Annotated in this window: 42 protein-coding genes and 1 pseudogene (1 of these 43 running past the window's edge); 15 read left to right on the top strand and 28 right to left on the bottom strand. The window is 73.6% G+C overall.

From position 1 onward, the window contains the following. The 4 genes from AB0P03_RS31190 to AB0P03_RS31175 all read right to left on the bottom strand — a co-directional run. Nucleotides 1-660 carry the beginning of an alpha-galactosidase gene (locus AB0P03_RS31190; RefSeq protein WP_363632022.1) on the bottom strand. 1,416 nt of this gene lie to the left of the window's left edge, so the window shows 660 of its 2,076 coding nt (coding positions 1-660); it begins with the start codon at nucleotides 658-660; its stop codon lies beyond the left edge, outside the window. 103 nt (nucleotides 661-763) lie between these two features. Further along, nucleotides 764-3,187, bottom strand: a complete 2,424-nt coding sequence (locus AB0P03_RS31185; protein WP_363632020.1) for an RICIN domain-containing protein — start codon at nucleotides 3,185-3,187, stop codon at nucleotides 764-766. 259 nt (nucleotides 3,188-3,446) lie between these two features. Beyond that, nucleotides 3,447-4,196, bottom strand: a complete 750-nt coding sequence (locus AB0P03_RS31180; protein ID WP_363376397.1) for a sulfite exporter TauE/SafE family protein — start codon at nucleotides 4,194-4,196, stop codon at nucleotides 3,447-3,449. Further along, nucleotides 4,193-4,612, bottom strand: a complete 420-nt coding sequence (locus AB0P03_RS31175; RefSeq protein WP_363632018.1) for a rhodanese-like domain-containing protein — start codon at nucleotides 4,610-4,612, stop codon at nucleotides 4,193-4,195. Before AB0P03_RS31175 ends, AB0P03_RS31180 begins: the two co-directional genes overlap by 4 nt. A 291-nt stretch (nucleotides 4,613-4,903) precedes the next feature. Here AB0P03_RS31175 and AB0P03_RS31170 point away from each other — a divergent pair, with 291 nt between their 5' ends. Then, nucleotides 4,904-6,289 (top strand): rhodanese-like domain-containing protein, encoded by a 1,386-nt coding sequence (locus AB0P03_RS31170; protein ID WP_363632016.1) that lies wholly within the window; start codon nucleotides 4,904-4,906, stop codon nucleotides 6,287-6,289. Here AB0P03_RS31170 and AB0P03_RS31165 read toward each other — a convergent pair. From AB0P03_RS31165 to AB0P03_RS31150, 4 genes are all read right to left on the bottom strand, one after another. Next, nucleotides 6,247-6,516, bottom strand: a complete 270-nt coding sequence (locus AB0P03_RS31165) for a hypothetical protein (RefSeq protein WP_363586368.1) — start codon at nucleotides 6,514-6,516, stop codon at nucleotides 6,247-6,249. The genes AB0P03_RS31170 and AB0P03_RS31165 overlap by 43 nt on opposite strands. Nucleotides 6,517-6,731: 215 nt before the next feature. Continuing rightward, nucleotides 6,732-14,183 carry a LamG-like jellyroll fold domain-containing protein gene (locus tag AB0P03_RS31160; protein WP_363632014.1) on the bottom strand — a complete coding sequence of 2,484 codons (7,452 nt, stop codon included), beginning with the start codon at nucleotides 14,181-14,183 and terminating at the stop codon, nucleotides 6,732-6,734. 324 nt (nucleotides 14,184-14,507) lie between these two features. After that, complete coding sequence (locus AB0P03_RS31155) at nucleotides 14,508-15,377, bottom strand: type II CAAX endopeptidase family protein (RefSeq protein ID WP_363632013.1); 870 nt, start codon at nucleotides 15,375-15,377, stop codon at nucleotides 14,508-14,510. Nucleotides 15,378-16,130: 753 nt separating this feature from the next. Beyond that, on the bottom strand, nucleotides 16,131-16,673 hold the full coding sequence (locus AB0P03_RS31150; protein ID WP_363586371.1) for a CGNR zinc finger domain-containing protein: 543 nt from the start codon (nucleotides 16,671-16,673) through the stop codon (nucleotides 16,131-16,133). Between the two features lie 76 nt (nucleotides 16,674-16,749). Here AB0P03_RS31150 and AB0P03_RS31145 point away from each other — a divergent pair, with 76 nt between their 5' ends. Further along, on the top strand, nucleotides 16,750-18,354 hold the full coding sequence (locus AB0P03_RS31145; protein ID WP_363632011.1) for an FAD-dependent monooxygenase: 1,605 nt from the start codon (nucleotides 16,750-16,752) through the stop codon (nucleotides 18,352-18,354). A 138-nt stretch (nucleotides 18,355-18,492) separates the two neighbouring features. On the opposite strand, the gene AB0P03_RS31140 is transcribed toward AB0P03_RS31145, so the two are convergent. From AB0P03_RS31140 to AB0P03_RS31120, 5 genes are all read right to left on the bottom strand, one after another. Next, nucleotides 18,493-18,969: an SRPBCC family protein gene (locus AB0P03_RS31140; RefSeq protein WP_363632009.1), complete on the bottom strand. Its 477-nt coding sequence runs from the start codon at nucleotides 18,967-18,969 to the stop codon at nucleotides 18,493-18,495. A gap of 279 nt (nucleotides 18,970-19,248) precedes the next feature. Then, nucleotides 19,249-20,517, bottom strand: a complete 1,269-nt coding sequence (locus AB0P03_RS31135) for a hypothetical protein (RefSeq protein ID WP_363632007.1) — start codon at nucleotides 20,515-20,517, stop codon at nucleotides 19,249-19,251. A gap of 97 nt (nucleotides 20,518-20,614) precedes the next feature. Next, the gene (locus tag AB0P03_RS31130) at nucleotides 20,615-22,921 is read right to left on the bottom strand and encodes a condensation domain-containing protein (RefSeq protein ID WP_363632005.1); all 2,307 of its coding nucleotides are present in this window, start codon (nucleotides 22,919-22,921) and stop codon (nucleotides 20,615-20,617) included. Between the two features lie 62 nt (nucleotides 22,922-22,983). Next, nucleotides 22,984-23,772 carry an SDR family NAD(P)-dependent oxidoreductase gene (locus tag AB0P03_RS31125; protein WP_363586376.1) on the bottom strand — a complete coding sequence of 263 codons (789 nt, stop codon included), beginning with the start codon at nucleotides 23,770-23,772 and terminating at the stop codon, nucleotides 22,984-22,986. A gap of 91 nt (nucleotides 23,773-23,863) precedes the next feature. Further along, entirely contained in the window at nucleotides 23,864-24,682 is an 819-nt protein-coding gene (locus AB0P03_RS31120) for an AfsR/SARP family transcriptional regulator (protein WP_363586377.1), read from the bottom strand. A 299-nt stretch (nucleotides 24,683-24,981) separates the two neighbouring features. Between AB0P03_RS31120 and AB0P03_RS31115 the strand changes: the two genes are divergently transcribed. Beyond that, nucleotides 24,982-25,509 carry an NUDIX hydrolase family protein gene (locus AB0P03_RS31115; protein ID WP_350884975.1) on the top strand — a complete coding sequence of 176 codons (528 nt, stop codon included), beginning with the start codon at nucleotides 24,982-24,984 and terminating at the stop codon, nucleotides 25,507-25,509. Between the two features lie 90 nt (nucleotides 25,510-25,599). On the opposite strand, the gene AB0P03_RS31110 is transcribed toward AB0P03_RS31115, so the two are convergent. The 5 genes from AB0P03_RS31110 to AB0P03_RS31090 form a co-directional block, all read right to left on the bottom strand. Continuing rightward, a complete protein-coding gene (locus AB0P03_RS31110) occupies nucleotides 25,600-27,318 on the bottom strand; it encodes an ABC transporter ATP-binding protein (RefSeq protein WP_363632039.1) in 1,719 nt (572 codons plus the stop codon). An 11-nt stretch (nucleotides 27,319-27,329) separates the two neighbouring features. Continuing rightward, nucleotides 27,330-28,319 (bottom strand): ABC transporter permease, encoded by a 990-nt coding sequence (locus tag AB0P03_RS31105; protein WP_363622942.1) that lies wholly within the window; start codon nucleotides 28,317-28,319, stop codon nucleotides 27,330-27,332. Continuing rightward, nucleotides 28,316-29,389, bottom strand: a complete 1,074-nt coding sequence (locus AB0P03_RS31100; protein ID WP_363632003.1) for an ABC transporter permease — start codon at nucleotides 29,387-29,389, stop codon at nucleotides 28,316-28,318. Before AB0P03_RS31100 ends, AB0P03_RS31105 begins: the two co-directional genes overlap by 4 nt. 32 nt (nucleotides 29,390-29,421) lie before the next feature. Next, nucleotides 29,422-31,140 (bottom strand): ABC transporter substrate-binding protein, encoded by a 1,719-nt coding sequence (locus AB0P03_RS31095; protein WP_363622946.1) that lies wholly within the window; start codon nucleotides 31,138-31,140, stop codon nucleotides 29,422-29,424. Between the two features lie 144 nt (nucleotides 31,141-31,284). Next, on the bottom strand, nucleotides 31,285-31,377 hold the full coding sequence (locus AB0P03_RS31090) for an Ms4533A family Cys-rich leader peptide (RefSeq protein ID WP_317620150.1): 93 nt from the start codon (nucleotides 31,375-31,377) through the stop codon (nucleotides 31,285-31,287). A gap of 350 nt (nucleotides 31,378-31,727) precedes the next feature. Between AB0P03_RS31090 and AB0P03_RS31085 the strand changes: the two genes are divergently transcribed. Together AB0P03_RS31085 and dhaL are read left to right on the top strand one after the other, a co-directional pair. Next, on the top strand, nucleotides 31,728-32,765 hold the full coding sequence (locus tag AB0P03_RS31085) for a dihydroxyacetone kinase subunit DhaK (RefSeq protein ID WP_063345848.1): 1,038 nt from the start codon (nucleotides 31,728-31,730) through the stop codon (nucleotides 32,763-32,765). Beyond that, nucleotides 32,762-33,385 (top strand): annotated as a pseudogene (gene dhaL, locus AB0P03_RS31080) (dihydroxyacetone kinase subunit DhaL); the annotation flags it as partial. The gene AB0P03_RS31085 and the pseudogene dhaL, both read left to right, overlap by 4 nt. Before the next feature lie 250 nt (nucleotides 33,386-33,635). Here dhaL and AB0P03_RS31075 read toward each other — a convergent pair. Together AB0P03_RS31075 and AB0P03_RS31070 are read right to left on the bottom strand one after the other, a co-directional pair. Continuing rightward, nucleotides 33,636-34,328 (bottom strand): HAD family phosphatase, encoded by a 693-nt coding sequence (locus AB0P03_RS31075; RefSeq protein WP_363586382.1) that lies wholly within the window; start codon nucleotides 34,326-34,328, stop codon nucleotides 33,636-33,638. A 250-nt stretch (nucleotides 34,329-34,578) separates the two neighbouring features. Next, on the bottom strand, nucleotides 34,579-35,520 hold the full coding sequence (locus AB0P03_RS31070; RefSeq protein ID WP_363632001.1) for a ScbA/BarX family gamma-butyrolactone biosynthesis protein: 942 nt from the start codon (nucleotides 35,518-35,520) through the stop codon (nucleotides 34,579-34,581). A gap of 114 nt (nucleotides 35,521-35,634) precedes the next feature. Between AB0P03_RS31070 and AB0P03_RS31065 the strand changes: the two genes are divergently transcribed. Then, a complete protein-coding gene (locus AB0P03_RS31065; protein WP_363586384.1) occupies nucleotides 35,635-36,294 on the top strand; it encodes a ScbR family autoregulator-binding transcription factor in 660 nt (219 codons plus the stop codon). Nucleotides 36,295-36,407: 113 nt separating this feature from the next. Then, nucleotides 36,408-37,145, top strand: a complete 738-nt coding sequence (locus AB0P03_RS31060; RefSeq protein WP_363586385.1) for an MgtC/SapB family protein — start codon at nucleotides 36,408-36,410, stop codon at nucleotides 37,143-37,145. Nucleotides 37,146-37,170: 25 nt separating this feature from the next. Here AB0P03_RS31060 and AB0P03_RS31055 read toward each other — a convergent pair whose 3' ends face one another. The 5 genes from AB0P03_RS31055 to gcvPA all read right to left on the bottom strand — a co-directional run bounded on the left by AB0P03_RS31055 (nucleotide 37,171) and on the right by gcvPA (nucleotide 42,887). Continuing rightward, complete coding sequence (locus tag AB0P03_RS31055) at nucleotides 37,171-37,824, bottom strand: GntR family transcriptional regulator (protein ID WP_363586386.1); 654 nt, start codon at nucleotides 37,822-37,824, stop codon at nucleotides 37,171-37,173. A 49-nt stretch (nucleotides 37,825-37,873) separates the two neighbouring features. After that, nucleotides 37,874-38,620: a glucose 1-dehydrogenase gene (locus AB0P03_RS31050; protein WP_363586387.1), complete on the bottom strand. Its 747-nt coding sequence runs from the start codon at nucleotides 38,618-38,620 to the stop codon at nucleotides 37,874-37,876. Nucleotides 38,621-38,719: 99 nt separating this feature from the next. Then, entirely contained in the window at nucleotides 38,720-39,850 is a 1,131-nt protein-coding gene (locus AB0P03_RS31045; protein WP_363631999.1) for an NAD(+)/NADH kinase, read from the bottom strand. Between the two features lie 83 nt (nucleotides 39,851-39,933). Continuing rightward, the gene (gene gcvPB, locus AB0P03_RS31040; RefSeq protein WP_363631997.1) at nucleotides 39,934-41,532 is read right to left on the bottom strand and encodes an aminomethyl-transferring glycine dehydrogenase subunit GcvPB; all 1,599 of its coding nucleotides are present in this window, start codon (nucleotides 41,530-41,532) and stop codon (nucleotides 39,934-39,936) included. Beyond that, nucleotides 41,529-42,887 (bottom strand): aminomethyl-transferring glycine dehydrogenase subunit GcvPA, encoded by a 1,359-nt coding sequence (gcvPA, locus tag AB0P03_RS31035; RefSeq protein WP_363631995.1) that lies wholly within the window; start codon nucleotides 42,885-42,887, stop codon nucleotides 41,529-41,531. Before gcvPA ends, gcvPB begins: the two co-directional genes overlap by 4 nt. 96 nt (nucleotides 42,888-42,983) lie before the next feature. Here gcvPA and AB0P03_RS31030 point away from each other — a divergent pair, with 96 nt between their 5' ends. The 7 genes from AB0P03_RS31030 (at nucleotide 42,984) to AB0P03_RS31000 (ending at nucleotide 53,029) form a co-directional block, all read left to right on the top strand. Then, nucleotides 42,984-44,390, top strand: a complete 1,407-nt coding sequence (locus AB0P03_RS31030) for a sugar ABC transporter substrate-binding protein (protein WP_363631993.1) — start codon at nucleotides 42,984-42,986, stop codon at nucleotides 44,388-44,390. Between the two features lie 11 nt (nucleotides 44,391-44,401). Then, a complete protein-coding gene (locus AB0P03_RS31025; RefSeq protein ID WP_363631992.1) occupies nucleotides 44,402-45,334 on the top strand; it encodes a sugar ABC transporter permease in 933 nt (310 codons plus the stop codon). Continuing rightward, the gene (locus AB0P03_RS31020; protein WP_363631990.1) at nucleotides 45,331-46,221 is read left to right on the top strand and encodes a carbohydrate ABC transporter permease; all 891 of its coding nucleotides are present in this window, start codon (nucleotides 45,331-45,333) and stop codon (nucleotides 46,219-46,221) included. The genes AB0P03_RS31025 and AB0P03_RS31020 overlap by 4 nt, the downstream gene beginning before the upstream one ends. Nucleotides 46,222-46,229: 8 nt before the next feature. Next, nucleotides 46,230-48,332, top strand: a complete 2,103-nt coding sequence (locus AB0P03_RS31015; RefSeq protein ID WP_363631988.1) for a beta-galactosidase — start codon at nucleotides 46,230-46,232, stop codon at nucleotides 48,330-48,332. Beyond that, nucleotides 48,329-50,545, top strand: coding sequence for a trehalase family glycosidase (locus AB0P03_RS31010; RefSeq protein ID WP_363631987.1), 2,217 nt, complete (start codon nucleotides 48,329-48,331; stop codon nucleotides 50,543-50,545). The genes AB0P03_RS31015 and AB0P03_RS31010 overlap by 4 nt, the downstream gene beginning before the upstream one ends. A gap of 42 nt (nucleotides 50,546-50,587) precedes the next feature. After that, nucleotides 50,588-51,310, top strand: a complete 723-nt coding sequence (locus AB0P03_RS31005; protein WP_363631985.1) for a ribonuclease H — start codon at nucleotides 50,588-50,590, stop codon at nucleotides 51,308-51,310. Nucleotides 51,311-51,475: 165 nt separating this feature from the next. Further along, complete coding sequence (locus AB0P03_RS31000; RefSeq protein ID WP_363631983.1) at nucleotides 51,476-53,029, top strand: alpha/beta fold hydrolase; 1,554 nt, start codon at nucleotides 51,476-51,478, stop codon at nucleotides 53,027-53,029. A gap of 56 nt (nucleotides 53,030-53,085) precedes the next feature. On the opposite strand, the gene AB0P03_RS30995 is transcribed toward AB0P03_RS31000, so the two are convergent. The 3 genes from AB0P03_RS30995 to AB0P03_RS30985 form a co-directional block, all read right to left on the bottom strand. Beyond that, complete coding sequence (locus AB0P03_RS30995; RefSeq protein ID WP_363586397.1) at nucleotides 53,086-54,195, bottom strand: Rieske 2Fe-2S domain-containing protein; 1,110 nt, start codon at nucleotides 54,193-54,195, stop codon at nucleotides 53,086-53,088. A 356-nt stretch (nucleotides 54,196-54,551) separates the two neighbouring features. Next, entirely contained in the window at nucleotides 54,552-56,081 is a 1,530-nt protein-coding gene (locus AB0P03_RS30990) for an MFS transporter (protein WP_363586398.1), read from the bottom strand. A 163-nt stretch (nucleotides 56,082-56,244) separates the two neighbouring features. Beyond that, nucleotides 56,245-57,021, bottom strand: a complete 777-nt coding sequence (locus tag AB0P03_RS30985; protein ID WP_363586399.1) for a hypothetical protein — start codon at nucleotides 57,019-57,021, stop codon at nucleotides 56,245-56,247. 414 nt (nucleotides 57,022-57,435) lie between these two features. Here AB0P03_RS30985 and AB0P03_RS30980 point away from each other — a divergent pair. After that, a partial coding sequence (locus AB0P03_RS30980; RefSeq protein WP_363631982.1) for a hypothetical protein occupies nucleotides 57,436-57,671 on the top strand: 236 nt, incomplete at its 3' end.

The following is a 57,671-nucleotide window of genomic DNA, read 5'->3' as shown; positions in this document are numbered from 1 at the left end:
GCCGTCCGGGCCGGTGATCTGTGGGCCGTAGGGGCAGTCGTCGTACTTGACGTAGTCGACGCCCCAGGAGACGAAGTCGCCCGCGTCGGTGCTCTCGTGGCCGAGGCTGCCGGGGTGCATCTGGCAGGTGAGGTAGGTGTCGGTGGCGTAGAGGCCGAACTTCACGCCCTTGCTGTGCGCGTACTGGGCGAGGTACTCGATGCCGTTGACGGTCCGCCCGTTGACGGTCTGTGACGGGAAGTGGTCCGGGCGGGGGATGAGGTGGCCGGAGGTGGGGTCGGTGCCGGTGCCGTCGGTGCCGGCGACGGGGTTTCCGGCGGTGTCGTAGAGCTGCATGGCGCCGTCGGCGTTGCGGACGAGGTCGGTGGTCTGGCCGTCGCGGTGCCAGAGCGACCAGCCGTCGTCGATGGTGACGGTGTTGTAGCCGGCCGCGACCAGGCCGTTGGCGGCCATGAAGTCGATGGTCTGGACGACCTGGTCCTCGGTGACCTCGGTGCCGAGGGAGTTCCAGGAGTTCCACCCCATGGGCGGGGTGAGGGCGTTGCCGTTGCCCAGGGCAGCGGCGGGGGCGGCCGTGCCGAGGGTGAGGGCGCCGAGGCCGGTGGCGGCGAGGGCCAGCGCGAGCACGGGTGCCGCGAGGCGGTGGGGGATGTGGCGCATGCGCACTCCTGCGGGTGTGGGGGAGGTGATGGTGCGTCGGGTGGTTCGGGGTGCGCGGCCGGCCGGTTGGGGGCCGGCCGGCCGCGGTACTGCGGTGTGGGGGTCAGTCGGTGACGGCGGCGCTCGCGGTGCGCCCGGGGGCGAGGGTGACGGTGGCGTAGGTGTAGGTCACGCCGTCGACGGTCCTGGTCCGGGTGGGCCGGGCCTTGCCGTCGACGGTGATCCCGCCGTGCGGGCCGGCGAAGCGGGCCTCCCAGGTGAGCGGCGCGCCGCCGGTGTTGGTGACGGTGCTGCTGCGGTGGCCGTCGTGCCGGACGGTGACCGAGCCGGCGCCGACCGGGATGTCGGCGACCTCCAGCCAGCCCATCGAGGCGGGCAGCCGGGAGGCGGTCACGAGGGTGTGCGCGGCGGCGTCGGGTTCGACGCCGAGCAGGCCCTGCACGGTCTGGCCGAGCAGGGTGAACGGGACCTCGGGGTAGTCGCCGTTGAGCATCCGGCCGCTCGCGTGGAGCTGGTCGACGCCCTGGTAGATCTGCCGCATCCACTTCCAGGCGGTGTCGCCGTCGTGGTTGGCGAAGAAGGCGTCCGGCAGGTAGGTGTAGGCCTCCAGGTTGGTCGAGCGCTGCGGGCCGGAGTCGGCGGCGTCGATGGCGGCGAGGAGGGCGTCCCGGCGCGGGCCGGGGTCGAGCAACTGCTTGACCGGCATCAGCACGCTGGACTCGTAGCCCCAGCCGGTCACCGGCTTGCCGGTGGTGTCGTAGCCGTGCACGACCTCGCCGGGCTGCTGCCGGTCCACGCTCCAGGTGGTGTTGACGTAGTCGCGCAGCGCGGTGGCGGCCTGCCGGTAGCCGGTGGCGGCGGCGGTGTCGCCCTTGGCGGTGGCCAGGGTCGCGGCGGCGAGGTACGCCTGGTACTGGGCGCCGATCGCGTCGCCGGCCTCGGCGTAGGTGCTGGTGGCGTTCTCGGCGTAGCTCGCGGTGCCGGCGAAGATGCTGCGGCTGGTGGCCTGCGGGATGGGGAGGCCGCCGTTGTCGACCGGGCCGGGGTGCTGGGCGATGAAGGGACCGAGGGTGTTGCGGACGTAGCCGCTCAGCGCGGGGTCGTCGGCGTAGTCGCGGTCCCCCGTCCACCGGTAGGCCTCGCCGGCCTTCTCGACCAGCTCGAACGGCGCGGGCAGCTCGCGCACGAAGCGGTCGGGGCTCCGGTAGTCGATGCTGCCGTACGTCCTGGCGTCGAAGTTGAGTGCCCAGACCGGGTAGAGCTTGTTGGTCTCGGTGGCGGAGCCGGCGAAGCCGCGCAGCATGGTCTTGTTCTCGGCGTCCAGGCCGAGCAGGTGGGCGCCGACCAGCTGGTGGGCGAAGTCGCGGCTGTAGAAGTCGGAGCGGAACGGGTAGCCGGCCCAGTAGGTGGTGTCGTAGGTGGTGGTGCCGGTGCCGCCGGGGTTGTTCTCGTCCTGGTTGAGCACGCCGGTGGTGCCGGCCTGCTGCACCCAGCTGTTGGCCTTGGTCTTGGCCCAGTCGAACAGGGCGACGACCTCCGGGTCCGAGGAGCTGATCCTCGGGTCGCCGGGGGCGGACGGGGCGACGGAGGCGTCGTCCGCGTTGACCCAGCCGGTGGGGGAGGAGCCGATGCCGAGGGTGAGCCGGTCGCCGGCCGCGACGTGCACCCGGGGCAGGGTGTACTTCGCGTAGACGGGCTGCTCGGGCAGGGTCAGCGAGCGGATCACGGTGCCGTTGACGCTGACGGAGAAGGTGCCGCCGGCGCCGCCGGTGGCGATCCAGGCGGACAGGTCGTAGCTGCCGGCGGTGACGGCGGTGACCTGCTGGGCGATCCGGTGGCCGGAGCCGGCGTCGAGGTAGGCGAGGCGGGTGCCGCCGTGCGGGTTGTTGGTGGCGACGCCGGTGTGCTCGGTGAACGTCCAGCCGTCCGTGCCCTGTTCGAAGCCGGGGTCGGTGAGGGTGAGCGGTTCGCTGCGGGTGAGGGTCCAGCGGTGGGCGGGCCGGGCGTCGCAACGGCGGCGGTCGGCTGCGCTGCTCTGCTCGTGGTCGGCGGCGCCGTCCTGCTCGCGGTCGGCCGCCGTGGTGAGGCAGGCGCCGTGTGCGGTCAGGGTGTGACTCCCGCCCGGTGCCGGGGAGATGGCGAAGGTCTCGGCGGCGGGGTCGGTGCCGCAGTCGGCCGTGCCGGGGTGCCGCCCGGTGCCGTCGAGGGCCAGGCAGCGTCCGCTCGCGGCGTTGACCAGCCGGTAGCCGTCGGTGGTGCGGTGCAACTGCCAGCGCTGGCTGAGCAGTCCCTGGCAGGCCGCGCCGACGACGGGCGTGCCGGCCGCCGGCTGCGCGTACTGCGGGCCGAGGCAGCCGCCGTCCAGGACGGAGCCGAGGACGTAGCCGCCGCCGTCGACCAGCGGGGCCGGGCCGTCGGCTCGGGCCGGTCCCGCGCCGAGGGCTTGGACGGCGAGGACGGCCAGGACGGCCAAGCCCGAGGGCAGGGCGCGGACCGGTCGGCGGCGCGGGGCGCGGGTGGGGGGCATCGGGGCTCTCCTGTCGGACGGGTGGCGGTGCGTCAGGGGGCGGGCAGCGTGCGCGGGCAGGGGTTTGAACGTTCAAATCCCCGGAGCGGCGCTGGGTGACATGTGCAATGTCACACGCCCATCCGAGTCGCGTCAACGGTCGGCGCACGGTCGGCTGCCGCCCTCCGGACTCGTCCTCCGGTTCGCGCGCCGGGAGCCGGGGCCCGCCCGGCGTCGGTGCGGGGCGGTGGCCGGCATCAGCGCAGCGCGGCGACCGGCGTCAGCGCAGGGCGGTGACCAGCATCAGCGCGGCCACGCCGAGCAGGGCGAACGCGAAGGCCCGCTGGAGGGTGCGCCCGCTGAGCCGGTCGGCGAGCCGCTTTCCGTCCCAGGCGCCGAGGATCGCGGCCCCGGTGAAGGGTGCGGCCACGGCCCAGTCGATGGCGCCGGTCGCGCCGAGGCGGGGCAGCAGCGCGGCCAGCGCGTTGGCGGTGATCACCAGCAGGCTGGTGCCCACCGCCTCGGCCATGGTGAAGGCGAGCACCGAGACCAGCGCGGGGACGGCGAGGAACCCGCCCCCGACACCCAGCAGCCCGGTGACCGCGCCGAGCCCGGCGCCGGTCGCCGTCGAGCGGCCCCACCCGGCGGCGGAACGTTCCTGCGGGGCGGCCTTCGGCGGCACCAGCATCCGCCAGGCGGCCAGCCCGGCCAGCACCGCGAACGCGCCGGTCAGCAGCGCCCCGGGCAGGTGCGCCGAGAGCGCCCCGGCGGCCGTGGCGGCGGGCAGCCCGGCGGCGGCGAACAGCGCGCCGGTGCGCCAGCGGACCCGGCCCGCCCGGGCGTGCGCGAGCAGGCCGGTCAGCGAGGTCGCGGCGACGATCACCAGGGCGGCGGTGGTGGCCAGGGCCGGGCTGAAGCCGAGCAGGTAGACCAGCGCGGGGACGGCGAGCATGCTGCCGCCCCCGCCGAGGCCGCCGAGGGCGAGGCCGACCACGGCCCCGGCGGCCAGCGCCAGGAGCAGCGCGGTCATATCGCGTCCCCGGCGTCCCTGGAGCTCCCGTCGCCGGTGCTACCGCCGCTGCCGCCGCTGCCGCCGGTGCCGGTGCCGCCGCCCGGCGTGGTGACCGGCAGTCCGGCCCGCTCCCAGGCGGTCATGCCGCCGACGACGTTCAGCACCTCGACGCCGCGTTCGGCGAGCAGCTGCGCCGCCCGCGCGGAACGGTTGCCCGAGTGACAGATCGCCAGGACGAGCCGTCCGCCCGCCTCGGGCGGCAGCGGTTCGCGGGCGGCCAGGGCGATCAGCGGCAGGTGGAGGGCGCCGGGGGCGTGGCCGGCCGTGAACTCGCCGCGCTCCCGGACGTCGAGCAGGACGGCTGTGCCGGCGCGGGCGAGCTGGTGGGCCTGGGCGGGGGTGGTCTGCCCGGGGTTGGGCGGCAGCGGGGGCATGCGGTGCTCCGGTGGTCTGGTCTGGTGCGGGCCGGACGGCGCCGGACGGGCCGCCGCGGGGCGGCGCGCCGGGCGGGCGCCCCAGGGGCGTGGGCGCCTCCTCGGTTCCGCCCGTCTCCGACGGCGACGGGCGGTCCCGCGCAATGTCCACCATAGTACCCCGGGGGGTATTATCGACCTCGTTCGGCGATACCCTGCCCCGTATCGACCGTGGGGTCGTATGCTGACACATATACCAGTGGGGGTATTGAGATCACGCCGAGGCGCCCGACGCCGCCCAGGAGGTTCCCCGTGTACTTCGCTCAGTTCTACCTCGACTGCCTCTCCCAGGCCTCGTATCTGATCGCCGACGAGACCACCGGCCAGGCCGTGATCGTCGACCCGCGCCGGGACGTCGACGAATACCTCGCCGACGCCACGGCACGCGGCCTGACCGTCGTCGGCGTCATCAACACCCACTTCCACGCCGACTTCCTGGCCGGCCACCTCGAACTGGCCGCCCGCACCGGCGCCTGGATCGGCTACGGACACCGCGCCGAGACCGAGTACCCGATCCGCAAGCTCAGCGACGGCGAACGGATCGAACTCGGCGACGTCGCCCTCCAGATCATGGAGACCCCCGGCCACACCCCCGAGTCGATCAGTGTCCTGGTCCTCGAACAGCCCGACGACGCCGTCCCGTACGGCGTGCTCACCGGCGACGCCCTGTTCATCGGCGACGTCGGCCGCCCCGACCTGCTCGCCTCCACCGGCGTCACCGCCGCCGAACTCGGCGCCATGCTCTACGACAGCGTCCACCGCAAGCTGATGGCCCTGCCCGACGAGACCCTGGTCTTCCCCGCCCACGGCGCCGGCTCCGCCTGCGGCAAGAACCTCTCCACCGACCGCCGGTCCACCATCGGCACCCAGCGCCTGACCAACTACGCCTGCCAGCCCATGGACCAGGACACCTTCGTCCGCATCGTCACCGCCGGCCAGTCCACCGCCCCCGCCTACTTCGGCCACGACGCCACCCTCAACCGCCAGGACCACCCGCTGCTCGACCCCACGACCGCAGCCCGTCCCCTGTGCCCCGAAGGCTTCAAGGAGGCCCGCACCGCGGGCGCCGTCGTCCTCGACGCCCGCAGCCCCCAGGACTTCGGTGCCGGACACATCCGAGGCGCCATCAACGTCCCCCTCGACGGCCGCTTCGCCGAACAGGCCGGCACCGTCCTCACCCCCGACAGCAACATCGCGATCATCGCCCCGCAGGACCGCGAGAACGAGGTCGTCACCCGCCTCGCCCGCATCGGCTTCGACCGCATCGCCGGCTACCTGCGCAACCCCGGCAACGCCCTGCCCGCCCTCGCCGACGACCTCACTCCCGCCAGCCGCCTCACCGCCGACCAGCTCCGCACCGCACTCGCCGGCGAACAGCCCCCCACCGTCCTGGACGTCCGAACCTGTGGCGAACGCGAAACCGGATCCATCGAAGGATCCCTGCACATCCCCCTGACCGAACTCCCCAACCGCCTGGACGAGATCCCCACCGACCGCCCCGCGGTCGTCCACTGCGCCAGCGGCCACCGCTCCTCCATCGCCGCGAGCCTGCTGCGCCACCACGGCCACCCCGACGTCTCCGACCTCCTCGGTGGCTACAACGCCTGGCACACCCTCACCCACCCCGCCGGGGCCTGAACCCAGCCGGCCCGGGCCGCGGGCGCTGCCTCGGGCCAGGCAGCCCGGTAGTCCCAGTTCTGCCCGCCGGTCTCCTCGGGCAATGAGATGGTGGGCGCGGCGATGACGTCGCCGGCGGTGACGACGGCGCACCTGGCGTGGAGGGCGAGGGCGCTGCCGGTCCACAGTTCGGCGTCGTCGGGGTGCGCGAGGGCGGCCAGGACCGAGCCCGGCACGGCACCGCTCACCACAGCCCCAGCTTCTCGATGACGTCGGCGGGCTTCGGCAGCTGGGGGGCGCCAGGCCGCGGAGGGCGACGGCCACGTCCACGTCGCGGCGCCACATCGCACCGTCGCGGCCCGCTCTTGCCGCCCGGCAGGGTGGGCAGACACGAGAGCGGGTCGGTTCGAGCCGGTGCGTTGCGGAGTGTGCGGGGCGGTGGGGTCTCCGCCGTGAGCGGGGGTTACTCGGTGACGCCGTAGTAGTCGGTGAGGAACCGGGTGATGGCCTCCTCGTGGGCGAGGAGGTGCGGCAGGTGGGTGGTGAGGGCCGTACGGGTGGCTGCGGCGAGGGCGGTCCTGGTCGCGGTGGCCTGGCGTACGTACGGGTCCAGGCGGCGGACGAGTTCGTAGTTGGACGCGATGTCGGCGCGGACCAGGTCCTGCTCCAGCGGCGGCGTGTCGGCGGCGGGGACCGGCGGCAGGATGCGGGAGACGAAGGTGACCCGGTGCAGGACGCGCCAGCAGGGCGGCTTGCGGTCGGACTGCTGGGTCTGGCGCAGTGCCGCGGCGCTGGGTGCGGAGGAGCCGGCGAGCCAGAGCGGGTCGACGACCTTGTGGAAGAAGTCGTCGAAGTTGTCCCCGGACTCGTGGAGGTAGAAGCTCATGAACCGGTAGGCGTCGACCTTCCCCGGCACCCGGCGGGGGCTGCCGTCGGGGTCGAAACGGGTCTGTCCGTCGGCGCTGTAGGCCTGGAGGTCGCCGGAGGGGCGGCAGTCCACGTCGAGGGAGTAGGAGCGGGAGGCGTCGCGGGCGCGGGTGCGGGTGACGCTGTGGCTGCCGCCGAGGCTCGCGTCGAGCTGGGCGCCGATGCCGACGCCGAACACGGTGAAGCCGAACTCGGCGCCCGCGGTGGCCATGTCCTTGACGGTGTAGGAACCGGCGGTGGTCTCGGTGACGGAGTCCGTGGTGGTGGTCGTCTCGGCGAAGAATCCTCCGTCGGCGGTCCACACGTACGTGTTGGCCAGGTCGCGCACGACGGCCCCGTCGGCAGCGGTCTGCCCGGTGCTCTCGCCCCGGTTGTCGTCGATCGGCCCGACGAAGGTCTCGGCGATCCTGGCGGCCCGCTGCTGCGTGGGATCGGGCGTGCCGGTGGCGGTGGAGACGCTCTCGTAGTAGCTGCGCAGCTGCTGCCGGCGGCGCTGGATGGCGCGTTTGAGGGCGTAGGCCTCGCGCGGCTTGTAGTAGCTGTACTCGCCGTACCGCTGGGCGTTGGGGTAGGCGGGGTCGAGGACCTTGCCGTGTTCGTCGAAGCCGACACCGCCGTCGAGGGTGCCCTGCTTGGTGTACTGGGGGTTGATGGGGAAGGTGAGGATGTTCCAGTCCCTGGGGATGTCGGGGTTGGGCAGCATCCGGTAGGCGACGAGCGTGCCGGTGTGGGCGAGGCGCAGCGCGAACACGTCGGCGGTCTGCGACTGCACCAGAGCGAAGCCGGTGTTGGCGGGCTGGTAGCGGCGGCCGAGCGCGGGGTTGAGCAGGTGGGCGGGGTCCTCCCAGTGGCCGGTGAGGGCGACGGTGGTGGCCCGCGCGGTGTCGGTGGCCTGGGTGAGGGTGGTCGCGTCGGTCCAGGTGTTGGTGAATTCGAGGGTGTTGTCCAGGCTGAGGACGGCGCCGCCCTTGACCGCCGGTTTGGCGGTGCCGATGCCCAGCGGGGCCATGATGAGCAGGGTGTCCGCGTCGTAGGTGTTCTTGAACGCGAAGTGGAAGGCGGCGTCCGCGCTGCGGTCGCGGGAGGAGGACAGCGACTCGGTGACGGAGTCGGCGGTGGTGAATCCGACGCTGGAGGCGCCCCGGTAGTCGTTGCCCTGGCCGGTGAGGTTCTCGGAGGGGACCGGCGGGGCGCCTTCGATGTAGCCGATGAGCTGGGGGTCGTACTGGACCTGGCTGACCCACTCGCTGACCAGGTCACCCACCTTGTAGCCGGTGACCAGGCGCCAGCGGCCCTCCTCGGTGAGGTAGGAGTAGGCGCGTTTCATCACACCGGTGGCAGTGCCGTCGGCCGCGTACTGCATGTCGGCGTACTCGCCGACGGCCGGTGCGGTGGCGACGGTCTCGTGGAAGGGGGTGCGCACGCCGGAGACGGCGGAGCGCACGGCCGCGGTGTCGGTGGAGACCGGAGCGGTGGACAGGACCACGGTCGGCGCGGCGCCGGGGCCGGGCCGCAGGTGGTTGCCGCGCAGGCCCATGTCGCGGACCACGTCGGTGCCGCCGGAGGTGGAGTCCCGGTCGAAGGGCCAGTAGCCGATCAGGTCTTCCTTGTCGCCCTTGAGGCGGGTGAAGAGGTTGTCGCTGATCTGTTCCGCGGTGCGGGCGGTGCGCCAGACCCGGACCTCTTCGAGGGTCCCGTCGAGGGCGTCGGTGACGGTGGTGCCGGCCAGGCGGGCGCCGAGGGTGAACTGCCGTTCCCCGTAGTGCGTCGGGCTGTCGGGGGCCGCCGCGTCGACCGGATCGGTGGCCAGCGCGATGCCGTTGCGGTAGAGGCGGAAGACGCTGGCCCGGGGGTCGGGGTCGCGCGTCCAGGTGGCGCCGCGCAGCCGGGCGGTGTGGGCGCCGGTGGTGTCGGTCGTGGTGCTGCCGGTGTTCTCCTCGAAGGTGAACCGGGCCACCAGACCGGTGTCGCGCGGGGAGACCGGGGTGCCGATGACGGCGGCGTCGCGGGCCTTGTTCCAGATCCGGACCTCGCCGAGGACGCCGCGCGTCCCGTACGTCCGCATGCCCTCCCGGACCCGCCCGATCTCCAGGGTGCCGGTGCCGCTCTCGGGGCCGGGGCCGGTGTAGCGGGAGGTTCCGGTGGGGGTGCCGTCGATGTAGAAGGTGATGTCGTCCCAGGCGTGGACGTCGACGCCCTGGACGACGTCGACGGTCTGGGTGGTGCCGGCTCCGTCCGGGCCGGTGAGGGCGATCTGCCGGGTGCCCCGCTGTTCGGTGGTCTCGCGGCCGGCCCGCTTGACGACGGCGATCCGGGTGAAGCGGCCGGAGGGGACGGTGGCCGTCGACACGAAGCGCCGGACGACCGGACCGGCCTCCTCGAAGGCGAACTCCAGCCTGCCGTCCGGGCGTACGGACAGCTGGTAGGGCACGTGCTCCTCGCCGCCGAGCCGGCCACGGGTGATCAGGCCCTGGGTGGTGCCGAGGCGTTCCAGCGTGCCGAAGACCTCCAGGGTGAGGTCGCCGGTGAGGCCGAGGGAGTCGTCCCCGTCGCTGTCCAGCCAGGACGAGCCGTCGAGCCGGACGGCCCAGGACTGTTCGAAAGCGGAGGCCACGTGGGCCCACTCGCCGGCCGGGAAGACGTCCCGGCTGCGGACGGCGCGCTCACCGACGCCGGCGACGACCCGGTAGCCCTTGGAGTGGGACTCGCCCGCCTGCGGGGTTCCGCCGAGGACGCCGTGGCGGCCGTGACCGGAGGTGTCCAGGAACTGCTGGTCGCCGCAGGTCCACGAGCCGAGCAGGCCGGGCAGTCCGCTGGCGACGTTCTGCCGCATCAGGTCACGGATCTCGTCGGCCGTCCGAGCGCGGTTCCACACCCGCAGGCTGTCGATGCCGCCCCGGAAGGACGCGGCGGCGCCGAGACCGCCGAGCACGAGCCGTCCGTCGCGGGTGACGGTTCGGGCCGTGGAACGGCGGGCGGCCTCGACGCCGTCGCGGTAGAGGACCTGGGTGCGGGTGGCGGGGTCGAGGACGGCGGCCCAGTGGTGCCAGTCGGTGTCGGTGTACGACGCGGCGGTGGTGAGGACCTCGCTCCCGAGGGCGAAGGAGACCGTCCCGGCCTGGTCGTAGGACAGGGACAGCGCGCCGGCGCCGTAGGACAGGATCGTCTCGCTCGCGGTGTGGGCGGCGACGGCCCGCCTGGCCCACAGCTCGATGGTCAGGGCGGTTCCGGACAGGGCGAGGCCGTCGACGGACACCTGGTCGTCGGCGCCGTCGAAGACCACCGCCGTACGGGCGGTGGCATCGGCGAGCAGCAGGCTGTAAGGGGCGTCGGCGTCGTTCGCGGCGTGCACCAGACACGCGGTGCGGGTGGCCCGGTAGGGGTTGACCCACGCCTCGACCGTGACGTTCGAGGCGGTCGTGGTGGTGGGGAGGGCCGCGGCGGGCAGGGCCAGGTACTGGTCGGTGCCGTTGAAGGCGAAGGCGCGGCCGGGGGACGAGCCGCGCCAGCGGCAGGGCTGTCCGACGACGGCGTCGTCGGCGGTGCCGTCCTGCACCCGGGCGTCGGGGGAGGCCGCCGCGACGGTGACGAGGCGGGAACCGCGGGAGAGGTCCGCGCCGGGCCGCTCGGCGCGTGCCAGGGCGGGGTCGTACGGGACGAGGCGCACGGGCGAGCCGGGCGCGGGGCGGCAGGGCCGGTCGACGCGCAGTGCGGTGGCCCCGGCCGGGGCCGACTCGGTGAGCAGCCGGACGCCGTCGTCGGTGGCGATGTAGGCGGGGGCGGCGAGCGGCCGGCCGAGTGGGGCCGCCAGGCCGAGCGTGGCTTCGGCGGCGGAGGGGTCCGAGGCGTCTGAGGGGTCCGGTCCGTCGGTCCGGACGGGCTCGGCGGCGGTGCCGAGCGTCTGCGGGACGTGCGTGGCGCCCGAGAGCACGTCGACGAGCGTGCCGGTGTCGCGGGGCAGGGCGCGCCAGACCTCGCGGTCGCCGGGCAGGTCGATGGTGAGGTCGCACAACCCCGGCTGCCCCTGGACCGCGGTGACGCTCACGCTCACCCCGGTCAGGTCCACTCCGGCGTCCCTGGCGGTGAACAGCAGCGCGGCGTCCCCGATGCCGAGGGTCTTGGTGCCGCGCACCACCTGGGTGTCGTAGTAGGCGGCGAAGAACTGGTCGTTGAGGCCGCGGAAGTACAGCGCGACGTGGCCGGTGGCACTGTCCATCAGGAAGGGCCGTGAGGAGGTGCGGGCGAAGGACAGCAGTCCGCCGGTGGAGCCGAGCCCGGTGGCGTCGGTGCCCAGGTGCGCGGCGGCGACCGTCACGTCGTCGGTGCCGGACAGGCCGTCGGTGAACCGGCCGAGTTCGTCCTGTGCGGAAGTCAGGGCCGCTTCGCGGACGGCGAGTTGGAGGGTGACGTCGTTGAGCTGCTCCTGGGCGGCCAGCAGCGCCTGGAGCTGTTCCTGGGCGGCGTCGTGGGCGTTGCGCGCGGCGGTGAAGGCGGTGTCCGCACCGGACCAGGAGATCCGGTCGATCCGGCACCGGCCCTCGCCGCCGGCCATGACGGTGGAGCTGGTGTACTGGGCCAGGTAGTTGCCGCCGGCGGCGCGGATCGCGAGCGTCTTGCCGCTGTGGTAGGCGACGATCTGGTAGGTGCCCTCGGACTGGGGGATCACGGCGAACAGTTCGTTGGCGGTGTTGGCGTTGCTGCTGTTGTACAGCTGGACGTAGCTGCCCTCGGCGCTGGTGCCGCCGTAGACGTTCATCTGGTAGCCGCCGTTGACGAGGCGGATGAAGTAGAGCTTGCGGCCGACGCCGTCCCGCCAGCCGGAGTAGACGAACCGCCAGCTGCTGATGCCGGGCACGGTGTCCCAACCGTTCAGGGGGTTCTTGTGGTGGAGGGTGTTGCCCTGCGGGCCGACCCAGTAGCTGTGGCCGTCGGGCCTGGTGAAGCGCAGCTGGGCGTTGTCCCAGTCCGCGGGGTTGTCGCGCTGGAGTTCCCACTGCGCCTCGGCCGCGGTCAGTGCGTGCCGCGTGGCGTCCTCCGCGGCCTGGCGGGCCGGGATGTCCGCGCAGGTGGCGGTGAGGGTGACCGACTGGGCCCGCAGGTCCGCGATCTCGGTCCGGAGGCCCTTGATCCGCTGTTCCAGCGCGCTCTGGTGGTCCAGGTCCTCGTGCTCCCGGGTGGTGAGGTCCGGCAGGGTCAGGACGTCGGCGACCTGCGCGAGCCGGCCGTCGGCGCCGACGGCGAGATCGAGGACGGCGAGGCGGGGTTCGGCGTCCGGCGCGGCCGCGTCGCCCGTGGCGCACGACAGCAGCACCCGGGTCTGGTGCTTGGCGGGCTTGGGCACGTCGTGGTACCCGGCAGCCTGGGCCTCCTGCTGGTGGTAGAGGATCGCCGACGGGGCGGAGAGGACGGTGCGGGCGGCGAAGGAGAAGCTGTCCCGGCGGATGCCCGCGTGCTCGCCCACCGGCGCCGTCGAGGTCACCCACGACACGGCCCCGGACAGGGCGGCATGCCGCGCACGGTCCGTCTGGTCGTGCGCCACGGAACCTGACGCCTCGTCGAAGCGGTAGTACGCGACCAGTCCGGGTTCGTCCCCGACCAGCCGGTGGCCGCGATCCTGCCGCAGCTCGTCCTGCGCCCGGGCCCGGTCCCAGATCCGCAGCTCGTCGGCGTCGAACGCCACGTTCCGCCCGGCGCCGCCGAGCACCGCGGTGCCGGTGCCGGGCGGCGGGGTGAACGGACCGGTCCCGCAGGGCAGTCCGTCCACGTGCAGCGTGGCCGTACCGTCCCGGCAGACCACGGCGAGGTGGGCGTACTCGCCGGCCGCCAGGGCCCGGGTCCCGGTGACGGTGCCCGACCCGCTGAGCAGGGGCACGCCGCCCTCGGCCAGCTCCAGCACGAAGCCGTCGGTGTACACGGTCGTGGCCGCCGCCCGCTCGGGCCGCAGCCACACCTCGACGGTGAACTCCGGCCCGTCCCGCACGCCGGCGACCGCCGCCGCCGCGTCGGGCCCGGCCAGCCGCAGCGCGGTCTCCCCGGAGCCGGAGCGGGACGCCACCGGCACCAGCGGCGCCCCCGTGAAGGGGCAGGTGCCGGGCTCCCGCTCGTACACGGCGCCCTGGTAGGCGGGGTCGGGGCTGGTCCAGGCCCGGCTTCCCCGGGTGTCGAACAGCCCGTCCGTGCTCTGCTCCACGCTCAGGGCGTCGATCCGGGAGGTGGCCGTGTTGTGGCTGAAGAACTGCCAGCGGCCGGTGCCCGCGACGCTGGTGGGTACGAGCAGCGCCGTGAACCGCCCCTCGCTCAGGTTCCTTACGAAGCCGAGTACCTGCGTCGGCTCGCGGAACGGACGGCCCTCCATGTCGGTGCCGCCCAGGCTGTCCTTCGCCGAATCCGGCCGGTCCTTGCTGCGGCTGCGCCGGTAGCGGATCTCCCGTACGGGCTTGAGGACACCGTCCACCAGCAGGAAGCGGTCGCACAGCAGCGCCGAGTCGACCAGCGCTGCCCCCGTCGCGCCCCCCGACGCCCGGCCGGGCCCCGCCTCGCGCACGGCGTCCGGGTGTCCGGCGGCCACCGACTGGCGCAGCACCACCACGTACGTGCCGTCCGACAGCACCTGGAACGGGACGGCGGCGGTGAGCCGGGCCGTGCTGGACAGGAACGGGTCGCTCTCCTGCGGGGCGAGCACCTGCGTGTGCTCCGCCTCGACCCGCCCGCCCTTCTTGACGTGAGGCATCGTCACGGTACCGAGCGCGGCGTACCCGACGCGGACGAGCTCCTCGGGAAAGGACAGCTCCAGCGGATCCTCGGTCCAGTAGGCGGCGTCCGCCTCCCCCCGGGCGGGATCGTAGGCACCGAGCGCCAGGACCGAGTACACGATGCGCCGCTGGTCGTCCATCGCGAACGCCACGGTCGTTCCTTGATGGCGGACCACCGTGGTGGAGCTGTAGGTGCGGTCACTGTAGACCTTCACCACGCCGTCACTGACACTCATGAAGCCCGCTCCCTCGGCCGTGCACGTGGACATGACGCACAACCGGGACCCTACGGAAAGTACATCCTCGTAACCAGGGAGTGATTTCGGCCATGCCTGAACTGGCTGTTCCTGGGGTCCGGCTCGGGTTTTGCGGGAGGCGGGGCCCGGATCGGCGTCTTCGCGTCGTAGCGCCGGACTGCGGAGTCTGACGCCCGATTGACATCCGCTGTCTCACCCGCCGGGCAAGGGCGTGTCCCCCTTCGCCGTTCACACCCGCGGCCGAGTGCCGGCCGATTCACCCGTGCGGGTGCTCCACGCCGTACGGGAGCGGCGACGGGATCATCACGCCAGCGGTCCCTGGTCGACTGCCACGGAGGGTTCGATTCGCTTGCGCCGGACGATGAGTACGACGATCAGCGCGATCTGCAGCGCGATGAGCAGGACCATGCCGACCGAAACACCTGGTTCGGGGCCGACCAGGTTCGAGATCAGGCTGGTGTCCCACAGGCCGTGGACCAGCATCGGGAGCAGGATGACCCCGCCGACGCGCAGACACAGGTAGAAGAAGTAACCGGAGGTCGCCACGATCACCGCCTGCCCGATCGCCTGCGGGCCGGTGCTGATGGCATTGCTGACGTGGACCAGTCCGAAGACGACCGAGGAGAACAACGCGGTCCGGCCCTCGCTGAGGCCGGCCCGCCGGAAGACCTGGACACCGACGCCGCGGAACATCAACTCCTCACCGACCCCGACGAACACCCCGAGCACCAGCAGGCACACCACCAGCGACGCCTGCTGCTGGGCGAGATGCCCGTAGTTGAGCCCCGCGACCGCAGCGACGATCATCGAGATCGGCACCAGGTGCACCCACCGCCGCACAGGTGCGCGGTAGCGGAAGACAGCGGGCCACCACCTGAGCCAGGTGATCACCGCGCTCACGAACACGATGGAGGCGCCGATCGGGATCAGCGCGTTGTGGACGATCGCCTCGGTCGTCGGGAACTGGCTCCGGGAGTTCCCGTTGTCCACGTGAATGGCCGCGCCGAGCCCTTGGATGATGCCCAGGTCGACGATGACGATCAGGGCGTAGCCGAGCCAGGTCAGCCGTCGGCCGTGGTCGGCCGCGGCCGGCGGGTCCGGAGCGGAGGAGTCGTTCGTGCCCGGTACCGCCACGGGCACTTCGTGCCCGTCGTCATTGCTCGTCACGCTCATGCCGCCGCTTCTCCTGTCCGAGCCCACACACTCTGAGCCCCCGGCGTCAGCCGGATGCCGTTACAGGGGGAGTACTGTATAAGGTATACAAGCACCTTAATGGGATATTCCGCTATGCCTGCTTGAACAGGAAAGGTCCCGCTGTCACCAGTGGGGCCTTCCTTGGCGCGGGGCAGGGCGCTTCCTGCGGTTGTGCGGTGCTCGCTGACCGATGCCGGCTGCTGACGCGGGCCCTTCGACGCCGTGAAGGTGTGCCGGGTTGCAGGCGCCGGATCGGGAGCCGGGTCGGGAGCCGGACCGTGGTCGGACCACAGAGCCCAGGCGGCTCCTGGCGGGGAAACAGTCGCCTGCCGCGCAGTGCACGGAGCCTGCCCCAGGGCGCACGGGCCGGGATGTCGCGGGTTGCCTGCCACGGGCGACGCCTACGCTCATGAACGTTCACTCCCCGCGAGGTGCCGGGTCGTCTGGACGCGGCCTTCGTCAGAAGCAGGGTGGCCCACGGTACTTTGCGTGACGTGGACTGTGCCGCCGCCCGTGCGGTGACCGGTGTGCTGGGGGGCCTGGCCTGCCACAGACCTGTCGGAGTTGCCCACGGTGCCGTACGCGGTGCTGGCCGGACTGTCCAACGAGGAGTCGGTGGCCGGTCGGGACGGCCGTAGCCGGGTTCGAGCCATCGCCCGGACATCGTCGCCATCCGCAGCTGCCGCGACGTCACCCGGCTGAAGGGTGGGGGAGGGGCGCGCCGGCGGGCCGTCAGTCGGTGGCGCGCTGGGCCCGGTGGGCGGCGACCCGCACCCGGGTGGCGCAGCGCGGGGTGCAGAAGCGCTGCGGGGTGCGGCGGCCGGTGTCGATGAAGAAGCGGTTGCAGTCGGGGGCGGCGCACTCGCCCCAGGCGCAGGTGCCGCGCTCGCTGAGCCACAGGCCGAGGGCTAGGGCGGAGGTGGAGAGCAGCCAGTGGGTGAGGCCGGCGGCCGGGGGCGCCTGGGTGTGCATCGACCAGGGGCGGCCGGGGAGGCGGACGAGGCGGGGGCGGGCCGGGTAGTGGTCGAGCAGGGTGTTGATCGCTTCGGCCGCCTCGTCCTCGTCGTGGAGGGCGAGGATGCCGATCAGCGGGGCGGCGGCTTCGCGCAGCTCCCGGGCGTCGGCGTCGGTGAGGCGGAAGGGCGGGCCTCCGTGGCGTTCCAGGAGGGCTTGCAGATCGGCGGCGCCCGCCTCGGGGTCGGCGCGGACGGTGTTCGCGAGCTCGGTGACGAAGTGGAGGCCGCGGGGGTTGCCGCCGTCGTGGTCCTGGGTCATGGGTACGCCCCTTCCGATCGTTTGCGCACCCCATGGTAACGTCGAAATCAAAGATTAGGCGTTACGAAGGAGTGGCATGCGATTCCCGGCAACGACGTCCGTCCTGATCGTCGGCGCAGGCCCGGTCGGCCTGACCATGTCGCTCCTGCTCTCCGGGCACGGCGTGCCGCACCTGCTCGTCGAGGCGCACCAGGGCACCTCCCGCCACCCCAAGGCCCGTGGCGTGTCCGCGCGTTCGATGGAGATCTTCCGCAGGCTCGGACTGGAAGCCGACATCCGGCAGGCCGGGCTCCCGGCCTCGCACGTCTTCTTCTACCGCGGCCGCGACCTCGTCGACCCGGACTTCGTACGCACCGGCGTGGCCGGCGCCCCGGACGGCGGCGCCGAGCGCACCCCGTCGCCGGGGCTCATCTGCTCGCAGGACGCCCTGGAGGCCGTGCTGCTGCGCCGGGCCCGTGAACTCGCGCCGGACGGCGTACGGTTCGCCACCCGGCTGCTCTCCTTCACCGAGTTCACCGAGTTCACCGAGTTCACCGAGCCCGCCGCCGTCGGCGCATCCGCAGGCGGCGGCGAGGGCGTGCACGCGGTGCTGGAGGACCGGGCCACCGGCGACCGGCACACCGTGCGCGCCGACTGGCTGATCGGCTGCGACGGCGCAGCGAGCACCGTCCGCACCGGCGCCGGGATCGCCATGGCAGGGCCGACCGGCCTCGGCCACTTCCTCAGCATCCGCTTCGAGGCGCCGCTCGGCGAGGTCGTCGCCGACCGGGCCAGCGCGTCCTACTTCCTCACCGAGCCCGGCCGCGGCGGCTTCCTGGCCGTGGACAACGACCGGCACTGGATCTACCAGCACCCCTACGACCCCGGGCGCGACGACCTCGCCGACCTCCTCGGCGACCACCGGCAGCTGGCCCGGCTGGTGCGCGACGCCGCCGGACTGCCCGACCTCGACGTCACCGTCCGGGACACCCAGACCTGGCGGCTGGACGCCCAACTCGCCGACACCTACCGCCGGTCACGGGTCCTGATCGCGGGCGACGCGGCCCATGTGACGCCCCCCACCGGTGGACACGGCATGAACACCGGCATCGGCGACGCCGACAACCTGGCCTGGAAGCTCGCCGCGGTCGTGGCCGGGTCGGCCGGCGAAGCGCTGCTGGACACCTACCAGGCCGAGCGCCGCCCCGTCGCCCGCCAGGTCATCGACCTGTCCCTCGCCAACTCCCGCGCCCGCACCGGCTACCGGATCGACGACGAACTGCTGCTCACGGCGGCCTACCGCTCCACCGCCGTCCACGCCGACCCCGACGCACCCGCCCGCCCGCCGCTGGACCCGGACGGCGAGCACCCCGACGGCGGGCCCGGTGGCCGCCTCCCGCACCTGTGCCTGGCCGGACTCCCCGGGGCGGTGTCGACGCTCGACCTCATCGGCCCCGGCTTCACCCTGCTCACACCCACCGGCGACCCCGCCTGGCAACGCCAGGCCGACACCGCCGCAGCGGCAGGCCTGCCCGTCGTGCTGCGGCCACTGCCCGCAGCCGACTGGCCCGGCCTCTCCGGCCTCCCCGCCACCGGCGCGCTCCTCACCCGCCCCGACGGCCACATCGCCTGGCAGGCGCCCCACCCGCCCGTCGGCGACAGTGAGTTGCGGGAAGTCCTGCGGCGGATCCTGTCGGCGTAGGCGGCCGGCCCGAGGCCACCGGCCGACCCGACGCCACTGGCCGGGACCGTCACCGAATGCCGGCGGAGTACGACCGCGTCACGGTCGACGACGACCCGCGCGGGTACGTCCGCCGGCAGTACCGGCTCTGGCGCGACGTCAGGCCGTAGGGGGTCCCGCCCCCAGCAGTTGGTCCAGCACCCGGCCGAAGACCAGGCGCCCGGCGCGGGCCACGAGCGGGTCGAGCGGCGCGGGCAGGCGCGCGACCCGGAGTTCCTCCGTCCAGGTCACCTCGGATCCGCCGGTCTCCCCGGTCTGCCCGGTGTCCTGGCCGGGGGCCCGTACGCGCAGTTCGGCCCAGCCGAGCACCAGTCGGCCCCGCTTCTCCAGCCGGCACAGCCCGTCGCGCCCAGGTGCGGGGGCGGCCAGGCCGACGATCTCCATCGGGTCGTCGAACCGGAACGGCCCGATGACCGTCCGGGCCAGGATGGCGTCCCCCGCCTGCCCGCCACCGCCCCGCACCACGGTGACCCGGGTGAACGGCACCCGGTCCCCGTGCCGGGGCCAGGCGGTCAGCCGCTCCCAGCAGACGGCCGGGGGCAGCGGCGAACGGCGGGTCAGGACGAAGCAGGCCATGCCTCACCTTAGGGTCCGCCGCACCGCAGGTGCTGAAGACGGAGCCTGGCTCCCTTCGCCAGCAGGTCGCGGCCGATCAGGGAGATCGCGGCCAGGCCTTTGCGAACCGGCGCACCAGTGCACCAGTGCACCAGTGCACCGGTCCGGGCACTCCGGGAGCTGACCCGCCCGCCACGTTCACGTCCCCGCCGGAGCGTGGCCGAACCCCCCTCACCCGTCTGGGAGGGCCTGGCAGGCCCGATGGCGGAGTGAGAGGGGTCCGCGGATTTCCTCGTGCCGTCAGCGGCGTCGGCGTCGCGGCCTCGGCCTGCCGAACCAGGCGGCACCCGCCCCCGTGGCGATGAGGGCGGCGGCAATCCACGCTGCCGGGCCGACGTGTGCTCCGGTCTCGGGCAGTTCAGGCCCGGTCGCGGTCGCGGTCGCGGTCGCGGTCGCGGTCGCGGTCGCGGTCGCGGGCGTGGTGGTCGTGGTCGTGGAGGGCGACGGCGACGGCGACGGCGGCGCGGTGGTCGTGGAGGGCGAGGGGGAGGCCGACGGCGACGGTGAGGAGGAGGGGGACGCCGACGGTGAGGGGGACGGGGACGGGCTGGCGGTGGTGATGTTCAGTCGGGCGGTGGCGGGGCCCGAGGTGACCGTGGCTCCCGTGGCGAACGGCCTGGTCCCGTCGACGCCGGAGGCCGTGGCGGTGTTGGTGACCGATCCGGCGCTTCCGTCCGCCGTGGAGGGTGTGTAGGTGGCCTGGCAGGTCTGACTCTGCCCGGCTGCGAGGGGTGTGCCGGGGCAGCTGATCGACGACAGCCCCGGGAGCGGATCGTCGACCGCGACCGCCGTCCACGGCACGGGGCCGGTGTTGGTGACGGTGTACTGGTAGGTGACGGTCTGGCCGACCTGCGCCGTGGTGATCGGGGCTCCGCCGGCGGTCGCCGACTTGGCCAGCGACAGGCCGAACGGGTCGGGGATGGCGACCTGCACCGTGGTGCCGGTCACCGTTCCCGAGGGGTTGGTGCCGACCGCCCCGACCTGGTTGGTGCAGGCGCCGCCGCTGTCGCTGGAGACGATGTTCCACCCGGTGGCGTACTGCGGCACCACCGCGCCGGCCACGGTGCGCTGTTGCAGCGCCTTGGAACACCCGCCACTGCTCGCCTCGCCCGCCGGGAGCGCGGGCAGCGCCGGGCTGCCCGTCACCGTCGGGTTGGAGAACCCGGCCGTCGAGCCCTGGGTGACGTCCGTGAGCAGTTCGCTGTACGTGCCTGCGGCGCCGACGTACACGACTGCCGGGTCACCGGTCACGGTGACGTCCGCGACTTGGGTGCCCTGCGGGCCGGTGAGCTGAAACTGGCAGGGATCGCCCGAGGTCCCGATCGGCTCGACGATGAAGTAGGCGACTCCGGAAGCGTCGGTGTCGGAGAAGGACAGCGAGCAGTTGCCGGCGATATCCAGCTGGGTCAACGTCGGTGCCGCGGACGCCGTCGTGGGGACGGCCAACCACAGACTTGCGATGAGCAGGCCGAGGCAGGCAAGGGCGGTTCTACGGGCGAGCCAGATCATGCTGGTGACGCTAAGTGACCCAATTCGGCCGTGGGGGCGAGCCACGCGCCCTGGTCACTCGTCCGGCTGATGGGAACGATCGGGCGTCGGGCGCGGATCACGGCGGGGGCGTGCCGCCGAGGAGGGGGGCCAGGGCGAACAGGTCGGACGGGGCGGCGTCGTCGGGGAGCAGGACGACCAGCGGGGGGCGGGCCGGCGGGCCGAGCCGGGCGACCTCGTAGGCGGTGACGCCGCTGCCGGGCGCGGCGACCAGGGCGACCGGGGCCGGGGACTCCAGCAGCGGGGCGAGGACCGGGCGGTAGGCGGCCGGTGAGGGCGGGCCGGCGGCCGGGCGGAGCACGCCGAGCGCCTGCGGCCCCGGCCAGCCGCGCGCGGTGCCGGGGTAGCGGGTGTGCGGGGCGTCGGGCGGGGGCAGCAGCAGCACCCAGCCCGCGCCCGGGCGGGCGGCCCGGCGCAGCACCTCCAGCCGGACGGCCGGGCCGTCCGTCGGCGCGTCCGGGGCCGGCGGGTGGTCGGCGGGCCCGCCGGGTCGGGGAGCGGGGTGTCCGGCGAGGGTGGAGCGCAGCACCTCCGAGGTGCTGAGGCCGCTCGGCAGGTCGGGGAAGGTGCGCAGCAGGTGGGCGCTCTGGCTGAGGAGTTCGACGGCGTCCCGGTCGGCCAGCAGGGCGCGGTCGTGGGTGGTGGTGAGGACGAGTCCGCCGGTGGCGTCGTAGTGGGCGGCGAGGGTGATCGGGTACGAGGTGAAGGTGCCGGCCGGTACGGGGTTCTCCACGTGGATGCCGTGCGCGGCCAGGTCGGTCTCCAGCCGCAGGTGGTGCGGGGCGGTCGGCTGGTGTTCCAGGACGACCAGGCTGTGCGGCCGCTGCCCGCGCGGGGTGGCGCTCCAGCGGTGGGCCTGTCCGGGCGAGACCCACTCGTAGGCGGCGAGGTCGAGCACGCCGTCGCGCAGGGCCGCGAGCAGTTGCGGCACCGTCGTGCCCGGGTGCACCCGGACGGAGATCGGCAGCGGGTTGCGCAGCGCGCCGGGCAGCCGGTCGATGCCGTCCAGCGGGATGCCCCGCCCGGAGACCGTCACCGCGAAGCCGACCCGCACCGCCCGGGCCGGTCGGCGCTGCTCGCGGGACTGCGCCGCGCGGTAGAGCAGCAGTGCCCAGGCGGCCTGGAGGGCGCTGCTCTCGCCCGCCCCCCAGGCGGCCGCCCAGCCGCGCAGCCGGACCGCCTCGTACGGGGTGAGCCGGCGCCGGGCGCGTCCGCTGCCGCGCCGGGTCGGGTCGGGGGCGAGCGGGAGGACGGCGCCGGCGGCGGTCCGGGTGGCCCAGAACTGCCGGGCGGCGTCGCTTCCCTGGGCGTCGAGCCAGCGGGCGTGGTCGCGGACGTCGGGGCGGCGCTCGCCGCCGGGCAGGACGCCGCCGGTCAGGTAGGCGCGGTAGAAGGCCTGGAGGAGCAGCCGCACGCTCCAGCCGTCGAGCATCGCGTGGTGGTAGGTGAGCAGGACCCGGGTGGCCGGTCCCTCGTCCTGGTCCTGCGGGCCGGAGTCGAGCAGGGTGGCGCGCAGCAGGGCGGGTCGGCGCAGGTCGAAGCCGCGGTGCCGGTCGGTTTCCAGCAGGTCGTCCCAGCCGACCGCGCCGTGCGGGTGCCGGGTGACTTCGGGGACGGCCCGTTCGTGCAGCACCATCCAGGGGTCGCCGGCGGTGTCGTCCCAGTCGAAGGCGGCGCGCAGCACCGTCTCGTGGTCGAACACGGACTGCCAGGCGGCGGTGAACCGGTCGGTGTCCAGCGGCCCGTGCCAGTTCCAGGACAGCTGTTCGACGTGCCGCCCGCCGTGGTCGGCGCGCCCGATGACCTGGCGCAGCATCTCCCGTTGCAGCGCGCTGGTCGGCACCGTGACGGGCTCCGGCGGGTGCGCCAGCGCCTCCCGCAGCCGCTCCACGAGTTCGGCGGCGCGCGCGGACGGTCCGGCGGCGATGCCGACGAACAGGCGCCGGAGGCCGTCCCGGCGGTCCTCGACCAGGACGGCGCGCAGCCGCGCTCCGGCGGCGAGGGCGCGTCCGAGGTCGGCCAGGACCCGGTCGAGCCCGTCGGGGCCGTCCACCGTGCGCTCCCAGAGCGCGTCCGCCCGGTCCTGGGGCGTGGGACTGGCCCCGTCGACGGCGCGCAGGGCGGCGCGCAGCACGTCGGCCTCGTACGCCTGTTGCAGCTCGACCAGCAGGAACTCCGGGGGCCGGCCGGCCCCGCGTGGCTGCGGCGGACGCCACCGGCGGGTGGCGGTGCGGGCCAGCGCGGCGTTGACCGCCCCGGTGTCGAGCCGTCTCGGCGGACGGGCGGCGGGCAGGCAGGGCTCGGGCGACGGGGCGCCGGCCACCAGCAGGGTGACGGGTGCGCTGGAGAAGTGACGGTTCGTCATCGCTGATCAGCGGGCACCGGAGCCCGGTTCCTTCCCGTGGGCCGGCCAGGGTTGCGCCGGGGTTACTGGGTGGCGAGGCCGCCGCAGACGTTCAGCGCCTGGGCGGTGATGCTGGCGGCGGTCGGGGAGGTGAGGTAGCCGGCCAGCGAGGCGACCTCCTCCGGGGTGGTGTAGCGGCCGAGCGGGATGTGCGTCTGGAAGTGCTGGTGGATGGTCTCGGGGGTGGTGTTGTAGGCGGTGGCGTACTCGTGGTGGATCCGGGTGGTGTGCGGGGTGTGCACGTAGCCCGGGCAGATGGCGTTGACGGTGGTGCCGGTCGGGGCCAGTTCCTTGGCGAGTGCCCGGGTGAAGCCGATCACGGCGTGCTTGCTCGCGGTGTACGGGGCGCCGAGGGTGACGGCCTGCTTCCCGGCGGTGGAGGCGATGTTGATGATCCGCGGGTGCGCGGTGCCGGTGAGGTGGCCGTGCTTGAGGGTCTCCCGGGTGACCAGGAAGACGGCGTTCAGGTTGGTGTCGATGACGTCGTACCAGAGGTCGTCCGTGGTGGTGGCGATGGGCCCGCCGCCGGTGCGGCCGGCGTTGTTGACCAGCACGGTGATCGGGCCGTGCTCGGCCACCACGTGCCGGATCAGCGCGCTGACCTGGGTGGGGTCGCGCACGTCGCAGGTGGTGCCGTCGGCCTGGTGGCCCTCGCCGCGCAGGGTGGCCAGCGCGTCGGTGATGTGCGGGCCGGTGCGGGCGCAGATGAAGAGGCGGTGGCCGCGGCTGCCGAGCTCGCGGGCGATGGCGAGGCCGATCCCGCGGGTGCCGCCGGTGATCAGGGCGAGGGGTTGCTCGGGTGCGGTGGTCATGGCGGGTCCTGGGGGTGAGGGCGGGCTGGGAGCTCGGGCCGGTGGTGGGTGGTCGGTGGTCGGGGGTCGGTGGGGTGGTCGGGGCGGGAGCTCAGGCCGGGTAGAGGTTGTAGGTGGTCGGGTGGGCCGTGGTCGGGGTGTTGAGGGTGGGGTCGAGGGTGAGGATCGCGTGGTGCAGGTGTTGCAGGTGCGGGGAGGGCTGGATGCCGAGCTCGGTGGTGAGGCGGTGCCGCAGGTGGTGGTAGGTGGCGAGGGCGGTGGTCTGCCGGCCGGCCCGGTAGAGCGCGACCATGGCCTGGGCGTGCAGGCCCTCGTGGTGCGGGTGCTGGTGGGTGAGGTGGGTGAGTTCGGGGATGAGCTCGTTGTGCCGGCCGAGCCGCAGGTCGGTGTCGATGCGGCGTTCCAGGGTGATCAGGCGGCTCTCCTCCAGGCGCATGATCTCGATGGCGAGGATCGGCCCGGGCCGCACGTCGACCAGGGCCGGGCCGTGCCAGAGCGCGAGGGCCTGCCGGAAGTGGGTGGCGGCCTGGTGGTCGTGGCCGTGGTTGAAGGCGTGCTGCCCCTGGGTGGTGAGCAGGCTGTAGGTGTGGACGTCGAGGTTGTCCGGGTGGGTGGTGAGCTGGTAGCCGCCGTGCCGGGTGGTCAGGATGTCCTTGGCGGTGATGTGCGGGGTCGGCCCGAGGCCGTGGGTGATCCGGCGGCGCAGTTGCAGGATGTACGTCTGCATGGTGGTGAGCGCCTGTCTGGGCGGGTCGTCGCCCCAGATCTCCTCGATCAGGGTGGCGGTGGGCAGGATGCGGTTCGGGTAGAGCGCGAGGAGGGCCAGGATCTGGCGCTGCTTGGCGGCGGTGGGGACGACGGAGATGCCGTTGAGGTCGGCGGTGAGGGGGCCGAGGACCTTGAGGTGCATGGCGGTTCTCCTCTCGGGCGCGGGGCGTCCGCTCGGGTGGGCGTCATTCGGCTGCTTGTTCGGGTCAACGGAATGGTGGGGCGGACGCGTCGCACCCTAGTTGGGCCGAGGGGTGGGGGCCGGATTCCTCAAGTGCCCGTCGAGCGCGGTTCCGGGCGCTCTGGTGGGGCGCCTCCGGGCGGAGCGGTGCGGCGGGCCGGTGCGGCGGGCCGGTGCGGCGGGCCGGCGCTCGACGGTGTGACGGGCGGGGCGCCCGGCGCGGACGGGGCCCGGGAACGTACGATCGGCGAATGGCTGACATGACGGAAACCACGCCAGGCTGGCTCGCCCCCGAGGAACTAGAGACCACCCGCGCCAAGATGCCGATCCTGTACGTCGAGGCCGTGCCGGTCCGCGTCGACGACGCCGGCGAGGTCACCCAGATCGGCCTCCTGCTGCGGATCGGACCGGACGGGACGGTCAGCCGCACGCTGGTCTCCGGCCGGGTGCTGCACCACGAGCGGATCCGCGACGCCCTGCTGCGCCATCTGGAGAAGGACCTCGGCCCGGTGGCGCTGCCCCGGATCCCGGCCTCGCTGCAACCGTTCACGGTCGCCGAGTACTTCCCGACCCTGGGGATCACCGAGTTCCACGACCCGCGTCAGCACGCGGTGTCGCTGGCGTACGTCGTGCCGGTGGCCGGCGACTGCCGGCCGCGCCAGGACGCGCTCGACCTGGTCTGGTTCAGCCCGCAGGAGGCCGCCTCCCCGCTGGTGCAGCAGGACATGCCCGGCGGTCAGGGGGCGCTGCTCAAACGGGCCCTGGCGCACGTCGGCTGCCTGAGCTGAGCACTCCGGCCGGGGCCCGCACCTCACCGGATGCGGGCCCCGGCCGGGAGCCGGTCAGGGAGCCGGTCAGGGAGCCGGTCAGGGAGCCGGTCAGGCTCCGGCGGATGCCAGGCGCGCGTTGCGCCGGGCGGTCGCCTCGACCGGGTCCAGCACCGGCACGGCCGCCAGCAGGCCCTTGGTGTACGCGTGCTGGGGGGAGTCGTACACGGCGTCGGCGTCGCCCTGCTCCACGATCCGCCCGGCCCGCATCACCGCGACCCGGTCGCTCACCTGCCGGACCACGGCGAGGTCGTGGGCGATGAAGACCAGCGCGAGGCCGAGGTCGCGCTGCAACTCGCCGAGCAACGCGACCACCTGGGCCTGGGTGGTGACGTCCAGTGCGGAGACCGGCTCGTCGCAGACGATCAGTCGCGGCTGCGGTGCGAGCGCCCGCGCGATGCCGACCCGCTGGCGCTGTCCGCCGGAGAACTCGTGCGGATAGCGGTGGTACCAGTCGGCGTCGAGGCCCACCCGTTCGAGGAGCTCGCCGACCCGGGCGCGGATGCGGCGCTCGTCGCTCCCACCGGCGATGCGCAGCGGGTCGGCGATGGACTCCCCGATGCTGCGGCGCGGGTTGAGCGAGGACACCGGGTCCTGGAAGACCATCTGCAACTCCCTCCGGAGTGGGCGCAGTTCGTTCTCCCCGAGCGCTCCGATGTCCCGGCCGCGGTAGTGGAGCCGGCCGCCGGTCGGCTCCAGCAGCCGGACCAGCATCCGCCCGAGTGTGGTCTTGCCGGAGCCGGACTCGCCGACGATGCCCAGCGTCTCGCCCGCGTGCACGGTGAGCGAGACGCCGTCCACGGCGGCCACGGGGGCCGCGCGCCGGGTGAGGCCGCCGCGGGTGGCGAACTCACGGCGCAGGTCGGTGGCTTCGAGCAGGACGTCGCCGTCGGTGCGCCCGGCGGCTCCGTCGGCGGCGGTGCCCGCGGCAGGCCCGGCAGAACCGGCAGGCCCGGCGGGCCCGGTCGGTGCGCCCGGAGCGTCGACCCGGGGCACCGCCGACAGCAGCGCGCGGGTGTACGGCTCGCGCGGCGCGCCCAGCACCTCGGTGACCGGGCCGTGTTCCACCGCCCGGCCGTCCTTCATCACCAGCACCCGGTCGACGCTCCCGGCGACCACCCCCAGATCGTGGGTGACCAGGACCAGCCCGGCCCCGGTCTCGGCCCGCAACTCGTGCAGCAGGTCGAGGATCTGGGCCTGGACGGTGACGTCCAGCGCGGTCGTGGGCTCGTCGGCGACCAGCAGCCGCGGCTCGCAGGCCAGGGCCATCGCGATCAGCACCCGCTGGCGCATGCCGCCGCTGAACTCGTGCGGGCGCGACCGCGAGCGCCGTGCCGGGTCGGGGATGCCGACGCGGCCGAGCACCTCGACGGCGCGGGCCCTGGCGGCCCGGCGGGAGACGGCCCGGTGGACCCGTACGACCTCGGCGATCTGGTCGCCCACGGCGTAGTACGGGTCGAGGGCGGAGAGCGGGTCCTGGAACACCATGGCCGCCAACCCGCCGCGCAGCCGCCGCAGTTCGTCGCCCTCGGCGGTGACGGCGTCGACGCCGGCGACCCGGACGGAGCCGCCGACCCGGGCGCCGGTGCCGCGGTGCAGGCCGAGCAGTCCGTAGGCGACGGTGCTCTTGCCCGACCCGGACTCGCCGACGATGCCGAGCGCCTGCCCGGCCTCCAGGGTGAAGCCCACGCCGTCGACGGCGCGTACGTGCCCGTCGCCGACCGGGAAGTCGACGACGAGATCCCGGACGTCGACCAGGGGAGGAGCCAGGGGTTCGGCGCTCACGTCAGGACCACCCTTCGATCGGTCACCGCGTAGAGCACGTCCGCGACGACGTTGGCGAGGACCACGGCGAACCCGGTGACGAGGGTGAGGCCGACGACGGTCGGCAGGTCGATCAGGCTGACCGAGCTGACCAGCAGCTTGCCGAGCCCCGGGAGCCCGAACAGCGACTCCGTCAGCACGGCGGAGCCGAACATTGTCCCGAGGTCCATGGCGGTGAGCGCGATCACCGGGGTGAGCGCGCCGCGCAGCGCGTGCCTGGTCACCAGGCGCCGCTCGCTGACGCCGTACGCCCGGAAGGTCCGGATGTGGTCGTCGGCGAGGGTCTCCAGCATGGACGAGCGGGTCAGCCGGGCGTACTTGGCGGACTCGATGAGCGCGAGCGAGACCCAGGGCAGCAGCAGGCCCCAGAACCACTGCTGCGGGTCCTCGGTGAGCGGTACGTAGCTCGGGAACGGCAGCCACTGGAGCTGGGCGCACAGGACGATGAGCAGCACCAGGCCGATGACGAAGACCGGGATGGAGTTGCCGGCCAGCGTCAGCGCGGTCAGCAGCCGCTCGCTGAGCCGGCCCCGGCGCAGCGCGGAGAGCAGCCCGGTACCGACCCCGAGGGCCAGCCAGAGCACCATCGCGCCGAGTGCCAGCGAGGCCGTCACCGGGAGCCGGGCGGCGATCATGTCGGTGACCTGCTCGCCGCTGCGGTAGGAGACGCCCAGGCACGGCGCCGGGCAGTGCAGCAGGCCCGTCCCGGCGCTGAAGTCGCGGCCGGCGACGACGCCCTGGAGGAAGTGGGCGTACTGGAGGTAGACCGGTGCGTCGAGGCCGAGGCGTTCGCGCACCTGGAGGACCTGGGCGGGGCTGCACTTCTCGCCGCAGGCCAGCTGGGCGGGGTCGCCGGGGGCGATGTAGAAGACCGCGTAGACGATCAGCGAGATGGCGAGCAGGACGCCGACCATGCCGATGGCCCTGCGGAGCAGGAAGCGGGTCATGCGGTGGCCTCCTCGGTGGCGGCCGACGGGCCGGGGCGGGCGGGGTCCGGCGTGCCGCTGCCCGGCGATGCGGTGCCCGACGGTCCGCTGCCCGACGAGCCGGCGCCGCGCGCCGTTCCGACCCGCAGCCGGGAGGCCGCGCGGGGGTCGAGCTCGGTGCGGACGGCGTCGCCGAGCACGGTGAAGGCGAGCACCGTGGCGAACAGCAACGCGGACGGGAGCAGCACGTACATCGGGTCGGCGCGGAACCAGGTGGTCGCGCCGGAGAGCATCTGGCCCCACGACGAGGTCGGCGGCTTGACGCCCACGCCGAGGAAGGACAGCCCGGCCTCGGCGATCACGTTGGACGGCAGCAGCACCGCGGCGTAGGTGATGACCGGCGCGGCCAGGGACGGCAGCAGCTCCCGGCGGGCGATCCGCCACCGGGTGGCGCCGGCGAGCCGGGCCGCGGCCACGTAGTCGAGCTGGCGGAGGCTGAGCGTCTGCGCCCGGACCAGCCGGGCGGTGCCGGCCCAGCCGAGCAGCCCGATGACCAGGGTCAGCAGGAGCGGGCGGGGGAAGTCGGAGGGCACGACCGCCATCAGCGAGATGGCGAAGACCAGCGAGGGCAGCGCGAGCATCACCTCGGTGGTGTTGCCGATCAGCTGGTCGAGCAGCTGGCTGCCGAGGCCCGCGGCGAGGCCGAGCAGGACGCCGATGGCGACCTGGACGAGGGTGGCGCCGACGGCGACGAGCAGCGAGATCCGGGCGCCGTGGACCAGTCGGGCGAACACGTCGCGCCCGGTGCCGGGTTCGACGCCGAGCCAGTGCTCGGCGCTGACGCCGCCGAAGGAGCCGGTGGGCACCCCGCCGGCCGCCGAGTCGAGCAGGTCGTTGTGGTAGCTGGTGGGGTCCTGGCCCTCGATCGCGCTGAGCAGCGGTGCCGCTGCCGCGATCAGGGCGAGCAGGGCGATGACGAGGCCGGCGGCGAGGACGGCGCGCCGCGCGAGCAGCCGCCGCCACACCGTCCGGCCCCCGGCGGCCGGGGAGGCCGCGAGGGCCTTCCCGGCCTGGGGTTCCTGTGGAGCCATGGTTGTCCGACCGATCCGTCCGATCCCGTCCGCTACTTGACCGCGACCTGGGAGATGTCGAGCACGCCGGTCCAGTCGCTGATGACGATGTTGCGGACGTCCTTGCCCGACAGCCGCTTGTAGACGGGGTGGAACAGCGGGACGGTCAGGGCCTGGTCGCCGATCCGCTTGTCCAGGGCACCCCAGCGCTTGGCCGCCTCGGCGTGGTCGGTGATCTTGTTGATCTGGTCGATCTCGTCGTTCACCGACGGGTCGTCCAGCTGCGCGGAGTTGAAGTTGTAGCCGTCGGTGACGATCTGCCGGCCGTCGAAGATCGGCGCGAGGAACGGGCCGCCGGAGGGCCAGTCGGCGCCCCAGCCGGAGAGGAAGAGGCCGGGTTCGGTGCTGACGGTGTGGATCGTCTTGGAGTACCTGGTGGAGTCCAGGGCGTCGAGCTGGACGGTGATCCCGGCCGCCTTCAGGCCGTCCTGGACGGCGGTGGCCAGGTTCGGGCCGTAGCCCTTGCCCGATTCGGTGGAGTGGGTGAGCGTGATGGTCAGGCCGTCCGGGTAGCCGGCCTCCTTCAGCAGCTCCTTGGCCTTCTCCGGGTTGCCGGTGGCGCCGGCCGGGAACGGGTCGTAGGGCGTGTACCCGAAGGTCTCCTGGGCGGGCAGGTAGGTGGTGGCGGCCTCGGCGAGCGAGGAGCCGCCGGCGGCGTTGACGACCGAGGTGCGGTTGAGCGCGTAGGCGACGGCCTGCCGGACCTTGGGGTTGTCGAAGGGCTTGACCTTGGGGTTGAACGCCAGGTAGTTGACGTAGCCGAAGTGGCCGGTGCCGACGCGGGCGGCGAGCGCCTTGTCGTCCTTCACCTGGGCGAGCTCGGAGGGGCCGAGGTTGGTGTCGGTGGTGACGGCGGCCGCGTCGGCGCCGGTGCCGGCGGAGAGCCGCTGGTTGATCACCGCCGGGTCGAGCCCGGACTGCACGTCGACGGTGTCCGGGTACGCCTTGCGCTGGTCGTCGTTGGCCGCGGACCAGTTGGGGTTGCGCTTGAGGACGAGGTGTGCGCCGTCGTTCTCGTTCTTGACGACCTGGTAGGGGCCGGAGGAGACGGGGTGCTCCTGGTACTTCGTCCCGGTGTCCTTGGCCTTCGGGACGGGGGCGAACTGCGTCTGGGTGGCCAGGTAGGGGAAGTCGCCCTCGGGCTTGTTGAGACGGAAGGTGATGGTCTTCTCGTCCGGCGTCTCGATCGCGTCCAGACCGCGGCCGTCCTTGTACGGGCCCTGGTAGTCGGCGGCGCCGACCAGCCAGTCCCTCAGGAATGGCGCCCCGCCGGAGAGTTCGGGGGCGAATGACCTTTCGATGCCGTACTTGATATCGGCGGTGGTGATCGCCGAGCCGTCCTCGTACTTCAGGCCGTCCTTGAGGTGGTACGTCCACACCGTCGCGCCCTCCGAGGGGGTGCCGGTGTCGGTGGCGAGGTCGGGGACGACCTTGGTGCCGGCCGCGCCGTCGGCCCGGTTGCGGGTGGTGAGGGTGCGGAAGACCAGGGAGGGCACGTTGCCGCCGCCGGAGGTGTAGAGCCGTGCGGGGTCGAACTGGTCCTGCGGGTTCTGGTTGAGGACGGTGAGGGTGCCGCCCTGCTGCGGCGCGGCGTCCTTGCCGGTGCTTCCACCGCCGTCGCCCTTCGGTCCGCACGCCGCCACTCCGACGGCCAGGGCGACGGTGACGGTCGCCGCGGCGAGGCGGCGGGGGGTGAAGGTGGTTCGAGACATCGGAAAGGGGGCCTTTCGCTACCGATGGTGTACGGAGGAAGGCGGGCGACAGTGAGGCCGTGAGGAGAGTGAGCGGCACCGCGCCCGCAGGAAGGGGCGACGTCCCGGGGCGGCGATCACCGCTACGCGTCGGGACAGGCGGATTCAGCGACAGAGATTGTCGGAAACGCAGTGCGCGGCCACGCCGATCAGCGCCAGCTCAATGGCGGCGCACTCGATCGGGTGACGGTCAGACATGCCGAGAAGACTGTATGACTTTAAGCGGAATGTCAAAACTCCGGATAGCATCCGGCCGCCACGGGAACGCCGGGAACGGATTACGGCCCGGGCACCGGGAGATCGTGCGGAAGCGGGGGGAAACCGGGGCCCGTGCCCGCCGGACCGGCGGGCACGACATCACCCGAGTGGGTGCCGCGACCCTTCGGGGCGCCGGCGCCCCGAAGGCCCGGAACCGCCCGCCGGGCGGCCGTTCCGGGCCCTCGCGCACTTCCGTCTGCGGGTTGCCGCGCGCGGGCGCCTGCCCAAGCATGGGTGAACGTGATCGGCGATCGCGCGCAGCGCGGCCGCCCTACCGAGCGGAGCCGGACGTGGCCCCTTACCTCGAAACCGATCAGGACGCCCTGGTGGCGAGCGCACTCGCCGGATTCGCCCGGGCCCACCCATCGCTCGTCGTCCACGACCCCGACCTCGGATTCGTCCGCGCCCGTGACCGGGCCCCCGGGCGCCGGGTCGGACTGCTCTCCGGTGGCGGCTCCGGGCACGAGCCCCTGCACGTCGGATTCGTCGGCCGGGGCATGCTCGACGCCGCCTGCCCGGGCCGGATCTTCGCCTCACCGCACAACCGGCAGATCTTCGAGGCCTCGCGCGCGGTCGCCGGCGAGGACGGCGTCCTGCACATCGTGAAGAACTACACCGGCGACCGGATCAACTTCGGCATCGCGGCCGAACGGCTGCACCGCCAGGGCATACCGTGCGCCAGGGTCCTGGTGGACGACGACCTCGCCTCCGAGTCCGAGTCCGTCGCCGCCGGCCGGCGCGGGACGGCGGCCACCGTCCTGGTGCAGAAGATCCTCGGAGCGGCCGCCGACCTCGGGCTCGGACTGGCGGAACTCTCCCTGCTGGGAGCCGAGTTGGCCGGGCGCTGCCGCAGCATCGCGGTGGCCGGCGCCGCACACACCTCCCCGGCCACCGGCCGGCCGGCCTTCGAGGTGTCGGACCGGACGGTCGAGTTCGGCGTCGGCATCCACGGCGAACGGGCCGAACTCTCCCTGGAGTGCGAACCGCTGGCCGTCCTGGTGGGCCGGATGGCGCTGCGCCTGCTGGAGGCGCTGCGCCCGGCCCGCGCCCCCCTGGTCGCGCTGGTCAACGGGCTGGGCGCGACCACCGGCCTGGAGCTGTACGCGGTCCTGTACGAACTGGCCGCCGTCCTGGACGCCGGCGGGCGCCGCCTGGCGCGCAGCCTGGTCGGCGACTACGTCACCGCCCTCGACATGCGGGGGTTCTCGATCACCCTGCTCGCCGCCGACGAACAGACGCTCGCGCTGCTCGACGCCCCCGCGTACACGGCGGCCTGGCCGGTCGCGCAATCGGCGCCGGCCCCCGGTCACCAGGAGGTCAGGAGATGACGGGCACGAAGGCCTTCGACGGCCTCTTCACGGCGGGCTGGATGCGGCGGTTCGCCGAGACCGTCGCGGTCACCGAGGAGGAGCTCACCCGGCTCGACCAGGCCGCCGGGGACGGCGACTTCGGCGTCAACCTGCTCACCGGCGTGCGGTGCGCCCTGGCCGCGCTGGACCGGCTGCCACCGGGGCGCCAGGCCGCGGCGGTACCGCTGGGCGCGGCGGCGGGCGCGTTCCTGGACGAGGTCGGCGGGACGAGCGGGCCGCTGTTCGGCCTGGTGCTCCAGGAGCTGGCGGCGGCCGTCGGCACCGGCCCGCTGACCGGCCCGGCCCTGGCCCGGGGAGCGACGGCGGCGCTGGAGGCCGTCCAGCGGGTGGGGGAGGCGCGGCCGGGTGACAAGACGCTCGTCGACGCCCTGCACCCGGCCGCACTGGCCCTGCGCGGCTGCACTCCCGATGCCCGCCCGGACGACTGCCTCGCGGCGGCCGCCGCCGCCGCGGCGGCGGGCGTCCGCCGGACCAGGGCCCTGCGGGCCCGCCGCGGTCGGGCCAGCTATCTCGGCGAACGGGCCTCGGGAGTGCCCGACCCGGGCGCCGTGGGCATCGCGCTGCTGTTCGCCTCGGCGCACGCGGTGCCGCGGACGCTGGACGGCGTGCTGCGCGATGACAGCGCTGCTGACCGCGCGTCCACCGGCAGCGCGTCCACCGACACCGCGCCGACCGACACCGCGTCCACCGACACCGCGTTCGGCGGGCCCGATCCGCTGTGCGGCCCCGAGCCGGCCCCCGCCGGACCGTGAGCGCCTGGCCGGTTCCCCGGCCGGCTTGCGCTCCGCCGGGCGCTGCTCGGCCAGGGGCTGCTCGGCCGGGGGCCGCTCAGCTGGTGAGGGCGAGAGCGCTCCGGCGCCGGACCCAGTCGAGCAGTCCCGGCTCGCCCAGGGTGGCGACCCACAGGTCGACCGCGTCCCGCGCCTCGGCCGACGGGTGCGGTCCGACACCGATCACCCGCAGCCCCGCCAGGACGGCCGAGCGGATGCCGCAGAAGGTGTCCTCCACGGCGAGGCAGTCGGTGGGCTCGGCGCCGCAGAGCCGGGCGGCGGTCAGGTAGACGTCCGGCGCCGGCTTGGGCCCGATCCCCTCGGCCGGGACCACGATGTGCTCGAAGTGTTCGAGCAGTCCGGCGCCGCCGAGTCCGGCCTCGATCACGTCGCGCGGGCAGTTGCTGGCGACCGCCAGCGGGACGAACCCGCTGAGCCGGCCGACCAGTTCGGCCGCGCCCGGCATCGGGACCGGGTCGGCGTCGACGAGCGCCCGGAAGCTCGCCAGCAGCCGGTCGGTCAGCTCCGGCGCCAGCGAGGGGTCGCCGGCGGTCTCGGCCATCAGCCGCCCGCAGTCCGAGTAGTGCAGCCCGGCCGCGCGCGCCGTGAACTCCGGTCCGGCCGTGAGTCCGTAGCCCCGCAGCACCTCCGCACGGGCCTCGTGCCAGTGCGACTCGGTGTCCATCAGCGTGCCGTCGCAGTCGAAGACGACGGCTGCAGGGGTCCAGTCGTTGATTCTCTCCACGGTCATGCCTACGCCCTTCAGGTGGGATTGGCTCTGTGGGATTCGCCGGGGTGCGCGTCGGGACGAGGGGGGGCGGCCACGGCCTGGGGCCGTCGCCGCTTGCCGACCTGTCCGGGGCCGGAATCTGGAGCGCGGCAAAACGACGCGCATCGGCGTCCGGGCCGGAGAAAACGACCCGGAACATAACGATCGCAACGTTACGATCGATATGTTTCGCGGTCAAACTTGGCGGCCCTAGATTTGCCGGGTCTTTACTTCAATAGCCCAACGACCCCACGGCGGTGATATGACCGTTCTGACGAATATGAAAAACGCACAAATGCTCGTACTCGGTGATGCCGACTTCCGGGAGGGGGGCGAACTCGGTGAACCGCACGGCCTTCATCCGGTAGTCGACGGGGTGTGACAGCCGCCCCGCGCTCCGCAGTGCCGCGGCCTGCCGGGCCGCCTCCAGCAGCACCATGCCGGGCATGTGGTCGGACGGGTGGTCGAAGAAGAACGGGTGCGCCGGATCGGCCGGGCAGATCAGGAGGGGGCCATCCGCCCACGAACGGCCGGCCGCGCGCGTCACCAGCACGTCGGAGGGCAGGGCGACGCCGACCTCCGCCGGTGACGGGGGGTCGGGGGGCGGGCCGGAGTCCGCGGGGTCCCCGGCCAGCGCGGTGCCGCGCAGGGCCGGGTAGGCGGGCCGTTCGACGAAGCGCGTGCCGCCCTCGATCCGGGCGAACACCACTCCCCGCGCGGAGCAGTCGACCCGCAGCCGCATGCCGGTGGGCCGGTGGTTTCCGGCCGAGGTCCGCAGGTCGTGCACCTGGGCCCGGCAGAGGACCGCCGCCGGGCCGTCGCCGCGCGGCTCGGCCGCCGGGTCGACCCGGCAGGACACGTCGGTGATCAGCAGGTGCGTGTCGGCCGGCACGCCGTAGTGGCGCAGCGGCAGGTAGATGCCCAGCTGACGGGCGGTCTCCACGGCGATCAGCGGGTCGTGCCGCTCCCCGCGTCCGCGCGGGAAGGTGGGGTGGGAGCGGGGCCACTGGGCCGCCGCCTCGAAGCGGTCGCCGCCTCGGGCCCGGACGTCGGTCAGCAGCACCTCCGCCACGGCGGCGCGGTGGACCAGTTCACGGGGGACCGTGCGGGACCAGCTGAGCGGTCGGGCAGGATGCCGGGCCGCCGAGGAGGGGAGGAAATCCAGCATCTTCATATTTACAGAAAATATCAATCCCCTTGGTTTCGCATGTCGTCAGTTGGCGATCCGGCCCGCGGATCACTACAGTGCGTGCGAAAAGCCGAGGTGATCTTGAAAAGGCAGAGGCGCGTGCAGAATCGGGCGGAGACGACACGGAGGTCAGTCCTCGAATCAGCTGCGCGATTGTTCGACGAACGCGGGTACGCGGGCACCAGCATCAGCGACATCAGCGCGGCCTCCGGCAGGACGAGCGGGGCCATCTACTTCCACTACACCAGCAAGGAGAACCTGGCCCGCGCCGTGATCGAAGCGCACTTCGCCACCTGGCCGGAGCTCGTCGCGCGCCACACCCGCACGCCGGTGCCGGCGCTGGAGCAACTCGTCCGGCTGAGCTTCGCGGTGGCGCGGGCCTTCCGCGACGACGTCGTGGTCAGGGCCGGCGCCCGGCTCTGGTCCGAGCGCGCGGCCATCGACGCCGACCTCCCGGTGCCGTTCGTGGGGTGGATCGACACCGTCCGCGTCCTGCTCGAACGGGCGGGCAGCGAGGGCGAGCTCGCCGCCCGGGTCGACCCGTCGACCGCGGCCCACGGCGTGATCTGCGCGTTCTTCGGGCTGCACACCGTCTCCGACGCGATCGACGGACGGCGCACCATCGAGGAGCGCCTGTGCGACCTGTGGGAACTGCTGCTGCCGGGCCTCCAGAAGAATCCCGACCCGGCCGCCCTGCTCGCCTCGGTCCGGCCCAGGCCGTCCGTGCGCGCCGACGGGTGGGGACTCGCCGGGAATTGACGCGGAATCGACCCCCGGCCTGCCGGGAGGAGGCCACGCCGCCGGGCACCGGGCCCTAGCATGAATCACCACGTCCGGGGCCGGCGGTGCGGCGGAGAAGAGGCGTCAGGGCTATGGCAGCGGTTCAATGGGCGGCCGGGCCGTCCGGTCAGGGGTCGGTCCAGGTACTGGAGTTCCTGTTCGCCTTCCTGCTCTCCGGCCTGATCGGGGTCGAGCGGCAGATCCGCCAGAAGTCCGCGGGCCTGCGGACGTACACGACGGTGGGCAGCGGCGCGGCGCTGTTCACCCTGGTGAGCAAGTACGGTTTCGCCGACGTGGTGCGCGCGGGCACCGTCGAGCTGGACCCGTCCCGGATGGCCGCGCAGATCGTGTCGGGGCTGGGCTTCATCGGCGCCGGGGTGATCTTCGTGCACCGGGGCTGGGTGCAGGGCCTGACGACGGCGGCCACGATCTGGCTCACCGCGGCGGTGGGCTCCGCCGCGGCCGCGGGTCTGCCGCTGCTCGCGGCGCTGACCGTCGCGGCGTACTTCCTCGCGTCCTACGCGATCAGGCCGTTGCTCAACCGCCTGCCCGCGCTGCACCGGCCGCCGGTCTCGTACCGCATCGTCTACCGTCCGGGCAGGGGGGTGCTGCGGGACGTGCTGGACCAGTGCACCCGGGCCGGCTTCGCCGTCTTCGAGCTGCGCACGCTGTCCGGCACGGACGGGGAGCTCCCCGGCGAGGTCTCCGAGAAGCCCGTCGAGGTCGCCCTGTCGGTGCAGGGGCAGGGCGACGCAGGCGGGCTCACCGCGCAGATCGCGGCCGTGGCCGGAGTGCTGACCTGCGTCCGCGGCCGGTCCGACGAGGAGTGACGTCCCGGCCGCGGGGGAGAGCGCGTCAGCGGGCGCCGAGGGCCGGCAGGCGCTCCATGATCCGTTCCATGCCGCTGGTCCAGTTCGCCTCCAGGGCGGCGACGGCCTGCTCCACGTCGTCGTCGAGGAGGCACTGGGCGATCCGCTCGTGCTCCTCGGCGGCGCGTTCGAGGATCTCGTGGTCGCCGACGACCACCCGCTCGTAGCGGTGGAGGGTGAGTTTGAGCGAGTCGATCAGCTCGCGCAGCCGGGTGTTGGAGCAGCCGGAGAGCAACAGCGCGTGCCAGGCGTCGTCGTAGCGCTCTATGGTGCCGTGCGGGGCCTGGGGCGCGGAGAAGGCGCGGGCCTCCGCCAGCAGCCGGGGCGCGATGGCCGAGAGGTACGCGCGGTCGGAGGTCCGCAGCGCCAGCGACTCCAGGGCGATCAGGATGGCCGTGAGGTCGAGGAACTCCTGCCGGCCGGTGGGTGCGAAGCGAAAGCCCTTGCCGCGCTCGCTGGTGATGATGCCTTCGCGCTCCAGACTGATCAGCGCCTCGCGCAACGGGGTGCGGCTGACGCCCAGTTCCTCCGCGAGGTGGACCTCGTTGATCGACTCGCCGGGGGTGAACCGGCCGTGGCCCAGCCGCTCCAGGAGTTCGTCCTTCACCTGTTCGCGCAGCGGACGCCGCTCGATCGCCATCGGGCTTTCCCTTCTTCCTCGGTCCGTAGCGTACCGGCCGGGTGACTGGTCAGGCGGTCCCGGCGCCGTCCACGGCGATGATCGCGCCGCTGACGAACGTGGAGGCGTCACTGGCGAGGAAGGCGACCGTCTGGGCGATGTCCCGAGGCTGGCCGATGCGGCCGAGCGGTCGGTCGGCGGCGTCGGCGTAGAAGGCGTCCGGGCTCTCGCCGAGCTGGCGGGCCTCCTCGGCGAGCATACCGGTGTTGGTGTCGCCGGGGCACACGCAGTTGACGCGGATGTTGTCGGGGCCGTGGTCGATGGCCATGGCCCGGGTCATGTTGACGACGGCGCCCTTGGAAGCGCAGTAGGAGACGGCCCGGCCGCCGCCCCGGATGCCCCAGCCGGAGCCGGTGTTGATGATGCTGCCGCCACCGTTCGCGGCCATCAGCGGCACGACCAGCCCGCTGAGCAGCATGACGGAGCGGACGTTGACGGCCATCACCAGGTCCCAGTCGTCGTCGGCGATGTCGCAGACGGTGGACCGGCGGATGATCCCGGCGTTGTTGAACAGCACGTCGACGCCGCCGTGCAGGTCGACGGCGGTGCGTACGGCCCGTTCGCAGTCGGCGCGTTGGGAGACGTCGCAGCGGACGAAGGTGCCGCCGGTCTCCTTGGCGGCCCGTTCGCCGCGGTCGGCGTCGAGGTCGGCGAGGACGACGGCCGCGCCGAGTTCGGCCAGCAGCGCGGCGGTGGCCCGGCCGATGCCGGAGGCGGCGCCGGTGACGATGGCGCGCTTGCCGTGGAGGTCGATCACTGGGGGCTCCTCTTCAGGGGGTCTTAGGAGGTCTCAGGGGGGCGGGTCTCAGGAGGTCCGGCCGGCCCGGCTGGTCAGATGGTCGGGCCGGTCAGGCGGTCAGGCGGTCAGGCGGTAGACGGCGCTGGCGTGGCGGCCGGTGATCACCCGGACGTGCCCGGACAGGGCATCGTCCAGCTCCGGGTCACCGGTGTCCAGCAGCAGCGGGCGGCCCGCGAGGGCGGCGAGCTTCGCCTCGGTGGCGAGGACGAGCAGCCGCTCGCGGCCGGTGGCGCGCAGCAGTTCGGGGGTGAACTGCTGGTTGCCGCGGCCGAGCAGGAAGCCCTGGCCGCCGATCGGCGAGAGCGCGATCCACGGGGCGGCGGGCAGGGCCAGCAGCTGGTCGGCCCGGGCATCGCGGATCACGACCCGGGCGCCGCCGCCCGGTTGGAGGCGGAGCACGTCCACGCCGGTCAGACAGGCGTCCGCCGCGCCGAGCGCGGTGGCGACGGCGTGCGTCGTGCCGCCCGGGCCGAGGGCGAGCAGCCCGCCGGGGCCGACGCGTTCGGCGACCTCGGCGGCGATGCCGCCCAGCGCCTCGGGGTCGGCGGCGGAACTGCCGGTCTTGCGCTGCTGGACCCGGGCGGGCAGGACCGGGACGGTCAGCCACCCGTGCAGGCGGGCGGACACCCGGCCCTCCCGTAGCGCCGCCTCGTCGCGGTCCACGACCTCGGCGGACGCCAGCCGGACGCCGCCGCCAACCCAGGCCGCGGCCACCTCGGCGGCGGCGCGGGGGTGGACGGCGAAGACCGCGGAGTGCATCTTGACCCCGGCCGGGATGCCGAGGACGGGCGGTCCTGGCTCCGGACCGAGCGGGCCGAGCGATCCGAGCGCGTCGAGGACGTCGCGGGCCGTGCCGTCGCCGCCGCAGAACAGCAGCAGGCCGGCGCCGGCCTCGACGAGGGCGCGGACGGCCGCGCGGGTGTCCGCCGCCGTGGTGCCCGGGCCGGTGGGCCGGTGGACCACCGTCGCGTCGAGGCCGGCCGCCCGCGCCGCGTCCGCACCCATCGGCCCGGCCGCCGTGAGCAAGGTCGAGTGCGTTGCGAGCAGAGCAAATTGACGGAGCATCAGCTCCGTGCGGGAGGTCGCGGCCGGCCGGGCGCCGAGGGTGCGGGCCCGCTGCTGGACCTCGGCGCCGTCGCTGCCCTTGAGGCCGACCCGGCCGCCGAGTCCGGCGACCGGGTTGACCACGAGCCCGATGGTGGGGCCGGTCGTCGGGTTCCCGCCCGCCGGGCGGACGGCGGGAGTCGGACGACCGGCCCCGGGGCCCGCCGTCACGGCCGCTCGCCGAGGACCTTGCGGCGGTAGGCGCGCCAGCTGACGGCCCAGACCGCCGGGTCGTCCAGCGGTTCGTGCCGGATGCGGTGCACGGTGGAGTTGTGCGGGGCCGTGCGGACGGTCTCCGGGTCCTCGTAGGCCTCGCGGGCGACCTCGGCGAGGATCGCGGCGTACTCGTCGAGGTCGGCGCGGGAGTAGGACTCGGTCGGCTCCAGCGTCATCGGCTCGGGGACGACGTACGGGTGGTGGCTGGTCCAGTAGTGGGTGCCGAAGTCGGCGGCGCGGTACCCGAGGTCCTCGCTGTGCAGGCCGGTGTCCTCGTTGAGCTGCTGCCAGCTGTAGCGGACCTGCTCGACGCGCGGGCGCCCCTTGGCGTAGGGCACGGAGACGCCGCGGATCCGCTGGACCTGGTGCATCAGGTAGTTGTTGTTGAGCACGGCGGTCTCGGCGGCCTCGCGCAGCCCCGCGGCGCCCATCGACATGATCCAGGCGTAGGCGCGGACCAGGTTCGGGACGACGCCCAGGTAGGGGCGGATCTTGCCGATGGACTCCGGCCGGTCGTGGTCCAGGATGTACCGCTCGCCGTCGAACTCGACGGTGGGGCTGGGCAGGTGGGGCGCGAGCTCGGCGGTGACGCCGCAGGCGCCGGCGGCGGGGCCGCCGCAGGCGTGCGGGGTGGAGAAGGTCTTGTGCAGGTTGAAGTGGCACAGGTCGAAGCCGGCCTCGCGGGCCCGGGTGATGCCGAGGACGCCGTTGGCGTTGGCCTGGTCGTAGGCGCACAGGCCGCCGGCGGCGTGCACGATGCGGACGAACTCGGCGATCCGGGGGTTGTAGATCCCGGTGTCCTCGGGGTTGGTGATGAGCAGCGCGGCGGTGCGCGGGCCGACGGCGGCGCGCAGCGCCTCGATGTCGGGGTAGCCGTCCGCGTCCGGGTGCAGGGTGATCACCTTGAAGCCGGCGGTCTTGGCGCAGGCGGCGTTGGAGGGGTGCGAGAAGGCGGTGGTGATGACCTCGTCGCGCTGCTCCGCCTCGCCGCGGGCGGCGAAGTGGGCGCGGATGACGGAGACGTTGGTCCAGATCGCGGCGGAGCCGGCGCCGGGTTGCAGCGAGACCCGGTCCATGCCGGAGACCTCCTTGAGCAACTGTTCAAGCCGGTGGACGAGTTCGAGCACCCCTTGGACGGTCGAGGGGTCCTGGGCCGGGTGCAGGGCGGCGATGCGCGGGTCGCGGACGAAGGCGTCGTTGACCTTGGGGCTGTACTTCATGGTGCAGGTGCCCTGGCCGACGTCGACGTTGAGGTCGGCGCCGAGGTTCTCCTGGGAGAGCCGCAGGTAGTGGCGGAGCACCTGCTGCTGGCCGAGTTCGGGCAGCGCGGCCGGGGTGGCGCGGCGCAGCGCGGCGGGCAGGCGGTCGGCGGGGCTGCCGACGGCGGCGGTGACGCCGGGTCCGGGGGTCGGTGGCAGGACGCCGCGCTCGCCGGGCGCGCCCAGTTCGAAGATCAGCTTCTCGTCCCAGCGGGCCTGGTGGAAGCGGCGCAGAGCGGGCTTGGGGGCGATTCGCGGGTCGGTCCCGCCGCTGTTCTGACGATCCGTCACTTGACGATCTCCTCAAGGGCGGTGGCGAGGCGGTCGATGTCGGCCTGGGTGTGGAGCTCGGTCACGCAGTAGCGGCCCTCGTGCTCCCCGGCCGGGGTGCCGGCGTGCAGGCCGCGGGCGAGCAGCGCGGCGGCGACCTCGGCGGCGGTGCGCCCGCCGGTGTAGCGGAGGGTGAAGTCGGCGAAGTGGACGGCCTCGGGGTCGGCGAGTTCCACGCCGGGGGCCTGGGCGAGGCGCCGGCGGGCGTAGGCGGTGTTGGCGAGGATGGTCTCGCCGATCTCGCGCATGCCGTGCGGCCCCATCAGCGAGAGGTAGACCCCGGCGGCGATGCTGTGCAGGGCGGCGGCGGTGCCGACCCACTCCTTGCCCTCCTCGCGCAGGGCGAAGGAGGTGCGCTCGTAGGCGACGTCGCCGAAGCCGTACTCGCCCGGCACGTCGGTGGGGGTGAGGCCGAAGAGGCGGCTGGGGTACTCGGACACCAGGCGTTCGTCGTCGGCGCTGGCGATGAAGCCCGCGTTGCCGCCGCCGAAGCTGGGGTGGATGCCGAGCGGCTGGAGGTCGCCGCAGGTGAGGTCGGCGCCGAAGGAGGCGGGCGGGGCGAGCACGCCGAGGCTCAGCGGGTTGGCGCCGATGACGGCCAGCGCGCCTGCCTGGTGGGCGAGTTCGACGTACTGCGGCAGTTCGGGGTCGACCCGGCCGCAGTGGTCGGTCAGTTCGGCGAAGACGGCGGCGGCGTCGCCGGCGGCGAGGGCGGCGCGGACGGCCCCGGGCTCGGCCGGGACGAGCACGAGGTCGTGGACGCCGCGCACGTAGTCGCGGATCCGGGAGAGCTTGTCCGGGTCGAGGTCGCCGACCAGGAGGAGGCGGCGGCGCCCGGTGGCCCGGCCGGCCATCCGCAGTGCGGTCGCGGCGGCCTGGAAGCCGTCGTAGGTCGGCACGTTGACGACGTCGACGGCCAGCAGCTCGGCCATCAGCGACTGGTACTCCCACAGGGCCTGGAACCGGCCGTGGTCCTCGTATGGCTCACCGGCGTAGGCGGTGAGGAACTCGCTGCGGTTGACGACCTCGTCGACCACGGCGGGCACGTGGTGGCGGTAGCAGCCGGCGCCGAGGAAGCTGCGGCCGGGCGGGACGGCGGTGTTGCGGGCGAGCAACTCCTCCATGTGAGCTACCAGTTGCGCCTCGGAGCCGAGCGGCTCGGGCAGTCGCAGCGGGCGGTCCAGGCGGAGCTCGGCGGGGATGTCGGCGTAGAACTCCTCGACGCTGTGCGCGCCGATCGCCGCCAGCATGGCCTTCTTCACGTCGGGGGCGGAGTTGGGGATGTACGGGTGGGTCCGGGGGGCGCGTGCGGTCATCCTGGCACCTTCCGCGATTTCGGTCACAGGCCTTGACGGCACTGTGTGTGCTGAGTTCTGTATACAGCATTCGGCATTCACTCTTCAGGAGGCAAGATGTCGGGAGGAAAGAACTCAACCGGCACCCGGCACAGACGCCTTGACGCTCCGGTGGGCAGCCGGGCCGGATCCGGACCGGGCCCCACCCGGCGCCGGGTCCTCGGCGCCGGGCTCGCGGGCGGCGCGCTGCTGCTGACCGGGGCGACGGGCTGCGCCACCGGCGGCGCCGGCGCCCCGGACGCCAAACGGCTGGACGCGAGTTCGGGCGGCAAGGTCGCCGGGAAGATCACCATCTGGTCCTGGGACGTCGCAGCCAAGGCCATGCAACGGCTCGGCAAGGCCTTCGAACAGGCACACCCCGGCACCACCGTCGACGTCGTCGACATCGGCTACGACAACGCCTACGACAAGATCACCGTCGGGCTCGGAGCCGGCAGCGGACTCCCCGACGTGCTGACCGTCGAGGGCCACAGGATGCCCACCTACATCGGCAACTTCCCCCACGCGCTGGTGGACCTGACCAGCCGGGCCGGCGGTCTCGCGAAGGACTTCGCACCGTCCGCCTGGCGCACCGTCACCGACGTGGGCGGCCGCGTCCTCGCCCTGCCCTGGGACAGCGGCCCGTGCGCCCTCTTCTACCGCCGCGACCACTTCCAGCAGGCCGGAATCGACCCCGCCACCCTCACCACCTGGGACGACTACCTCGCCGCCGGCACCACCCTCAAGGACCGCACCGGCAAGAAACTGCTCATCCTGGACGCCAAGCAGGACAGCATGTTCGCCCTGCTGCTCCAACAGCAGGGCCAGGGCTGGTTCGTCGACGGCAAGGTCGCCGTCGCCTCACCCGCCGCCGAACGGGCGCTCACCCTGATGAAGCAACTGGTCGACCGGGGCCTGGTCGACTTCGAGAACGGCTGGGACGGCCTGGTCTCCGGCACCCACGACGGCAAGGCCGCCACCACCCCCACCGCCGCCTGGTGGGACGGCACCCTCACCGGCGACATGGCCGACCTGAACGGCAGGTTCGGCGTCGTCCCCCTGCCCGCGTTCGACCCCGGCGGCTGCCGCACCTCCAACAGCGGCGGCTCCACCCTCTGCGTCACCGCCCAGAGCAAGAACCCCGAACTGGCCTGGGAATTCCTCTCCTTCCTGCTCGCCGACCGGGCCAACCAGGCCTCGATGATGGAGCACGAAGGCCTCTTCCCCGCCTACCTCCCGGCCCTGGACGACCCGTACTTCCAGCAGCCGGACCCGTACTACGCGAACCAGCCCGCCATGCGGCTCCTCGCCGACCTCGCCCGGTCCATCCCCACCGTCGAGACCACCGCCGACGACTCCAAGGCCGGCGACATCGTCAACACCGCCGTCAACCAGGTGCTGCACAACGGAGCCGACCCCGGCACCGCGCTGCGCTCCGCCGCCCGCCAGATCGCCACCGCGACCAGTCGCCAGCCGGCCCCGTAGGGACACGCGCCATGACCAGTCTCCAGGCCCCCGCCCCCCGGGTGGCCGCCGCACCCGCGCGCACCGCGCCCACCCGGCGACGACGGCTGCCACGCTCCGCGGCCTGGCTCTTCGCCGGGCCCACGGCCGTGCTCTTCATCCTCTTCTTCGCCTATCCGCTCGGCGCCAGCCTCTACCAGAGCTTCACCGCCCGCCGGGACGGCGCCACCGTCTGGGTCGGCCTGGACCAGTACCGGCGGATGCTGGACGACCCGGCCTTCCTGCACTCCCTGGTCAACACCGGGATGATCCTGGCCGTCCAGGTGCCCGTGATGATCGGCCTGGCGCTGGTGCTGGCCGTCCTGCTGAACCAGTCCTGGCTGCGCTTCCGGGCCGGCTGGCGGGCCGTCTTCTTCCTGCCCGCCGTCACCACGTTGGTCGCCTACGCCGTCGTCTTCCAGGTGCTGCTGCGCACCGACGGCGGCCTGGCCAACCAGTTCCTGCACGCCCTGGGCGCCGGCCCCGTCGACTGGCTCAACTCGCCCACCTGGGCCAGGATCTCGCTGATCGGCTCGGTCACCTGGCGCTGGACCGGCTACAACGCCGTCATCCTGCTCGCCGGCCTGCACGCCATCGGCCGGGACCAGTACGAGGCCGCCGCCCTCGACGGCGCGGGCACGCTGCGCACCTACACCAGCGTGATCCTGCCGCAGCTGCGGCCGGTGGTGCTGTTCTGCGTCATCACCTCCACCATCGGCACGCTCCAACTCTTCGACGAGAACTACGTGCTGACGCGCGGCGGCCCCGGCGACGCGACCCTCACCCCGGTGGTCTACCTGTACAAGGTCGGCTTCCAGCAGCTCGACTTCGGGTACGCGGCCGCGATCGCCTGGGTCGTGGTGCTGGTCATCGCCGCCGTCTCCCTCCTCCAGTTCCGGTTCTACGGAAGGGAACGCCGCCGATGAGCGCCACCTCCGCCCGCCCCCGGCCCGCCCGACCGGCGGCCGTCCGCCCACCGGTGGCCCGCCCGCCGGCCGCCCGGCTCGGCCGCGCCGCCGTCCTGGCCGTGCTCGCCCTCGGCGCCGTCGTCAGCCTGGTGCCGTTCGCCTGGATGCTGATCGCCAGCACCCACAGCAGCTCCGAACTCTTCCACTCCCCGCCGCCGTTCCTACCCGGCGGGGAACTGCTGCGCAACCTGGCGCACCTCCAGCAGAGCATCGGCTTCGGCCGGGTGCTGCTCAACAGCCTCGGCGTGGCCGTCGTCTACACCGCGCTGAGCTCCCTGCTGTCGGCCATGTGCGGCTACGGGCTGGCCAAGTACCGGTTCCGGGGTCGCGGGCTGCTGCTCGGGCTGGTGCTGGCGACCATGATGATCCCGCTCCAGGTGCTGCTCGTCCCGCTGTTCCAGATGATGGCCAGCGTCGGCTGGATCGACAGCTACCAGGCGGTCATCCTGCCCTTCCTGGCCAACTCCTTCGGCATCCTGCTGATGCGCCAGGGCTTCCTGGACTTCCCCGACGAACTCCTGGAGTCGGCGCGCATCGACGGCTCCGGCGAACTGCGCACCTTCTACCAGGTCGTCCTGCCGTGCGTGCGGCCGCAGTTGGGCGCGCTCGTGATCTTCACCTTCATGGGCCAGTGGAACAGCTTCATCTGGCCGCTGCTGATGCTCAACACCGAGGACAAGTACACCGTGCCGGTGGCGCTCAACACGCTGACCGGGCTGACCCGCGTCGACTACTCCGGCCTCATGCTCGGCTCCCTGCTGGCCACCCTCCCGCTGGTGCTGCTCTTCCTGGTGTTCCAGCGGCAGTTCGTGGCCGGCCTGCTCGGCGGAGCGCTGAAAGGATGACCCCCCGCATGACCTCCCGTACTCCTTCCCGCGCGGCCGCGCTGACCCGCGTGCCCGGCCTCCTCTACGGCGGGGACTGGAACCCCGAGCAGTGGTCCGAGGAGGTGTGGGCCGAGGACGTGAAGCTGATGGCCGAGGCCGGGGTCAACCTGGTCACCGTTGGGGTCTTCTCCTGGGCGCGGCTCCAACCAGCGGCCGACAGCTGGGACTTCGGCTGGCTGGACCGCCTCCTCGACCTCGTCCACGGCCATGGCATCGCCGTCGACCTGGCCACCGCCACCGCCTCGCCACCCGCCTGGCTGGTCCGCGCCCACCCCGAGCTGCTGCCCGTCACCGCCGACGGCGTCCGGCTGGAGTTCGGCTCGCGCCAGCACTACTGCCCCTCCTCCGCCGTCTACCGGGCCGCCGCCGCCCGGCTCACCCGGGCCCTCGCCGAGCGCTACCACGACCACCCCGCACTCGCCCTGTGGCACATCCACAACGAGTACGGCGACCACGTCCAGGAGTGCTTCTGCCCCGCGTCCGCCGCCGACTTCCGGCGCTGGCTGCGCGAGCGGCACGGCGACGTCGACGAGCTCAACCGGTCCTGGGGGACGGCGTTCTGGTCGCAGCGCTACGGCTCGTTCGACGAGATCGAACCACCGCGCGCCGCGCCGGGGCCGGTCAACCCGACCCAGCTGCTGGACTGGCGCCGGTTCTGCTCCGACGCGCTGCTGGCCCTGCACCGCACCGAGAAGGCCGTCCTCGACGAGGTCTCACCGGGCGTGCCGGTCACCACCAACTTCATGTCGATGCTCAAGTCGCTGGACTACTGGGAGTGGAGCCGCCACGAGGACCTCGTCTCCGACGACGCCTACCCCGACCCGGCCGACCCCCGCACACACGTCAACGCGGCCATGAACTACGACCTGATGCGCTCCCTCAAGGGCGGCAAGCCGTGGCTGCTGATGGAACAGGCCCCCTCGGCCGTCAGCTGGCGGCCCGTCAACCTGCCCAAACGGCCCGGCCTGTACCGGCTCTGGTCGCTCCAGGCGCTGGCCCGGGGCGCGGACGGCGTACTGCACTTCCAGTGGCGCGCCTCCGTCGCCGGGGCCGAGAAGTTCCACAGCGCGATGCTCCCGCACCGCGGCACCTCCTCGCGCGGCTGGCGGGAGACCGTCCGGTTCGGGGCAGAGCTGCGCCGGCTCGGCGAGATCGCGGGCAGCCGGATCCGCGGGCGGGCGGCCGTCCTGCTCGACTGGGACAGCTGGTGGGCGCTGGAGCTGGACGACCACCCCTCCGCGCGGATGCGCTGGCTCGACCTGCTCCGGCCCTGGTACGCGGCCCTCCACGACCGCGGCGTGACCGTCGACTTCGTCCCGCCCACCGGCGACCTCGACGGCTACCGGCTGCTGCTCGCCCCCAACCTGTACCTGCTCGACACCGCCACCGCCGCCCGGCTCACCGCCTTCGTCCAGGCGGGCGGCCACCTGGTCTGCGGCCCGTTCAGCGGCATCAGCGACCGGCACGACCACCTCCACCCCGGCGGCCACCCCGGGCCGCTGCGGCCGCTGTTCGGCCTCGTCGTGGACGAGCACTGGCCGATCCCCGACGGGGCCGCCACCACCGTCCGGCTCGATGACGGCGGGCCGGAGCTGCGGGCCGAGCACTGGAGCGAATGGATCGACACCGAGGGCGCCGAGACCGTCGCCCGCTACGCCTCCGGCGAGCTGGCGGGCCTGCCCGCCGTCACCCGGCACCGCCACGGCACCGGCAGCGCCTGGTACCTCGGCTGCCACCTCGGCGCGGACGTCGGCCGGGTGCTCGACCTGCCGCTCGCCGAAGCCGGGGTCGGCGCCGAACTGCCCGGCCTGCCGACCGGCGTCGAGGCCACCCGCCGCCGCGCCGCCGACGGCACCGACTACCTGTTCCTGCTCAACCACGGCCCCGCCGCATGCCGGGTGGCGCTGGACCGGCCCGGCACCGACCTGCTCACCGGCGCCGACACCGGCCGGGGCGTCACCCTCGCACCGCTCGGCGCCGCCATCGTCCGGGTTCCCGCAGCCGGCCCCGATCCGGCCTCCCCGTCCACGTCTCCGTCTCCGTCCACGCCCGCCGAGGAGCGCACATGACGCCGTTGTCCCGCCGCCGACTCCTGGCCGCCACCGCCGCCACCGGCACCGCCCTCGCCGTGGCGGGCGGCGTCGCACCGGCCGCCCACGCCGACGACCGGCAGGCCGCCCCGTCCGACCTGGCTGACCCGTCCGCCCTGTCCGACCTGTCCGACCGCTACGCCGACATCCTCGACCTGCACGGCACCCCCGCGCAGGCCTACCCCGGCGACGCCACCGGCAACAACCCGATCAACGTCTTCGCCGACCTCGGCGCCTGGCACGCCTACGCCCTGCCGCGCCCGCAGGACCCGCTCGGCGGCTTCACCGGCCCCCTCCACCTCGCCCAGGAATACCCGTGGTGGCTCAGCGACGGCCTCAACCGCCTCCAACTGACCGAGCAGGGAAGGATCCTGGACCTCGCCGCCGGCGGCGCCCCCCGGCTCACCTCGCTGCCCGGGCTGCTGCGCCAGTCCTACGACCTCGGCGGCCGCCTGGCGCTCACCCTCGAACTGCGCTTCGCCGGCAACCGCACCGCCCTGGTCAGGGCCCGGCTGGCCAACGGCGGCCCGGCCGAACGGACCCTCCAGGTCGCCTGGACCGGGACACTGCTGCGCCCGGCCACCGGCCCCCAGCACGACGCCCCCGCCCTGGTCGCCGCCGAGCGCGGCGTCGCCGTCCGGTTCGCCCGGGTACGGCAGACCTGGGACTACCTCACCGACGGCACCGAGCGCTTCGAGGTCCGCCACGCGGCGCCGGTCCGCACCACCGTCAGCGGCGACGGCCACCGCACCGAACTGGCCGGGCCTGTCCGGCTGGCCCCGGGCGCGGCCCGCACCCTGGACTGGGCCGAGAGCTACACCTTCACCGACGCCGAGCACTCCCGCGCCGTCGCCGAGGCGGACGCCGCGCTGCGCGCCCCCGACCGGGTCGCCGCGGCGGGCGCCGCCCGCTGGGCCGGGTACGTCACCCGGGCGACCGAGGGCGTCCCCGCCGCGCGCCGCCGGACGGCCGTCAAGTGCGTGCAGACCCTGGTCACCAACTGGCGCAGCCCGGCCGGGCGGATCCGGCACGACGCGGTCACGCCCACGCTCTCGTACAAGTGGTTCAGCGGGGTCTGGGCCTGGGACACCTGGAAGCAGGCCGCCGGCACCGCCGTCTTCGCCCCCGACCTGGCCGCCGACCAGATCCGGGCGATGTTCGACCACCAGATCCGGCCCGACTCCGCCGACCGCCCGCAGGACGCCGGGATGATCCCGGACTGCGTCTTCTACAACGACCCGAGCACCGGCGGCGGCAACTGGAACGAGCGCAACTCCAAGCCCCCGCTGGCCTCCTGGGCGGTCTGGGAGGTCTACCGTCGCGGCGGCGACCGGGCGTTCCTGCGCGAGCTGCTGCCCAAACTGACCGCCTACCAGGACTGGTGGTACCGCACCCGGGACCACGACGGCGAAGGCCTGTGCGAGTACGGCGCCACCGTCGACCCGGGCAACGCCGCCCCGGCGGACTGCCTGGCGGCGGCGGCCTGGGAGTCCGGCATGGACAACGCGCCGCGCTTCGACGCCGCCCTCGGCGCCGCCGTCGTCGCCAACCGCAGCGCGCAGGGCGCCCTGCTGGGTTGGTCGCTCACCCAGCGCTCCGTCGACCTGAACGCCTATCTGGCCGCCGACCACCGCGCCCTGGCCGCCATCGCCGCCGAACTCGGCGACCGCACCGCCGCCCAGCGGCTGCGCGGACGGGCCGAGGCGATCGACCGGGCCGTGCGCGACACCATGTTCGACCCGGCCACGGGCTGGTTCCACGACACCGACCTGGCCACCGGCGCCCGCCTCACCGCGCGCGGGCGCGGCATCGAGGGCGCGATCCCGCTCTGGTCCGGCACCGCCTCGCCCGCCCAGGCCCGCGCGGTCCGCAGGCTCCTGCTCGACCCGGCCGAGTTCGGCACCGCGCTGCCGTTCCCGACCGTCGCCCGCAGCTCGCCCTCCTTCGACCCGGCCGGGTACTGGCGCGGGCTGGCCTGGATCGACCAGACCTACTTCGCCATCGAAGGCCTGCGCCGGTCCGGCTGGAGCCAGGACGCCCGCCGGGCGACGGACCGGCTGCTGGCCGCGGCGGCCGGGCTCGGCGGGGACGGTCCGCTGCGGGAGAACTACGACCCGCTGACGGGGGAGGGGCGGAACTCGACCAACTTCAGCTGGTCCGCGGCCCTGCTCCTGCTGCTGCTCCGGATCTGACCGATTTGGCCCGGGCCTGCCACGTCCTGGCATGATCGGGGCATGGTCGAACGAGTCATTGCAGCGTGTGACGGAGCAGCCAAGGGCAACCCCGGTCCGGCGGCCTGGGCCTATGTGGTGGCGGACGCCGCTGGGGTGCCCCAGCGCTGGCAGGCCGGTCCGCTCGGGCACAGCACCAACAACGTGGGCGAGCTGACGGCGCTGGAGCAGCTGCTGGCGTCGACGGATCCGGCCGTCCCGCTGGAGGTCCGGCTCGACAGCACGTACACCCGCGACGCGGTGACCAAGTGGCTGGTCGGCTGGAAGCGCAACGGGTGGAAGACCGCCGCCGGCAAGCCGGTCGCCAACCGCGAGCTGATCCAGCACATCGACGAGCTCCTGACCGGGCGGGACGTCACCTTCGTGTACGTCCCCGCCCACCAGGTGAACGGCGACCCGCTGAACGCCATCGCCGACAAGGCCGCCAGCGACGCCGCCCGGTGGCAGCAGGCCGCGGGCGGAACCGCCGCCGACCTCCCCGAGCCGGACCCGGCCCGGACCACCCCGGCGCGGGCCGCCCGCCCGGCCTCCTCGTCGGCGGGCTCGTCGGCCGGTTCGTCGGCCAGCTCGTCCACGGCGAAGAAGCGCTCCTCGGGCGGTTCGCGGACCCTGGCCGCCCGCTTCCCCGGCACCTGCCCCTGCACCCGCCCCTACGCCAAGGGCGACACCATCACCAAGGTGGGCAGCAGCTGGGGGCACCCGGAGTGCGCGGGCGCCCACGCGTAGGACCTGTCCGACGCCGGACGGGCCGACACCGGCCCGTCCGGCCCGCCCTGGTCGAACTCACCCCCGGGGTGGAGCCGGGTGGAGCCGGGTGGAGAAGCGCCCCGGGTGAATTCTCCACCCCCGCGCCGAGGCTGACGGAACCTCACCAGTCCTAGCGTCGGACGCATGACCCGACCTACCGGCCGCACCACGGCCCGCGCCGGCGGCGCGCTGCTCACCGCCGCCCTCCTGCTCGCCGCACCACTCGCGCCGACCGCCGTCGCGGCCCCGGCGGCGCAACTCGCCTGGGGGTCCTGCCCCGCGCCGACCCCGAACGCCAACGGGGTGCCGTTCACCCGTGACCCGCGCCAGCAGTGCGCGACCCTGCGGGTGCCGCGGGACTACCACGACCCGGCCGAGGGCACGATCACCCTCACCGTCTCCCGGCTGCGCACCGCCGACCCCGCCCACCGGCGCGGCACCCTGGCCGTGGTGCCGGGCGGGCCGGGCGGCTCCGGACTCGACTACCCGGGCGAGATGGCGAAGCTGCTGCCGCCGGACGTCCTGCGCTCGTACGACCTGATCGGCTTCGACGAGCGGGGGGTGGGCAACAGCGCCCCGGTCCACTGCGACCTGTCCGCCGCCGAGCGGGACGCCCAGCTCAACTACCCCTTCCCCGGCCCCGACGGCTCGATCACCGCCAACCTCGACCAGGCCCGGCGGGTGGCCGACGGCTGCGCGGCCGCGAGCGGCGGCTACCTGGCCGACGTGACCACCGCCAACTCGGCCCGCGACCTGGACCGGATCCGGGCCGCCCTGGGCCTGCCCCGGATCTCCTACCTGGGCAGCTCGTACGGCACCTACCTCGGCCAGGTCTACGCCACCCTCTTCCCCTCGCACACCGACCGCGTGGTGCTGGACAGCACGGTGCCGCCGGGCGGGCTGGAGCAGGGGTTCAGGCTGTTCAGCGAAGGCTTCGCCGACTCCTTCCCGGCCCTGGCCCGCTTCGTCGCCGCCCAGGACGCCACCCTGCACCTCGGCGCCACCCCCGAGGCGGTCCGGGCGAGCTACCTCCGGCTGGCCGGCGAGGTCGACCGCGACCCGCTGCCGCTGTCGGGCGGCCGGCTGCTCACCGGCGGCGGCCTGCGCAGCGTCGTCTACGCCTCGCTGGTCAAGCCGAGCTACTACCCCCTCGGCGCGCGGGTCCTGCAACTGGCCGAGGAACGCGACACGACTCCGGCCCAGGCCCAGGCCCCGACGCCGGAGGGCGCGACGGTCGCCGCCGGGCCGACGGGCGCGGGCACCGGCGGATCGGGTGGCAACCCGCTGCCGCAGGTCATCCCCGACAACTTCCTCGCGGCCCAGTTCGCGGTGATCTGCGGCGACTCGGCCTGGCCCCGCGACCCGGCCGTCTACGCCGCCCGCACCGCCGCCGACCGGGCCCGGTACCCGCTCACCAACGGCATGAGCGGCAACGTCTGGCCGTGCGCCTTCTGGCACTACGGCCCGAAGGAACCGCCGGTCCGGGCCGACCCGGACGGCCCGCGCAACATCCTGATGCTGCAGAACCGGTACGACCCCGACACCACCTACAACGGCGCCCGGCAGACCCAGCGCGCCTTCGGGCACCGGGCGGCGATGGTCACCTTCGACACGACCGCGCACGGCGTCGACTTCACCGACCCCCGGGTGCTCGCGCCGTTCACCGCCTTCCTGCTCGGTGGCCGGCTCCCGAGCTGAGCAGACGGCCGGCCGGGGCCCCGACCCGGGCCCCGGCCGTCCGTCCGTCCGTCCGCTCAGGGCTTGGCGAGCCCGCTGCGGGCACCGTTCTCGGTCCGGACCGTGAGGGCGGTCGGCGCGGGCAGGTGTTCCTGGGGGTCCGGCGGGTAGAACTGCCGGGCCCAGTGCCGCAGGGCGCCGATCGGCCCGTCGCCGGGGGCGAGCCGGGGCGGTGACAGGTACTTCTTGGTGGACCAGATCGGGAAGTCGGCCGCCGTGAACTCGCAGCTCCGCTTGAACATCGGGCCCGCCAGCAGGCTCGACAGCGACCGGCTGACCGCCCTGCCGACCGCGGGCGGCAGCCGGGACGGCTCGTCGAAGGAGAACCGGCTCGCCTGCCGGAACTGCATCCGGCCGGGCGCGACCATGGTGGCCATCACCAGTGAGCACATCTTCAGGCCGAGGGCCGGGGTGTGCACGTCGGTGTGCAGGCAGGCGAGGCCGTAACCGTCGACCTCGATCTCGACCTGGCGCCGGCCCAGCAGCGGGAAGTCCTCCTGCACCCGCATCGAGACGTGGAAGCGCGTGCCGTCCCAGTCGATCGGGGCCGCCAACTCGCCGCTCGGCCAGCCGTGCAGGGTGACGAAGTGGCCCAGGTCCACCGCGTTCTCCATGACGTCCTGGGCGTAGCCGGCCATCTCCCAGGCGGCGTGCCGGGGCGGCTGGTGCCCGAGCGTGTGCCACGACGGGATCTCCCAGTCCGGTTGCCGGCCGTCGTGGTGGCGCCAGACGAAGACGGCGTCGTTCACCTCGCGGACCGGAAGCTGCGCCAGGGAGGCCTTCGGCGGCGCGGAGCCGTACCCGGTCCGCACGCACCGGCCGTCCGGGTCGAAGGCGAAGCGGTGGAAGGGGCAGACCAGGTCGTCGCCCTCCACCTCGGCGAGGCCGAGGTGGGCTCCCAGGTGCGGGCAGTACGGGCGGATCGCGCGGATCCGCCCGCTCCGCAGCCGGTACAGCACGACGTCCTCCCCGGCCAGCCGCCGGGTGAGCACCGTGCCGGGCTTGAGCTCGTCGGAAAAGCCGACCGAGGCCCACCCGTCCGGGTACGGCAGGCCCGGCGGCAGCGCGACGTCGCCCGCGGTCGGGCCCTCACCGATGGGCTGGACGTGCTTTAAGGACTCGCGCATGAACTCTCCTCCTGGCCCGCCAGGCTCCGATCTCGGCAGCTCAGCCGGCCCTCCCGGGCGATTCGTCTCCGAACGGAACGCCCCGCATGCTAGCCGCAGACCGATGGGGCCCGCACGAACAACATGGCTGATGCCAAAGAAGTCTGATGATTCATCAGAAAATCTCCGATGCGACCTTCGACGGCCGGACGGCTGAGCGATTCCCGGCCGGGCCGATCCACCGCACCGCCGTGCAGCCTGCCCGGCGTCGGCGCGCAGGCGGGGTGCGAAGACACGCCCTGGACTTCGGGACGGCGGCAAACGCGGTGAGGGGTGCGCGAGTTGACACGGATCCTGGTCATCGGCGGCGGCACCAGCTAACGATCCGCCGCTTCGACGGCGCTCAGCGGGGCCGCCAGGTCCTCCAGGCTGCGCCGTTCCGCCCGTACGCCGATCGCGGCCTCGACCAGCCCCGCGGCCGTCATCAGGGCCGCCCCGATGCAGAACGCGAGCGTGGTGTCGGAGACCTTCCCGCTGCTCACCAGGCCGTTGAAGAGCAGCGGGCCGCTGATGCCGCCGACCGCCGTGCCGACGGCGTAGAAGAAGGCGATGCACATCGCCCTGGTCTCCAGCGGGAAGATCTCGCTGACCGTCAGGTAGGCCGCACTCGCCCCCGCCGAGGCCAGGAACAGCACGGCCGTCCAGCAGGCCGTCATGCCGGCCGCGCTCAGCGCGCCCTGCTGGAACAGCGCGGCGGTGCCGAACAGCAGGAGGCCGGAGCCGATGTACGTGCCGGCGATCATCGGCACCCGCCCGACCGAGTCGAAGAGGTGGCCCAGGAGCAGCGGGCCGAGGAAGTTGCCGACCGCGATGACCGCGAAGTAGTAGCCGGTGTCGCCCTCCGGCACGTCGAAGTAGAGGGTCAGGATGACCGCGTAGCCGAAGGTCACGGCGTTGTACAGGAACGCCTGTCCGATGAAGAGCGCGAGGCCGAGCACCGTGCGGCGCGGGTAGCGGCTGATCACGGTGCGGGCGAGCGTGACGAACCCGAGCGGGGCGCGCTCGCGGATCAGGATCGGCCGGTCGGTGACGGCCGGAAGCGGTCGGCCGGTCTCCCGCTCCACGACCCGCTCGGCCTCGGCCACCACCTCCTCGGCCTCCGGCGCCCGCCCGTGGGTGAACAGCCAGCGCGGGCTCTCCGGGACGTGCCGGCGGACGAGCAGGATCACCAGGCCCAGCACGACACCGATCCCGAAGGCGAGCCGCCAGCCCACGTCGGTGGCGAACAGCGCGGTGTTCAGCAGTGCGACGGAGGCGAAGGCGCCGAGCGCGGCGCCGATCCAGAAGCTGCCGTTGATGATCAGGTCGACCCGGCCGCGCACCCGGGCCGGGATCAGCTCGTCGATCGCCGAGTTGATCGCCGCGTACTCGCCGCCGATGCCGAACCCGGTGAAGAAGCGGCAGAGGAAGAAGAACCAGGCCGTCCAGGACAGCGAGGTCACGGCGGTCGCCGCCAGGTAGACGGCGAGCGTCACCATGAAGAGCTTCTTGCGCCCGAGCCGGTCGGTCAGCCAGCCGAAGAACAGCGCGCCGGAGCAGGCGCCCGCCACGTACACGGCGGCCGCGATCGTCGTCACCTGGGTCGTCGAGATGGCGATGCCGCTGCCGGGCTGCGCGAGCCTGGCCGCCATGTTGCCGACGATCGTCACCTCGAGGCCGTCCAGGATCCAGACGGTGCCCAGGCCGATCACGATCCGCCAGTGCCAGCGGGACCACGGCAGCCGGTCCAGCCGGGCCGGCACGTTGGTCTCGATGACCCCGGTTCCGGCGGACCCGGACCCGGACCCGGCCCCGGGGGCCGCACCGTCGTGCGGGTTCCGCGCGGATGACTTCGCCGGATCGGCCATGCGGGGCTCCTTCGCTCGCCGTATCGAGACGCCCCGTCTGCCCGCTTTCCGCAGGATCGAACGCGGGCGTCCTCTTCGCTACGCTCGGTGAGCTTCGACGCTCCCTCCGTCATCATCCCCCGGGGGCGGAGGAGCCGCCCGGGGAGGCGCTGCTCCTGGCGGGCTACTGCTCGACGTACTTGCGCAGTACCTGCTGGTAGTCCGCGAACTCTGGCTCGGTGTGCAGCTTGGAGACGTCCTTCTTCAGGTAGACCATGCTGGGGCAGCTGGGTTTGGCGCTGCCCAGCAGCTGCTCGGTGCCGACCTTCCTCCCCGTCCTGGCCTCGTACACGGTCACCTCGTACCTGCCGCGGTAGAGCTTGAGGGTGTCCGAGGTGAACTTGCAGTCGGTGAGGAACTCGCCCTCGTCGGGTGAGCCCAGGCAGGCGATCAGCTGGACGCGGTACGGGTCCAGGCGGGTCCCGCTCCAGTAGTCCGGCGAGCCGGCGGCGGGGGAGGCGGGGTGCGAGGAGCCGGACTCGCTGACGGTGAACATCGCGACCGGGTGCGGTCCGGCGCCGGTGTGCTCGGCGGTCTTGGGGAAGTACTTGCGCGCGATGTTGGAAGCGCAGCCGGCGTCGAGGTCGGAGATCCGGCTGAGTGCCTTGTCGCTCGCCTTCGGCTCGAAGATCACCCAGTACACGCCGTACCCGAGGAATCCGACCATCGCCAGCGCGACCACCCGTGCGGCGATCGTCCGTCCCTTGCGCCGGCCGGGTGTCAACTGCCGTGCGGCGCCGGTGGCGGCGCGCTTCCTGGTCGCCACGGCGTAGGCGAGGAAGAGGATCGGGGACGCCGCCACCACGGCGAACAGCACGCCGATCGGGGCGTTTCCGCCGTTGAACGCGATCATCGAGAAGACCACCGAGATTGCGGCGAGCAGGACTATCAGCTTGGCCATGAACATGCCCTCCCACGGGTCGACAGCAGCCGCGAGACTACCGCTGCCGGGGTGGGGCGCGGGCGCCCGGACCCGGTCCGGACGCGCTCCTGGGGCCCGCCGCTGTCGCCGCGCCGGTGTTCCGCCGGAATTCCACCCGCATTTCCGCACCAGCGGTGATTTTCTTCCCCGCCGCTTTCCGGAGCTCTTTCGAAGTCGATTTCCGGAGGTGGTGGAGAGGAGGTCGAGAGGTGCTGGAAAGGGCTTTCCGGCGGGGGTGCGGTGTGTTGTGGTGGGGTGGTGGTGGAGCCGGTCCGCACCTCCGTGGCGGACCGGACCGGCCGGACAGCCGCTGGTGGGCGGCGTAGACGCTCGCGCATGGATGTGAGTGCGGTGGCTATGGTTCGCCGACTCGGGGTGGATTTGAATGGTGCCATGACGACGAACCGGCCGGGCTCGCAGAGCGGTAGGGGCCCGCGGATCGCGTCGGACCTCCCGATCGCCGCCGGCGCCTTCGGGACGTCGGTTCCGTCAGTTTCCTCCGTCTCTCCGAATGAGGTGCTCGTGATGGCTCGTAAGGGTGTTGTGGATCTTCCGGTCGGTGCTGGTGTGGTGCTGGTGGTGGGTGGGACGGGTAAGACCGGTCGGCGGGTGGCGGATCGGTTGGCGGG

The organism is Kitasatospora sp. NPDC088779 (genome assembly GCF_040685395.1).
Classification (GTDB): Bacteria; Actinomycetota; Actinomycetes; order Streptomycetales; family Streptomycetaceae; genus Kitasatospora.
Note: the sequence above shows the minus strand (reverse complement) of the source record. Positions and strands in the feature narration are given on the sequence as shown.

Coding starts and splice junctions, on each gene's coding strand:
- AB0P03_RS31010 (WP_363631987.1), top strand. CDS start 48,329: ATGACGCCGTTGTCCCGCCGCCGACTCCTGGCCGCCACCGCCGCCACC.
- AB0P03_RS31105 (WP_363622942.1), bottom strand. CDS start 28,319: ATGACCCGCTTCCTGCTCCGCAGGGCCATCGGCATGGTCGGCGTCCTG.
- AB0P03_RS31005 (WP_363631985.1), top strand. CDS start 50,588: ATGGTCGAACGAGTCATTGCAGCGTGTGACGGAGCAGCCAAGGGCAAC.
- AB0P03_RS31070 (WP_363632001.1), bottom strand. CDS start 35,520: ATGAAGATGCTGGATTTCCTCCCCTCCTCGGCGGCCCGGCATCCTGCC.
- AB0P03_RS31145 (WP_363632011.1), top strand. CDS start 16,750: ATGCGATTCCCGGCAACGACGTCCGTCCTGATCGTCGGCGCAGGCCCG.
- AB0P03_RS31095 (WP_363622946.1), bottom strand. CDS start 31,140: ATGTCTCGAACCACCTTCACCCCCCGCCGCCTCGCCGCGGCGACCGTC.
- AB0P03_RS31025 (WP_363631992.1), top strand. CDS start 44,402: ATGACCAGTCTCCAGGCCCCCGCCCCCCGGGTGGCCGCCGCACCCGCG.
- AB0P03_RS31015 (WP_363631988.1), top strand. CDS start 46,230: ATGACCTCCCGTACTCCTTCCCGCGCGGCCGCGCTGACCCGCGTGCCC.
- AB0P03_RS30995 (WP_363586397.1), bottom strand. CDS start 54,195: ATGCGCGAGTCCTTAAAGCACGTCCAGCCCATCGGTGAGGGCCCGACC.
- AB0P03_RS31020 (WP_363631990.1), top strand. CDS start 45,331: ATGAGCGCCACCTCCGCCCGCCCCCGGCCCGCCCGACCGGCGGCCGTC.
- AB0P03_RS31160 (WP_363632014.1), bottom strand. CDS start 14,183: ATGAGTGTCAGTGACGGCGTGGTGAAGGTCTACAGTGACCGCACCTAC.
- AB0P03_RS31030 (WP_363631993.1), top strand. CDS start 42,984: ATGTCGGGAGGAAAGAACTCAACCGGCACCCGGCACAGACGCCTTGAC.
- AB0P03_RS31125 (WP_363586376.1), bottom strand. CDS start 23,772: ATGACCACCGCACCCGAGCAACCCCTCGCCCTGATCACCGGCGGCACC.
- gcvPA (WP_363631995.1), bottom strand. CDS start 42,887: ATGACCGCACGCGCCCCCCGGACCCACCCGTACATCCCCAACTCCGCC.
- AB0P03_RS31100 (WP_363632003.1), bottom strand. CDS start 29,389: ATGGCTCCACAGGAACCCCAGGCCGGGAAGGCCCTCGCGGCCTCCCCG.
- AB0P03_RS31120 (WP_363586377.1), bottom strand. CDS start 24,682: ATGCACCTCAAGGTCCTCGGCCCCCTCACCGCCGACCTCAACGGCATC.
- AB0P03_RS31150 (WP_363586371.1), bottom strand. CDS start 16,673: ATGACCCAGGACCACGACGGCGGCAACCCCCGCGGCCTCCACTTCGTC.
- AB0P03_RS30990 (WP_363586398.1), bottom strand. CDS start 56,081: ATGGCCGATCCGGCGAAGTCATCCGCGCGGAACCCGCACGACGGTGCG.
- AB0P03_RS31180 (WP_363376397.1), bottom strand. CDS start 4,196: ATGACCGCGCTGCTCCTGGCGCTGGCCGCCGGGGCCGTGGTCGGCCTC.
- AB0P03_RS31060 (WP_363586385.1), top strand. CDS start 36,408: ATGGCAGCGGTTCAATGGGCGGCCGGGCCGTCCGGTCAGGGGTCGGTC.
- AB0P03_RS30985 (WP_363586399.1), bottom strand. CDS start 57,021: ATGGCCAAGCTGATAGTCCTGCTCGCCGCAATCTCGGTGGTCTTCTCG.
- AB0P03_RS31055 (WP_363586386.1), bottom strand. CDS start 37,824: ATGGCGATCGAGCGGCGTCCGCTGCGCGAACAGGTGAAGGACGAACTC.
- AB0P03_RS31075 (WP_363586382.1), bottom strand. CDS start 34,328: ATGACCGTGGAGAGAATCAACGACTGGACCCCTGCAGCCGTCGTCTTC.
- AB0P03_RS31115 (WP_350884975.1), top strand. CDS start 24,982: ATGACGGAAACCACGCCAGGCTGGCTCGCCCCCGAGGAACTAGAGACC.
- AB0P03_RS31000 (WP_363631983.1), top strand. CDS start 51,476: ATGACCCGACCTACCGGCCGCACCACGGCCCGCGCCGGCGGCGCGCTG.
- AB0P03_RS31135 (WP_363632007.1), bottom strand. CDS start 20,517: ATGATCTGGCTCGCCCGTAGAACCGCCCTTGCCTGCCTCGGCCTGCTC.
- AB0P03_RS31185 (WP_363632020.1), bottom strand. CDS start 3,187: ATGCCCCCCACCCGCGCCCCGCGCCGCCGACCGGTCCGCGCCCTGCCC.
- AB0P03_RS31175 (WP_363632018.1), bottom strand. CDS start 4,612: ATGCCCCCGCTGCCGCCCAACCCCGGGCAGACCACCCCCGCCCAGGCC.
- AB0P03_RS31140 (WP_363632009.1), bottom strand. CDS start 18,969: ATGGCCTGCTTCGTCCTGACCCGCCGTTCGCCGCTGCCCCCGGCCGTC.
- AB0P03_RS31130 (WP_363632005.1), bottom strand. CDS start 22,921: ATGACGAACCGTCACTTCTCCAGCGCACCCGTCACCCTGCTGGTGGCC.
- AB0P03_RS31090 (WP_317620150.1), bottom strand. CDS start 31,377: ATGTCTGACCGTCACCCGATCGAGTGCGCCGCCATTGAGCTGGCGCTG.
- AB0P03_RS31155 (WP_363632013.1), bottom strand. CDS start 15,377: ATGAGCGTGACGAGCAATGACGACGGGCACGAAGTGCCCGTGGCGGTA.